This window comes from Flavobacterium pedocola (genome assembly GCF_053764385.1).
In genome coordinates this window covers 1-57,671 of sequence record NZ_JBSNCR010000001.1, presented here as the reverse complement: position 1 = coordinate 57,671, position 57,671 = coordinate 1, and the positions used below count along the sequence as shown (strand labels likewise).

Below are 57,671 nucleotides of genomic sequence, written 5' to 3'. Positions count from 1 at the left end.
CTCTTTTTAAAACAGTCCTGCCTGCTAAGTCTTTAAAAGCTGCGTAAGTATTGTTTTCACCATCAGTAGTTTCCCAATTTTCATTTTTAGAAACATACTTTATTAAAGTTTTAGGCTGACATACCCCTTCGCAAATAAGAACAGGGTTATTATTGCTATCATAACTGACGTTATATTTATATACAACATCAACAATATTATCGTGATTATAAATTGATCTATTAGACTTAATAGTATGCCCATTATTTAAAGACCAATCGTTTCCAACATGAGCTATTTCTCTAGATGAATATAATCTATCATTATCAAAAATTACTTCTGTAAAAGGATTATCCGTATTATCATACTTTGGAACATCGTAAAATAAAGATTGCTCGTTATTGAAATTTGTGACATATGCCCCATTATTTGAAGTTACAGCATATGGCAAGTATTTCTTTGACTGTCTATTTAAATTATCATATTCGTTTTTGAATATTAAATCTTCATTATTGCCCCCAGATTTCATAAATATGGTCTGAATTTTTCTTCCAGTTCCATCTAAATAAGTCACAGCTTCATTAAAATCATTGCTATTGGTACTTCCTGTAACTTCATTTACAGCCTCCTTATATGTTTTAACATAAACATAGTTTCTACTTGGAGAAACCTGCGAAAAAGCAAAATTGAAAATAAGGCTTAATAAAAATAAAAATTTTAGTTTCATGTTTTTATTCCTGAATAAAGTTATAAGTTCTTTCATTTATTAAATTACCATCTTTATCAACCTGCTTTATCAATCTTCCATAATCATCATAGATGTTTTTTACTGTAAATCCGTTGTTATCTATAAAATTGTTTGTCTCGTAATAATTATTAAAAGTCTTACCGGTTAATCTTGTAAATCTTGGTTTAACCCATAACTCATCTATATAATCAGCACCAGCCGGTTTTGTAATAATTACAGTTCCTCCACCATGACTATAGGAATTAAACAACCATTTATTATCTTTAAAATACCAATAAGATATTATATACTTTTTGGGATATGTACCTATATTCAATGTAGAACCGGTAAATACTTTTTTTCCAGTATAAGCATTAGTTACATCCAAATAACCAGTGCCGGACTGGTTTTCAAAACTAGTTCTATATGAGCTAAATCTACCTGTAGAACTGTGAGCCTCTATAGTTGTATTAATTGAATAAGGATTTGTATCATTACTTCTATAGTACTTTACAATTTTCTTTGAATCCAGATGCTCAATGAATTCTATTTTCCCATTTGAATCATAAAAATAATTTACCGTATTCAATAAAGGCCCAATTTGAAGTAACCCTCCTTGATAATACGGTGTAAAATTCGATTCGCTATAAAAAGTATTATTAGAATTTTTAATAACTGATGATGAGCTCTTGATTTTACCATCACTCAAGTATTGATAAAAAGTAGAATTCTTAAGAATCCAACCATTGCTTCCTTGATAAGTCCAATTTGACTCGTCAGATATCAAAGTTTTGCTTTCATTATTAAATAGCTGTAAATCTGTAAGTCCAGCAGTAGGAGAAAAATACTCAATTAAGTAATTTATCTTTTTCTTTGAAACAGGTAAATTATTAGTGGAACTAATTATCTCTTTAATTCTTAACCCATTAAATAAACCACTATTTTCACCATAATACACAAACTCCTTTTTGGTATTTAAAATTTGCCCTAGTTCATTGTCATACTCATAATTTTCAATAGACCTTAAAGGCTGTTCTTTTTTGTAAATACTCCTAAATGACACACCAGATGAATTCACGAGATAACTTCCACTACAATTTTGTAGTTGATAATTATCTGCTAATCGAGCTTGAATACTAGAAATATCGAATAAATCGTAATTACGCACTTCTTTCATTAATTGTCTTTCAACAGAACCATTTAGAGCATAATTATAATCTTTATAGACATCTTTTTGAGTTAGTAATGGTGTTCTTATATAACTCTTAAAATTTGAACGGAAAAGATACTCAGTCCTCAAGCTCACATCAGCTACTTCATTTGGACCAAAATAAGTACCAACATCTTGTCCTATATACTTTCTGGAAATAATTTTCTTGAAAAAATTACCAGTTTTTTGATACATATTTTGATTTTCAGACTCCCTATCAAAATCATATAGCTCTTTCAAATCGCTATTTACACTTGAATATCCCGGAGCACTACTATATCTAATCAAATCTAATTCAGGATTATCCTTTCTCGTTCCAAATCCTAAATATTCTTCATATTGGTATGTTGTAACAATATTTTGACCAGCTTCCGGTGTTTTTGTTATTTTCGATATTTTTAACCCTCCACCATAGTAATCACTATCCGCGTTCAACTGATAGTCAAACTCTGTAACACCTCCTAAATTATTGGTAACTTTTTTAAGCACACCATGCTTTATTGCATTCAAATTAGGTTTTCTATCACCGCCATTGTACAAAATACTGGAACCACATCTCTTATAACTAATAGGAAACAAAGCAGTATTATTTGCGGCATTAAAATAACCATGAGTATCAATATCCTTAATCATGAATAAAGGAGAGTAATTGTTTAAATTATATCCGCTGTCGAAATATTCAAACTCTTTAATTTTTATAGCAGAATCATCATTCAATACTTTAGAGTATTTATATATTCTTGAAAGTAGAGGTCTATTATTATATGCTAAATCGTATTCAAAACTATATCGTGTTATGTAATCACCATTATTGTTTTTAACAATTATCTCATTTAAAATTGGAAGGGTATAAGAAGCATATCCGCTTTGAGGAGGATAGGTGACATATGAATATAAAAATTCTATTCTCTCTTTTGGGGTTATAATTTCGCTTACTTCTAGGGAATTCTCATCAACAAATGCATAATCGGAATATGTCATAAACGCATAACTGTTTGAAGAAGATTTATAACCCGTTTCAAAATAATGATGATTACTGTATTCCCTGGCTACATAATTAATTATTACTTCGTCATTTGAATGATTAGATTTAATTTTTTTTACATAAAAATCTTTAGTGTACTTATCATTATACCCACCATTCCTTGTAATGGTCTGATTCATTGGTCCCCCAACAAAACTATATGTATTACCATTTTCTTCATTAATATCAAACACTACGTCATCGTAATTATTTGTACCATAATTGATATTATTAAAATAGTTATCAATTGTAAAATTTTGATTTGAGTCAAGGAAATAAGGTTCAAGGGTTAAAACATTTCCTGGAAACGTCTTACTATAAGTAAACAAAGCGGATAGACCGTTAGAAGTGCTGAGATTGAAAAAATCAGGTGTTTGATCAACATTATAATTTGAAACATCATTATTATAAAACCAGCCAGCATGTGAGGTGTCATTATCAGCCGGCATATATTCATCAGGAATTTGATTCAAAATCCGGGTGATTTTCCCAATGTCATTGAATTTCCATCCTAACCCAAGCGGTCCTGGTGCTTCCGTTGCTTTAAAACCGTTATGATTATAATAAATCTCAATAGGTAAATTAAGCCCGTCAAGCTTAATCTCATACAACGTAATTCGTTCACCAATATTATTTACCTCATTTTCATTATCAATAAGTGGGTCCATCGGTGCTTCTTGAGAAAAGGCCTTTATAACCACAAAAAAAAGTACTAAAAATAAATTTTTCTTCATTTTTAAATTATAGATTATTTGTAAGCGCAAACTTATAGATTAATATTAATTTTTTAAATTATAAGAACATCATTTTTTTGTAAATTGTAAAAAACTGTTTTGTTTTACACACATAAACAACTTTTGCAAATATTGTTTCAAACTACCCAATCGCACTACTCAACTGAAACATCGGCAGGTACATTGCAATAAGCAAAACAGCGACAATCAAACCTACAAGAACAATTATGAAAGGTTCCAAAACGGTGGACATAATTTTAGATTGTTGGGTAACTTCCTGATTGTATTGTTCACTCAGCTGTTTGAAGACATATTCCGTTTCGTTGGTTTCCTCGGCAACTTTTACCAAGGAGATAATTCTGTTATCAAAAATTGGGTTATCTCTTAAGCTGTCACTTAAACTGTTACCTTTCAGGATTTGCTCTTCGACTTTTTCCAAAGCATCCTGAAGCGGTACGAACCTGATCATTTTTCTTACCAACTGTATACTGTTCAGCACAGGTACTTTTGCTGATGTCAATAAGGTTACAGCCTGTGTAAACTGAGCTAAATAAACCTTGTTTGTAAAAGCGCCCAGAATAGGCACTTTAAGCAGTAAAAAGTGCAACTTTCGTTTTAACTGCTGATTGTTCTTAAAAGTATTTCCCAAAAAAAACAAACCCGCAATTACTACCAGAAAATAAACCCCGTAGGATTGGGTTACTGAAGACAGCTTCAAAATCACCTTTGTTAACCACGGTAATTCCATATTGTTTTGCTTAAAAATATCCTCAAACATCGGCACAACATAACTCAGCATAAATATCACTACCAATAATGCTGTACTTAAAACAATCGCCGGATAGGTCAAAGCAGCTACTACAATTCTTTGCTGTTCATTTTTTCGCTCATAAAATTTACCAAGTTCATTGCAAACCTGAGCGGTAGTACCTGTTTCTTCACCAATTTTTAAGGAATAATATTCGTACTCAGAAAAATCTTTGATTTTGTGGATTGCCTCAGAAAAAAGATTTCCATGAATAACATCGTCCAGAATAGTCTGAATCATCTTTTTATCTGTTTCCTTCTTCTGGGATTCACCAATTAGGGTTAGCCCTTCTTTTAAGGTAACTCCGGCATTGAGCAGAACGGAAAGCTCCTGAAAAAAAGACTGTTTCTTTTTTGCGTTAAATCCAGCCCCAAAAAGGGTTATCTCTTTTTTAAGAAATTTATCCAAAGAGTTCCTCTGATCTTTATTTTCAGCTGACACTTCCTTGTTTATGCTATCCAGTTTAAAACCCATTTCCGCTATTCATATAAAAGTTAACATCCTGATTTTTAAAAACAAAAATATCATAATCCGGTAATTCCTGCTCGGCTAACAATTTGATAGCATCAATATTACGCTCTTGAGCTTTTGTTCCTTCAAAAAAAACATCCAAAACTTTCAGCTTTACTTTAATTGTATCCTGCTGCCTCATTACCAAATCGTCATAAAAAACATACTGTATGGAGTCTATCTCTGATTTCATTTGTAGTTTACGATTACGAGCATCAAAAGTTATGTTACCGTATTCGTGAAAATCCTGCCATAATTTTTGTTCAAACAGGGCCAGTTCTACAGATTTGTCATAATTTTTCCGGATAAGATGTATTTGTTTCTGAACCAGGCGAAGTACACTGAAAGCCAAACCAACCACGATGGCGGTTATAACCATAACTACCAGAATTTCAGACAATGTAAATGACTTTACTTTAGTTTTCCCCATAAAAACTTTGTTTGACCACTTCCTTTTCCGTGATGTTATTGACTGCCTTAAAAACGAAAAAACCTTTTGATAGATTACCATCTTCTTTTATTTCAATATGCCAGTCTTTGTACTCTTCCGTAAACGGCACAACAAGTTTTCCGGACTGCAATTGATACTCCAACTCGTTCATCCGGGTTTCAACGCCATGGGTGTTTTTGGAAAATGTGCTAAATAAAAGATTGTTAAGAATTAAACTGGCAACAACAAAAATAACCACGATTAAAGCCGTGGCCAATAAGGCTTCAATTAAGGTTGCCGATTTTATTTTTCTTAATAACACCATTTCAATATTGTTTTGGGAGTATCCTTAAACAACAAACCTCCAAAATAATCGAGTTTCTCAAAACCTTGTATATTCCCGTTGAAAATGTGGTTCAGGTAAATCGAACCTCCGGCATTAACAATGAACTGTTGTGTATACACTGTACCTTCCACGCGTCCTTTCAACTCGAAATTACCCATACAATAAACTTGTCCTCTGACCGAAGCTTCTTCCATAAGTACAACTTGAGGTTTAAAATTCGATTCCTGAAGCTCCTTCATGCTGAAATAACAGACATATCCGTCAATGGAAGATCTCTCATCAATGCTAATATTTTTATGCATCTGGTTTTCACTTATTGAATTATCGGCTTCATCCAGAACCACTAAAGCTGAAGGATACTTCAACCTGCATTCTTTACCGACTTTTATCTGTTTTGAAGCAATGGCCTGAAAATTACCTTCAACCCCATCCTCAATTTCAATCTCCGGCGCAACGATGATTACATCTTTTAAAACACTCGATCTTTTTACCCTTATTTGCGTATCCGATTTTATGACAATATTGCCGGTAATCAAATTATCACTTAATGTTATTGGGGTTTTACTGTAAAAATGAATCGTTTTATTTTTAAAGGAATTGAAAGATTTTAACTGCGGGATTTCACTCACATCTTTCATTATTTCATTGCCATTAGTTTTGGAATAAAGCATCAATCTTTCAAAATAACTTTTCTTTAGTTCCGGTAATTTTGTTGTGCTTTTTTTTACTTGCCCGTAAACCAATTGACTCCCATAATAACTTTGCCCCGAAATATAACCGGGCTTAACCCCTTGTGAAGGAAGAAAAACAGTTCCTTTTATCATGGTGTTTCCCACAACCGAAAGAGGGTTTTGATTCTCCTGTAAAAACAATGATGGCGATTGATTCACCTGAACATTTCCTCCCAAAAAAGCTGTTTTCACAAATCGTTTTTTTCGGTGTTCGGCTATTACTGTCGCTTTTTCAAAAAGCCCCCATTGCGATAGGTTGTATTTCAAACTTTGATTACCGGATGAAAACTGATTTAACGTTAAAGTATCTGATAGTACATCCGAATCCTGAAGTAAAAAATTAAAAGCTGAATTTACGATAAGAATATTCGAAATCGCTCCCTTTGACTGCTCTTTGGTATAAAAGAAAGTATACGCATAAAGAATCAATCCGCTTAAAAGTAAAGCAATAAGTACTCCAATAAATACTGTAAACTGAAGAGCTCCGGATTTAATTTTCTTATTCCAATAGCTTATCACTCCTGTTGTAATATTATATTCAATTCCCCTTTGTATTTTACATAGACTGATTTCCTGTCTCCGTCTTTCAAAAAAACTTCTTCCTCGGTATTGCCTTTTTTCATAAGAAAAGTTTTCCCGTTGATTACGAGCATGAAAATTTTTGTCTTGTCTTTTGTATCTGAAACAATACCTTTATAGATAATTTGTGGCCATTGCAAAGTTTCCACTGGTTTTTCAACCTTTTTCTGTTGAGCAACCTTTTTCGTTTTATCAGACGGAACTGTTTCAGAGGAATGTACACGTCCTAAAAAAGGATCGCGAAAATCAGTATCCAAATGAGAAATTGTATCTGTTTTTTTGATTCGCAGGGGTTTGAATTTAACTTCCTGTTGTGGGTCGGTTACAATTTCATCAGAATCGGAAAAAGAGAAAAACTTATAAATAACACTTCCCCATATCAGTAAAACCACAGGGAGCAATATATATATGTTCTTTTTATTTTTCATAATTCATCAAGACTAATTAACCGTAAAACTAAAAACAGTACTCTGGTTACTTTGATTTCCGGCTTGATCGAATGCTTTTACAAACCAGTAATACGTTCCGGAATTCAATGTCACATTGTGAGGACTGGTAGCCTGATTTTTAAACTGCAGATTTGTTAAAGCATTGTTGGTAAAAACATAAATACTGTCTTTCTCAGTACTTCCTGCAATCGCGGCCCTATTCCATTGAAAATCAATATCAGAATCGGTCACGGTTGAATTGTTGGCCGGAATTGTTGGTACCGGCGTATTGGGATTTGTAGTATCCACCAAAGCATTGCGTGAGGAATACATCGTATACTGAGAACCGTTGGTAGCCCGTACGCGCCATTGCAGATTTCCTTCAGGCAATAGAATAGTAAGGCCTGTCCCGGCAATATTCTGATTCTCTATTATGTTATTGTTTGCATCCAAAACCTGAATCTGGTATCCTGTAGCGCCTATAATGGACTGCCATGAAAAGTTCTGGCTAACCTGATTCGTGATTAAATTATTGGCAGGGGTAAGCAAGGTTACAGTATTGCTTGCGAAATCGTCATTGCTGACAATAGTGATATCCCTTGTTGAGTAAACGGTTTCATAACCACTATTTACAGCTTTAACTCTCCACTGATAATTTCCAATATTCAATTGTTGATTGAATGATGTAGCCGAGATAAGTGTATCCAAAACAATTTGTGTGGGATTTACAAAATCGGGTTTGGCTACCTGTAAACGATATTTGGTAGCTCCTTCAACGGCGTCCCATGTAAAAACAACACCGGTATTGTTCAGCATTGCATTGTTGATGGGTGCCACCAGTTCTACTTGTTTGTCTGTAATATCATTTTCCATTAAGATTTCTTCACACGAATGCATTACAAAAATGGAAATAATGAGCGTTGTTATATATACTATCTTCTTCATTTTACTTCGAATTACATATCAAACAAACTTTTCTCTTTTTTCTTCTTGCTCACAAACTTTTGGGTATTCCCTTTACATCCTTCGCATTCTTCTACAATATCAGCGATGTACCACTTCCCTCTTTCATTTACGTTCCAGCAAAATTTCCCTACTTTATAAGCTACTGTAGTTCCTTGTGTAATATCAATCACATCTGACTTTTTCCCTTGTTTATAAAGTTGCAGCGTATATTTCTTATCCAGATTATTGATCAGGTAATAAGTATCTGCCTGTTTGATTTTTGTCAGATCTTCTTTTGTAATTACAACTGCAACATTAGAAACCATTTTCATTTTCCTGGTGTTCTGAACCAATTGTGAAGTCTCCTTATTGTTTTCCGAATTCAGTTCGGTTACAAATCCTGCAACATCCATAACGCTTATTAAAACAAGTTCCGGCTTTACCGGCAAACTGTCGTTATAGACTACTTTTCCCTGATTCTGATTGTATTTTGATTTGGCTTTGTATGCTTTATCCAAAGCCTTTGTAAAAGGAATTGATTCTACCGATACTCTGATTTTATTTTCCAGTTTAGGAAAAGTTCTCGTATTAAAATCGTTTTTCAGACCAAATAAGGATTTTGATTCACCAATGCTTCCTAATTCTAAGATTACTTCAGTCTTTTTATACTGTTCTTGTTTTATTTTAACTGTTTGGCATGAACCTAACAATATCGATATCCCTACAACAAGTAGTTTTTTCATGTACTTAAAAATTTGGGGTAAAAATAGTGATTTGTTTAATACCTGACGTATTAAAATTCTTTATAAACATCCGACAGTTTAACGACAAATCCCTTCAGATTAGAAACGCTATCTTTTTAAACTAAAGTGTCCTTTATACTGCTTACCGTTTTCCCTGGTTACAACAAACCAATAATCCGATGAAGGCAATAACTGCCCATTGAAAGTACCATCCCATCCGTTACTAGTACCGCTAAAATGTTTCAGGATTTTCCCGTAACGGTCAAATATTTGTATACTGAGATTAGGCTCATGATTTGCAAATTTGATTTGCCAAAAATCATTAAAACCATCTGCGTTTGGCGTGAAGAATTTTGGATACATCAGTAAATAAACCTCTTCTGTCTCAATGCCGCATCCTTTCTTATCCCTTACGAAAACGGTAAATTCCCCGCTTAGCAAATTATGAAACTGATTACTGTCCTGATAATTCACGCCATCCAAAGAGTATTCATAATCCCCATCACCGGTAACAAAAACACTGATTGAATTTTGTCCCGATGTCCAATCTGAAATTGCCACCTCGGTTATGGTTGCAATATTGGAATTGTACACTACAAAACTTTTAGTTGTGCTGCAAAGAACATCTCCATAATTATGAGAAACGGTAACAGAATAGTTCCCGGACTCTGAAATAACCGTTGTATTATCTGTATCTCCGTTAGACCATAAATAAGTACTAAAACCATAAGGTGCGGTTACTGTAATTGAGCTTCCTTCACAGATAGAATATGTATCAGTCATATTTAACTGTGGCTCCGGTCTTACAAATAGCTGAAAGGATGTTACGGCATAACACAAACGGCTTATTTTGTTTTCAACTCTTGCATAAATGGTCTCCGGATTCTGAACATTAACATAGTTTAATGGTAATGGGTTTATTCCGCTTTGTGCCTCGCTGATCAACCTGTGATAACTGACACTATATTCCGTAGCTGATTGTGTTCCTAAAACAATTGCGTTTTGAGTACTAAGATCGAATGTTTCATATCCATTGTTTGAACCGTCATCACAAACCGCCAGATTAGAAGGCTGGTTTGCAACAGGCATCTTATAAACCCCTATTTGAAAAGATGTTGTGGCAAAACACAATCGATTCTGATTATTTTCGATTCTGGCGTAAATAGTTTGCGGGTTGCTAAGATTCTGATAATTACCCATAATCGGATTTATGTCGTTATCGGCATCAGTACCTGATAGATGATAAGACACCGTATAGTCAGCTGCTTGCTGGGAGCCTATAATTGCGGTATTGTTGCTACTCAGGTTAAAAAACTCTTTTCCGTCATTACTAACATCATCACAAACAAACATTGCACTTGGCTGATTTGCTATAGGCAAGCGGTTTACAACCAAATTAAAACTCGAAATCACTCTGCAATTTGAATTGCTGATTGCGGAAATGGAATAATAAACCTGCTGTGGATTGATACTATTTGGTATAGGCGTAGTTATCGGATTAGAGTTATTATTCGCATCTGTCTGATTTAAGTAGTATTTAACTTCAAAAATTGCCGATGATTGCCCGTTAAGTACATCAGCTGTTTTTTGCGACAAATCAAATAAGGCAAAACCGTCGTTTGAGGTATCATCACAAATCTGAAAATCTGAAACTGACGAAAGAGTCGGTTGCTGAATTACTTTTAAGATAAATGATGTAGTTGCAAAACAGTTGGCAGCATTATTATTTTCAATTCTTACAAAAACAGTTTCCGTCGGTGCTGCATTTGTATAGGTGAAAGGTAACGGATTTAAATCATTATCAGCATCACTTTGTGAATGATGAAAAGAAACCGAGAAGTTTGTTTGGCTCTGACCGTTTAAAACCTGATTCACCTTTGTAGACAAATCAAACTGCTCTGTATTGTTGTAAGGAGCACTTTCACAGATTACATAATCTGAAGGCTGATTCGCTACAGGCTGCTCATTTAATGTAACTGCAAAACTTGTAATAGCATAACAGCTTCTATTCTGTGCATTAAATATTTTAGCATAAAATGTTCTTGTTCCTATAGACAAAGGGATATTTAACGGTAAAATATTAGTATGATTAACCGCGTCTGCCTGTGTATTGAAATAAGCTATATTAAAGTTTGCAGCGGATTGTCCTCCAAGTAACTGTGCTGTATGATTACTTAAATTATAAGTATCATTATTATTGCCACATATACTGACATTCGTAATGGTATTTGCAACAGGCGTAGTAACGATAACAACATTTTTGGTTTTCACAACTGTTTCGTTAGCAGTGGTTATAGTTGCCGTAACGTTATAGGATCCCGCCAAAGCATAGCTATATGATGGACTGACTGCATTAGAAGTATTACCATCACCAAAATCCCATGATACACTTAAAACCGGTTGTGTGGAACTTATGCTAAAAGATGTTGGATTCCCTAAACAAAATTGTTGAGTTATTATATTTGCTCCAGTATAATAATAATGTCCATAATTGGGAAAACCTTCTCCAGATCGATGAGTAGGACCGCCTAAAAAAACACTATCCGGTACAAAGTCACAGGCAACCCCTAACCCTTCGGGATTATTAATAACACCAAGATAATGGTTATTTTCAGTTGCATAATCAGATGGTTGTGCTACATATATTTTCCCATCCGGCCCCATTTGCAAACCATAAAGAGGGTTAGCCCCTGTATAAACCGTTATTTTACTTGCTTCTACATTTGGAGCTGTCATATCAAACTGACAAATTGTGTTTTCCCATGGATTGGTCATGTATAAATACCTTCCGGAAGAAGAAAATTCCACGCCATAATAACCATCGTGGGAATTTACAGGTGTGTAAAAAAGTGTAAAATTGGAAATAACTCCCGTAGCAGCATTAAAATCCAAAAGTTGAGAGGGTAGCTCCCTACTGACGCACATTAATTTTGTTCCATCCGGAGAAGCTTTTAAATAACCGCTCGAAGACCAATATGGTGACCCGTTATAATATACTCCCAAAGCACTGATTACCGGAGCTGAAATACCTGAGGCTGAAACCAGATAAGCATAAAATTTATTATTCCCCCACTCATGTGCAATAACCCAGGTATCAATTCCGTTGGCATGTTTAACAGCTGTTATTTTTTCGCATGTAACCGGAATAAGTTGCGTAATTGTGGAGGTATCTTCATCTCCCAACCCTCCTCTCAGGTTCATATCTATTTCTACAGACATGAGCCCATGATTTTCAGCAGGATTATAGGAAAATGTTCCTACGGAAAATGCATAATACCTGGAAGGGTTCCCAGGTTTTGGAAGAACAAATACTGATTGGGTTATACCATCGTTCCACCCCAGCGCGGCATTTGGCATAATCGTATGTGTCCTGTCCCATACTGTATTCCCATCAGTATAAAACAACAACTGTCCTGAAGAATCTGATACTACAGCACAGCCCTCAGGAGCATTCATAGCACTATCCAAAAGGAGTGTTGGTGAACCTCCTCCCGTAAAACTTAATCCTGCATGTCTGCCAAAATACCAGATGTTGGCTTCGTTTTGGGAGAAGGTTAATAGTGTAAAAAAAAGAAAATATGATAAAATAAATTGGTTTTTCATAGTAATGAAGTGTTTCACAAAATAATCTTTTACTATATCAAGATAAGTTCAAATAAAAAACTGCAACATTTATATTAGTTATAGTTTTTTATTTTTCTATAAAGGAACAGTCCAACTATCGTAATTGCTTCTATCTTAATACAACTCAAAGTCAAGAATTTTTAAAACACCAAGGGTTGCTAATCAAAATAACTTCAAATTTTAATAATTTTTTGGTTGATAGCCGAATCTACTTTAACTGTCCAATTATTTAATTCAACATATTTTTTGGAGACATAAATTATTTGTTCAATATCATAATTTTCAGAAGGTTTTTTCAACCTCTTCTCGATAATAGAATCTCTATTAAAAACTAAAATTACAATCGTATCATTCTCCAAAAATCTACTTTCCCAATCTCCCTTTCTTATCAATTTCAGACTACTTTTTGGCTTTATTTGATTTACTTTAAAATCAAAATTATCAATAGCTGATTTATCATTTGAATACATTTCAGGCTTAGGAAGCCATAACCTATCCCCTATAACTATAACATGATTTGTATTATTAATTATTCTCAACTTGTCGTCACCTGGATCACAATTAACAAAGACTATAAAAACAAGGAAAAACAATATATTTTTCATAATATTATTTAATTAAAGATTAGTTTAACAAATCATACCCTTTACTACTTTGTAGGAATATTTTGATAATCATTTATTATTAAATCAAAATATATCTGTATTCTTTCAAAAGCATCATATTTTGAAACCCTTCCAATTAAAGGATTATAAGGCTCAACCCCTTTAGCCCTCTCTCTATGATAAAAATCACCTCCGTATAACCAAAATGCTTTAATATTAGCATCCGTTTCCGTATAAAATTCTTCATGAGGGACGCTATAAGATATTTTCCCAAATTGATCTTCTTCAAAATTATTTTCGATTATATTATAAATACTTGGAACACCTACATCTTTTAGATATCCGAAAGTACCTAACTCTCTAATCTGTTCGACATGACCTCTTTCGTGTTGCAATAATTTTTTATCGTAACTCCCTGCAAAAATAACTCCTCCACCATTAAATGTTGGCAAAGTAATTCCTCCACCTCCTAAACTTGGAATTTTATATACTGTTACACCTAATTCTTTTCTATCATGATATCTAATTGCAGGAATACCTATTTCTCTCAAATTGGAACCGTCAACATAACCTCCAATATAACCAGCTTTGTATTGTATTCCATACTTTTTACTTGGATCTGTATTATCTTCAGAAGGATTTCTAACAATACTACCTCTAAGGCCACCAAGAAACCATGAACCAAAAGCTTCCAGCCAAGTATCATATCCCCCATCAGAATCAATCTTATTAATCGGATTGTTTCCCATTCCCATATATGGAGAATGGTACTGTCCATATGGATCTGGATTTAACCAACGACCAATACGTCCGTCCCATAATCGTAATTGAAAAGCCTCCATACCTGTTTCAATGTCTTTTTCCTGCCCCTGGAAAGCATAACGGTAATTCCCGTTTAAAGATGTTCGGCTTGGTAACTGCTCCCCAAAAGAGTAAAAATCAGCATAGGCCAACATTATAGTAAATGGATTTTCCCATAATTCAGGTTTTTTAATGACAGCCCTTACGTTTCCTAAATGATCCTTAAGTTCATAACTTTCTTTACCGGTTGCTTTGTTATAAATTCCTAATCTTGAAGCGCCATAAATTGGTAATTCATTTAACGCTACAACAGAAGAGGCAGGTTTTGTATAAACCGCCATGGTATTACCTGAGGCATCCAGAACATAATAATCCGTAGAAAGCAACTGATTATTTACGGACGGATTGAAACTCTCTTTTTTAATACGAAGTCCAATCTCATTATAATAAAATTTAACAATAGGATTGTTTGTCGTATTTACAGAAACTTTAGTTGTCAAACCTGCTGCATTATACTCATATTTTGCATTATCTTTCACATTCACAGAAAGCCTTCCCAAAACATCATACTGATAGTTATTTGCTCCTTGTCCAGATGATAAATCATGCTCTCCTGTTGAGGCAGCGATTATTGCATCAGTAACGCTTAACAATTGATTATTTCCACTATTATAATTATAGGTTAAATTATCCACTACTGCACCAGTAGCATCGGTTCTTTGTAAAGATGTAATATTTCCATTTTTATCATAAGCAATGCCTTGTTCGTTTAATTTATTTAAAGGAGAAATAGTAGTTGCTGTCGCATTACCATAAGAAGTACCCGTCAACCATTTATTGTTGTTATAGGAATACATAATCCCTTTTTGACTGGCACTGTTAGATAGTGTAACAGCTGCATTTGGATTAGGAACATCTAATGATTTATTTGACCAACGGATAGCTTTAATATTCCCGTCATAATTGTCTGCGCCTGTTGTAGAAGTGGTTATGTTATTAGTAGAACGCAAATAATCTCCATTATAATAATCTATAGTCAAACCAAAAACATCGTTGGAATCACCACCGGGATCTTTAGAAGGATCTAAACTTGGATGATTGATACTCTTTAGCATACCTCCCAAAGTATAGACATAATCTGTGCCTTGTAAACCATTAGCCAGATTAACCCGCTTTAACTTCCCGTCCAGATAATATTCATAATCTGCCTGTTTTTTAAAAGTGTGGTCATTTGTTGAAGTTTCCACAGCTACTAAGACTCCATTTAAATTATATGTATATTGGTGCACAAACATCTCGGAAGCCACATCTTTCTGATAAATCACTTTCTTTACATTCCCGTTAGCATCATATTTATAATGAACAGTCTTCACCCCTAATCCTGTTATGTTCTGTAACATCCACTCCACTCTTCCATAGATATCATAGCTGTACCATGTTGTAGAAGTTGTAGGGTTAAAAGTATGTGTTATTGCTACATTACCAGCGAGATTGTTTTGTTTGTAATTAGATATAGATAAACCAGTTCCTGAAAGCACTGTTGATAATGGCAGAGGGTACTGTGCATCAACTGAATAATTTTCTGGGTAGTCATATATAATTAGCACCCCTTCATAACGGCTCAAACTGTTAGGTAATTGCGCATCTGGAATATCTTTATAAGTGTACCAATCCCCGTCACATATTCCACTTTCAGTAGGTCTACCGTATTCATCATATTCCGTGTATGCCATTGTTGGTGTCCCTGGATTCGTACTTATGTATAAACCTTGCTCATGCATGTCATTATATGAAAAACGGATTTGTCCGTCTTTTCTGTAAGCATAAAGATTATAATCTTGATCAGCTGATGATATCTGAGTTACATTACCTAATGTATCATAATAATAGCCTGTAGAATAATTCATGTGCTGAGGAGCTGCAACAATTGTGGTGTTATGCTGGTAACCTTTTGGCTGAACAACTCTTGTAAGCCGACCTATGGCATTATAATAATTTAAAGAATAATCGTAATAATTAACATTGTAAACAACTCCTAACGCTCCTGAATCATATGTTACCCCTCCTGAAGAAGTCACATATGATTTAGGATTTATAATTGGTGTGGTGACTGCTTCAATGCGGTAAACATTACCTCCAACTAAGGCTCCCGTATACAAATTCCCCGTTTTTAAGTCCCAAACTTTATAATTACTACTGTTTCCAATTAATGTGGCACCTGTTGTATTTGCAGGTATATGAACATCCACATAACCTTGTGTCCCGATTAATGAAACAACCGGATACTGGGTTCCAGATCCTGAACGTGCTGTGGCTAAAGTTTTCCCTTCACCATCAGTAAAAACAACATTTTCAACACCATGAGCATCAATGGAAATAGTCTTATAAAATTTAGTAATCACCTCTTCACCTTGAGCAACTACAAGGCCATTATAATAGTTTTTACCAAAAGCATAGTACATTTCTTGAGCTGCTGGCATTGTGTAGACAAATCCTGTTTTCCATTGTCCGTTAATTTGATTTCCCCCTACCACATTAATAACATTCCCTGGATTTAAAGAATCATAATTATTTTGTGAATAAGGATGTGTAGCCGTTGCCTGAAAAGGCTCTTCCGTATTGTTATCACTATACCTTCTGACTAAAAAATCCGAATATAAAGAAGGTTCGGAAAGAAAATCTACCCTGTCAAAGCCAAAACAACTTGCAACCGGAAATGATTCTTTGTCAATTCTGCCAAAACTATCATAAGTGGTTTCACTTCCCCATACTTTATCTGTCAAAAAATCTTTTGAAAGTGATACTGAAGGTTTACCTAAATCATCAAAATAAGATCTGGATTCTCCTACTCTATTTCCGTTAACATCATAGGAAACCGAATGAGTCCAGTTCAAGTTTTGCTCTGAGAAGTTATAAAAAAGAAAGGGACTGGCAGGTAATAAAGTTACCGAAAAAGGCAAACTAAAAGGTGTAGCTGTAGCAATCTGAATATTCTTGTCCTGAAAATAATAATAATTTTGAGGATCAGCAAGGTATATAGCTTTCAAATAATCATTATTCATGTGTAAAATTGGATTCCCATCACCATCTAATACAGGATTACCATTATTGTCCAATACAGGAACCTCTCCAATTGGGGCGTTAAAAACACCACCATTATAATTACAAAAATAATCGTTAAAATATACCGAAATGGAACTCGTTCCCATGTAGTCCAAAATATCTTGATCTCCTACCGAATCTTGAGGGCCATTTTTATAACTGATTTCATGGATTAGCCTTCCATGATTACTATACAAGGAAACTTTATCCGTATAGTTAAACAATACCATTTTATCCTGCAAAATGATATCGGTTTCATGACCCGCAGCTTGTGGAAATAATTCAACAAATTTTTCTCTGGCACCAATAGCGCTTTCAAAACCGGTATTAGGGGCTTCTTCATAATACCAATTATCATGAGGAGCAGCATAAAATCTTGAAAAGACTATAAGTTTAAACCCTCCCGGCTGGATAACCAAATTAGTATTATCACCATAGAAATCTCTAATTGTATACTCAGTATGATTGTCTTTTATTAACCAACCATTTAAATCAATTTCCTGATCAGACGAATTGAAAAGCTCAATATACTCACCAAAATGGTGGTATTTGCTATCTATAGATTCATTATAATGGGAATCGAAGTAAATCTCAGATATGACTACTGATCCTTTGTTTTCACATTGGGCATTTAACCTTAAAGCAAAAGAAACCGCTATTAAAAAAAATACAAGTTTTTTCATTCTACAGGAATTATTCCATTAATTTTTAAATGATATTTTGTTTGTTTCCCAAATCGTTTTTAACGTAATTGACCATATCTAATTCTTATTCTTTAAGAAAGTATTAGCAGGATCGTTCACTTTACATAAAGCAACTATTCTATTCATTTCATTCTGATTCCCAATTACTGAATTGACTTTATATAATTGAAAATATAAAACCCTATTAGATTTAAAATCATTGATTTTTTTCCTCAATGCCAGAGTACTTACAGAATTTAAATCTGAAATTCCATTACTTATATCAACATCTTCACTTATGGCAGTTTTTAATATTCTGATAGCCTCATCATAGTTTCCTTGTGACATGTACAATCTTGCATAGGAGTTCAAAATTTTATTAATCCTTTCATGATTATTTGTCTCAATCTTTGCAAGGGCCTTTTCTGTAATTAATTTTGCGATATTAAATTTATTATCATAAACTAGGATCTTGTTGTATTTGTCAATCACATCAATAGCCAGACTCTCCATTAAGCCCCAGTTTTTAAGCAAATCTTCAGCTACGTTATGGGCCAACTTAACATCTCCACCTCCTTTTTCCAAAGCTACCTGAATAGCGTCTAATAATCCCAAATACGGATAAACTCTTTCTACTTTGTCAGCATGGTTTTTCTTATAATCAATAAATTCAGTATACAATCCATTTTTATAAAAAACAGTTTTCATCTTACGAATTGAACCATGATCTGCAATATCAGCTTCAACTAATTTTTTAACGTTTAAAATGGCCTCTTCATTTTTACCAACAACAGAATACTTATCAACTAGTAAACTAAGGATTCTTTTCTTTTGAGTCGTTATATTTTTCTCTCTTGTTTTAACTTCATTGAAAAAATAAAGTTGTGCCCTTTTCTTACTTTCAAATGAAAGCAGTTGACTCTCCAAAGTTGTTATAGGTAATGCCTTAAAATTTTGTCTAACCACTAATGCTCTTTGCTTCTTTAACGTTTTTTGATTTTGATCTTTTCTAAAATCAATATTCAATGCATTACTGGAAATTTTATATTCAATTTTCTTTTTACCTTCTGACAAATATTTCTTTGTAGGATCAAGTATAAGAGCCTCATCATAAAGCTTTAAGGCATCCTGCAAAAGTGAATTGGAGTTAATTTGGGTTCGATACTGGGAAGCGATCTTTTTGTAACCAAGCTCTATTCTCATTAATGATCTGGCAGCTCTATCGTAAAAGGCTACATTATCCATATTGACTTGTAAGCCGTTTTTGTAAAGTTCTACAGATTTTAAAAATTGACCTTGCGCGCCATAAACATTATCCAGGTTATCATAAAAGCGAATTGCTTTAGGAGCTAAACTGATACATTGCTTATATAAATCTTCAGCTTTGGCATACTCTTTTTTATAAAAATGAACTTTGGCTGTTTTTGCCAATTCAATAGCCTGAAGAAAATTATCCTGACTAGGCTTGTTTGGTGACTCTAAAACAAAAGAGAGTGCTTGAATTTCTCCAACCGGAAGCAATGTTGCCAATGCAGCCCAAGATGATAAACGAAGAAAATCTTTCCTTGAAAGTGAACTCATAAATATATGGTGATAGGAAAGAAAAGGAGAAGAGCTGATTGATTGTTTAAAACAAGCAAAAATTGCACACTCACGTGTAAATTCTTTTAATTAAGATACTTCTCCTTATGCTTTCAAAATTACAGTTTCTTTTTAAATTACCAAATTATATATATAACTTTTTTATAAATTTTTATAATGTATTTTATTTTCAGTCTTTTTCTTAAAACCTCCAACTAGTCCATTATCCGGATCATCTACTACTTCAATATATGTCTTAGTCAACCTACCAGCTGCATCATACTCGAACTTAGTAGCTAATCCGTTATTTCCTACTATATAGGTCAGTTCATCGAATTCATTATAAACATAACCTGTCATAGATGATGCAATAGGTCTCAACATTAAATCATCAAAATAAACCGGAGTGCTGTCTATCGAATTCACATAGAAAAATGCATTGGTATTAACCATGAAATGGCGATCAATATAATGAGTCAATAATACCCAATCACCTGCATAGTATTTCTCACCATTGAACTGGAATGTGTTACCCGCATCATTATTAAACCATCTTACCCTTGCCTTATCGACATTATCTTTATGCGCCCAAACTGAGAGCTTATATTTACTTGCCCTGTGACCATTACGCATGAAAATACCTAATTGAGAATCCGAAGTTGTCTTCACGGAATATTTTCCGGTATGCGATTTTTCATCTGTACGAATACCATTCTGCATTCTAACCTCCGGCTCTAACCAATAACCATGCATTATATTCTCAGCACCAGCATAATACATTTCATTGTAACGAGCATTCCCGCTCACCATAACTTTTGAATCATCAGGCCCCATTTTCGTAGACATGTAATTATTATTAATATCTTTTGCTTCCAGCATCTTTGAAAAATGATTATATCGTGTCACTTCAGAAATTTGTTTCCATTGTGAAGGCTGAGATCCCACACCAACAGTCCAATTAAAACTATCATCGGTTGCACTGTTATAATTTTGAAAAATTCCATTGTTGTCTACAACACCATTCCAGACATAAGTTTTATGCTTGCGCCAAATTTTCTCTTTTGAATTAATTGGTGTCGATGTATCACCTCCAATATCTTGATAATTCCATTGATTACTCCAGGTTGTTATACCTACACCTGTCTCTTTCCAAACACCATTGTCAAATATATAAGAATAATTTGCGGTCGTTTGAGACAACATATTAATATTATCAATATTGTCAACCTTACTACCCATATCTGGGTATTTAATGTAAGCAGGAACAATTCTGGATTTAAATATCCTCCCTTCACTAGAAGTATGAATTTGTTCTTTCGAAATTCCAGATATTAAATCATAATCGTTAAACTCAGTAACAAATGTATACCCATCCTTTTGTTCAGTCGACGATTTAAGTATATTAGGATACTTTATTCTTGTAGTCGAATTTACAACCCATTTATCCTTTGTATTAGTGTTATCAGTATAATCGATTGTTTTGTATGTTTGATATGACTCCTTTTGAACTCCAATATTGTTTGGTATCTGTGTCATACCATAATAATTATTAGAAAATGTAGACAATTTATGCCCTTTGGAATTAAATGTAGTAACCTCTAACAATTGACCAATTGCAGCTAAATTATCCTTTACAACAAAATCACCCACACTAACTGTTTTATCGGCAACGGTATTAGTAAAATTATTAACTGTTTTTGTTATCTCATAAAAATCACCGTATTTAACCGAATTAGGACTCTTATCTTTCATAATATTAAACTTATAAAGATTCCCCCCTATAGACTGGTTGTATTGGTCTTTTGATGTAACAGAAACATAATCATACATTACCCTAGGTGCAGGCAATTCCGCACTATACGGGACTTCTTTCGAAGTATTTTGAGTGTAAGGTATATAACTAACATAACCTATACCATCTCCACCCAAACCATACTTATACTCTGTAATATATTGCTTACCAAAATCACTGATTTTAATTTTTGAAACCCTAGGGCCTCCTGATGAAAACACATGTGTACTAGGTAAATTCATTGTTACTTTTATCTGATGATAATAAGCTGGTCCATAAATAGCAATATTACCATTCACATGATCCATATTACACGGATTAGTTCCAGAGGTGCTATGAGGACCGTGATGATCATGTGTCAGGTAAACATCTTGATCAAATAGTACTTTATACTTACCACCTCCTAAATTTTCAGTCACGTGCCCCGCCCCACTATACCTATAATAATAAAACAAATCATTAAAACACACATAGTCTCTCAATAATTCAATGGATACTACTTGACCTATTGGAATTGAAAATACGTTAGCACTACCAACATCAATAATTACTGTTTTATTCGACATATCATTCACATTGGCATAGGTTGGCATTGTTGATTTAAATTTGCTTAAATTCAAATTAGAAAACACTAATGAATGTGGCATTAAACTTTTACACTTATTCCCCTCATATTCGACATTTATGCTGCCCCCGTCCGGAGTAACTATCCTACTTAAAGAATATGCCTCAGGCTGTTCTACCATATAACCCCAACCATCATCCATTTTGTTTATATCTAAAGGCGAGCTATTATTGTTATACTCAAACTTATACGGTGGTAAAACCGAGCTACCTCCTTTACCTTTAAAATTAACAGCCTTGAGTGTTAACCTGTTATCACCATTAACAAGACTATAATCATAACCAAAATCAATAACCTTCAAAGCTTTAGGCAAGACTTCCTGCCAGTTATCCCCCATGTCAATCACTCCGTCCTTAATATTGTACTTTGCTACTTCGGATATCTTATCTGAATTAGGATAACCAACAGTTACAGATTGTTGCAAGTCTGGACCATAAGCTTTATTGAGTGTATCATCCTCATTTTTCAATAAAATTATCTTATCTAAAGCCAATGGATTTTGTTGTGGAACTGTAAATCTATGCACATAATCCCCGCTACTATAATTAGTATGATTAACTGAATTATATACCCAATTTTGAGTAGACGCATCAGTACGCGTTTTTTTTACAAAAACTGCAGTATGGGTTCTTGTTTTAACCTTATCCAAATAATAGACTTGCTTTCTACCTCTCACCCAAGTTTTAATATTTGGATTTGTTTCGTCCTTAAAAAAATCATCTTTAGATGGTCCCTTCCAAATACAAGCATCGGTCCATTTACCATATTCAAAACTTGTCCAATAACCTAAATCCCCAGTACCTGCCACACCATCACCATTATCAACATAATCAGGTCCAGTAACCGCTGTTAACAACCAGTGTGTTGCATAAGGTTCAAGTTGTCTTTTCTCAAAATATGATTGGCTTTCATTTGGCCTATCCTCAATAGTTCCAAATGTTCTTGTGATGATCTCATGATTATATACCGGTAACGAATAATGATAGGTTTTACCGTCAACTGAAGTTATTTTAAATGCTCCAATTCCTTCTTTTGGTAAACCCTCTCTATTAATACCCGCAATATTCTCTTTTAAATAACCTTTATCTTTTAATGATAAATAATTATTTTTTATCTCATCATTAGTATAGTATTCAATAAATGTTGAAGTCTTTGCCCTTGGTTTTGCATTTAATTCAACACCATTACTGTAGTGTTGCAATATATTACTATTCGCAGAATTTAAATTAAATTGTGCAGAACTAACATCAATGTAAGAAGTTATCTCATTAGCAAAATAAAAATTTGGTTTAGTTTCAAAATTAGCGTGATCAGGAACTGTTGACGATCCATCGATATTATACTTAAGCTTATAACCTTGATTATTTTCATTATTAGACAATCCGAACAAAGCCCCATTTTCAAAAATATTAGCGGACATACTTCCTGATAAACCTTGGGCCTGAACATTAAAAGAATCAAATCCAGGGAAAGTCATATTGTTTTCAATTAAATTTGAACTTCCCAAAAAGATATTATTAGAAGCAGAAACCTCGTAAATATCCATAAAGGAATATCCAACAAGCACTGGACTCCAATAACCTGGTACTGAAGGACCAGTGTTAGCCGGATCATCTCCTGGATCGTAAGGTGGTGTCCAAACTTCTCTGACAACATTATTTACACCTTTATAAAAATTCAAAGGTCCCGTTACGAAGTTATTCTTGTTTGTTGACAACCAATATTTAAATGTTTGCTTACCAAACGATAAACTAAAAATTCCAACAGGAGTTGGCACAACAATAGGAACCATCCAACTGCTTGAATTTGTCGAATAATCCCCCATACTTATCGTGTTATTAAACGAAGTTCCCATACCAACACCCCCAAGTGTAGCCTCAACATGAGAACCCGAACTTGATGAAGAAATAGAAAATCCTGTAGCAGTAGTTGCGTTTGCTGAAAATGAATACGTCCCAGATGTATTATAACCAACAGTAAATCCACTACCATTACTATTATAACCCGCAGTCACACCTACTTCACCATCAGAAGAAGCTGACACTCCAACACTTAAACCTCCAGCTGTTTGTAAGCCTACACCAATCGATGACCCTGAAGATCCCGCAGTTACACTAACTCCAACGGAAGCTGTTCCAACATCTAAACCTACCCCTACACTTACAAAACCTCCAAGTGATTGATTACTCCCCCAATTAAATCCTAAACCTACAGACGCTGCACCACATGACCACCCTGCCGAAATAAAGGATGCATATTCACTCCCTCCTGAATCATAAAAATACTCATTAAGATGTGAAGAGTTATAATCATCCGGATATCCATTTACGTTTCTGTTTATTGCTCCAGGATTTACATTCCATCCCAAACCTGTCCATGAAGCATCTTGATCTAAAGCAATACCCGCGTGATAAGACAATGCTAAAGGATATCCCCCCTCTGGGCTTGGAACGTTCAACAAAGGCAGCACATAACTATACTGACCTGTTACCAAATTAACCATATCTGTTGCATCGACTGGCTCAAAACTAGCTGCTTCAGGAGCAGCAGGTCCATTAGTCGACGCAAACAAATTCGTTGGGAAAATTGTTGGAAAAAATATCAACAAAAAGAATGTTGCAATCGTGCGTTGGTACTTTTTAAAAGTATTCATATCTTAAAATTGTAATCGTGGTTCGTATTTTAATGGTTTGGTTTGTATCTTAAATTTAACATCACCAGTATATAAGCCTAAATCCTGTATTACAAAATTCAGGTACTCTTCTTGTATGTACTTTTCATCTCTTGGATAAACAATCATTATATTAGTTGCATTACTCATCCCGTACCTTCTTGGATAAATAAAATCTGTCATTTCCAAAGTATCCTTTTTAGGGGTAAAAAAGTGTACTTTTTCATCCATCCTAAATGCCAAATCATTAACCATCTGACCAAATTGTTGCTTGTCTCTAGCAACATTGTTTAACAATTCCTGATTGTTTTTCGACATAGAGAGATTAAAATAAATGTATTTCCCGTACTTCTCTCTAAGCTGTTCTACCTGATTTGAAGTATAGTTTTCAGGCAGCTCTTGTTTTACCAACAAATCCGTTGGGCGGTATTGCAACGTATAATCAACTCCGTTAACAGACTTCTTGTAACAATACTCATTTTCTTCGTCCTCTAAATAAACAGACATTTCTTCCTGTGTATCGAATGATTTACTACAAGAAGAAATGACAATTAAAAGAAGTAGCAACAGATTATTTTTTATCATATTCAGCATTCAAGCCTTTTAAAACTTCATCTGTTAAATCTGTTGACTCATCTGCATACATAATGTTTCCTCCACCGCTTGCTCCAAAAATAATTTTGTAGCCTTTACGCTTACCAAATTCCTTAACATAATCGTTAATATCGTTGATTACCGTTTGGGTTACTTTTTTATCTTCCTCCTGAATTTGTTTTTGGATTGCTTCCTGATAGCCATTGATTTGCTGTTGCTTGTTAGACAATAACTCCTGTTTCAGTTTCAACTCATTTGCAGACAACGAAGTTCTCTCTTTCTCATAGCTTTTCAATTCTTTTTGCCAATTAGCCACTAAAGAATCAATATTTCCTTTCATTACATTGGCTTTCTTATCAAATTCTGCTTTTGCAACTTTAGTCCTCTTGTATCCTTCAATTAATTTATTAACATCTACATACACCAATTCGGAACCTGATTTAGCAAAATACAACGCTAACCCACTCAAAATAAAAGCTCCAGCTATCAAAAACAATTGAATTTTTTTCATTTTTTTCTTACTATAAATTTGGCGCAAGTTTAAGAAACAATTGTTAATTTACCCAAACATTATATTAAATATTTTTAAAAAAAATATATTTGCACTTTTAGAAAACAATAAATCGATATGCATCTCAAAATCAAAACAAAAACACCTTCTTTCAACCTACAGGAAATGCTGATTGTTCTAGCCATAATAGGAATACTTGTGTTAATTGCCTTACCTAACTTAATGCCTCTAATCACAAAGGCAAAAAGTGTAGAAGCACAAACACAATTAAAGGCTATTTACAATGCGGAAAAACAACATTACTTCATGTATTCCAAATACAGTAATGACTTTAAGGAAATTGATTTTGAGACTCCGAAAACCGTAAAGGAAAACGGAAATGCAAACTATAGCTATGAAATCATTGAAACTTCAAATAATTCATTTAAAGCAAGGGCTACTGCTGTAACAGATTTTAACGGAAACGGGACTTTCAATGTTTGGGAAATCGATCAGAACGGAGTTCCAAAACAAACCATCAATGATTAATGTTATTTGTTAAAGCCGTTTTACTTTTCTGCTTCTTAACGATATTCATCCAGGATTATAAAGAAAGAATGGTAACCATTTTTTTATATCCGTTGATGGGGTTACTCCTATTCCTGATACATGTTAATGAAATAAGTTTCAGCATTAGCGGTTTTTCATTTTTATCAAATCTGATCTTCATTACACTTCTCACCAGTGTTTGTTTTTTATATGCCAAGTACAGGCTGAAAAAGAAATTAGCCGAAGTGTTGGGATTAGGCGATATTCTTTTTTTCATATTTATTTCGTTTTCTTTTGCCTCTATATCCTTTATTATAACATTCATTTTCGCCCTGTTTTTTTCACTAACATTACATCTTGTTTTAAAAAACAAAAGCAATCATGAAACAGTTCCGTTAGCAGGCTATATGGCTTTCTTTTTCGGAGTGATTTATGCCGTAATTTTCATATCCGGTTCCAAATACCTTTATACTTATTAATTTATGGAGCGTTTTCAAATACCTGTTAATCTTCAACAAATCATAACTCCGGAACAGGCCTACGGTTACAGAGTAATACCTGTGGGTTTTACTGAAAACGTTCTGCGTTTTAAAACAGATTCTTCCGATCTTGAAAATCTTAAGAACGAGCTAAACATTATTTTAGGTGTATCGCTTGTTTTGGAAAATGAGAGTCCTGAAAATATCAATCGCTATTTATCGACCAACTTTCGAAAAAGGGATTCTAAAAAGGTAACGGAAATTCATTACACTAACGACTTTCTTGAAAAAATCCTTTTATCCGCAAAAGATATCGGCAGTAGTGATATTCATTTTGAACCTTATGAAAAAAAAGCACGAATCCGGTTTCGTATGGACGGTAAATTAAAGGAACAATTTCAGATTAACAACGAAGAATACCCGATCCTTATCAATAAAATAAAAATCAGGGCTCAATTAGACATCTCTGAAAAAAGGTTACCGCAAGATGGGAGAATAACAGTTCAAACCGATCTGGAAGATTTCGATATAAGGGTGTCAATATTACCTACGCTTCATGGTGAAAAAGTGGTTTTAAGGATTTTGAGCAAAGACTCCAACCATATCGACATAAACTCGTTGGGGCTAAATGAAAAAGAACTGAAAACTTATCTGGAAAACATAAAAAAGCCACACGGCATTGTCTTAATTTCCGGACCAACAGGATCGGGAAAAACAACTACGCTTTACGCAACTTTAAAACATCTTAACAAGCCTAACACAAATATTTTAACTGTAGAAGACCCTATCGAATATACACTGGAAGGTATTAATCAGGTACAGCTCAAAGAAAATATCGGATTGGATTTTGCAACTACTTTACGAACTTTTCTAAGACAGGATCCTGACATAATAATGGTAGGGGAAATACGTGATGCTGCCACTGCAAATATGGCCATCAGGGCTGCTTTAACCGGACACTTAGTACTATCAACCATTCACACTAACTCCGCATGGGCGACAGTATCGCGATTGATCGACATGGGAATACCTTCTTTTTTAGTGGCAAGTACACTAAATGTAAGTGTTGCACAACGTTTGGTCCGGTTACTTTGTGAAAATTGCAAAACCAAACATCCAGTCGAGACAAGCGATTTCCCTTCAGGTTTTACAATCCCGGAAGATTTGGAATTCCACTATAAATCCGGAGGCTGCGAACATTGCTATCAAACAGGATATTCAGGACGTAAAGCAATTTATGAGATTCTCCCTATCGATGAAAAATTATCATCCCTGATTAAAAATCATGAGCTGACAATCGATAGTTATATTGATGAAAAAGAAATCCATACCCTCAAAAAAAACGCTATAAATCTCTTAAAAAATGGAATAACCTCAGCAGAAGAAGTTTTTTCATTACTAATGCAATAACTTATATCTTTGCTCCCAATTTTACATTTTGACATGAAAAAAATATTCTTTTTTGTATTATTCCTAATTTATGGCTTCACTTATGCTCAAGATCACAGAATTGATCAGATTAAAAACAATCTGGATGCAATTACTGCTGATGCTCAAGGCCTAAATGAAAAAGTAAACATCAATATCAAAGAAACAAGCCTTTCAAGTTTTTTACTCGCAGTTTCTGAAGTACATAAAGTTAATATTAGTGTAGCTCCTTCCCTAAATCAAATTAACATTGTAAACAATTTTTCAGATGTTACTGTTAGTGATCTTTTGCTTTTTCTTTGCAAGGAATACAATCTAACCATCGATTTTACGGGGAATATTTTAGCAATCAAGCCATTTGAAAAACCAAAAGAAAAACCTGTTGTAAAGCCAATTATAGTTGAATATGATTCCTCAAATGACTTACTTTCATTAGACTTAAAAGATGACAAATTATACGATTCTTTTAAGCGCATTATGGATGTAAGCGGTAAAAATATTGTTTTTGCTCCGGGACTGGAAAACCAACCACTGACAGCCTACATCAAAAACATGCCTTTTGATGCCGCCATCAATAAACTTGCCTTTGCCAATAATCTAAGCGTTACGAAATCACGGGATAATTTTTATTTGTTTGATCAGTTGGATGGAAACTATTCCCCGGAAAGCAACACAGATAAAACAAACACAGCAAACCGCCAGAATAAGCCACAAAGATCTCGAAAATCAAACTTTTTCTTCAATATAATTGATACTGAAAAAAAACTTCTTGAAGTAGATTTTGAAAATACTCCCATATCAAGCATTGTATATGATATTGGGCATGAATTAGGAATTGACATGTTCATTTCAAGTCCTTTGGAAAATGCCGGAAACGCAACGGTTAAAGCCAAAAACATAAGTTTTGACGAATTACTTGTCAAACTCTTTGAAACCAAAACCGATGCTAAAACTTATAGCAGCTCAGGTACAGGGAACCAATCGCAATTTAACAACGATAGTTCTTCTTCAGGCGGCGAGGGTTACACTTTTATGAAAAGTGGATCCATTTACTATTTTGGCACTAAGAACCAACTTGTAGTACGAAATATTAAATCCATTCCTTTGATGCACCGATCGATTGCTTTACTTTCCGATCCTACAAAAGAAGGAAGAAGCGCCGGAAGACTTACTAACACAGGAGGGGTTTCCAACTACAGTAACTCACAGGGTAATCTAAACTCAGCCAATTTTCAAAATTCAGGCAACACAACAACCGGTTCAGGAAATGCAGCTAGTGAATCCATACTTTCAATAATACCCGATGAAATAAAGAAAGATTTGGACATAAAGATTGATAAAGAACTCAACAGTTTTGTAATCAATGGTCCGGCTGCCAATATAGAGCGTTTCGAATCATTCATAAAGTACATCGACAAAGCGGTCCCTGTAATATTGATTGAGGTTATGTTGCTGGAAGTAAACCGAAGTGCCATAGTAGAAACTGGAATTAGTGCCGGTATCGGTGATAAACCAGTGAAAACACAAGGAGCATTATACCCTACTCCTGATATAACTTTGGGTGCTCAAACCATTAACAATATCATCAATCGTTTTGACGGTTTTGGCTCACTTAACATTGGTAAAGTTTTACCGGATTTCTATCTAAATCTGAAGGCAATGGAATCAAACGGCAACCTTAAAGTTCGTTCTTCCCCTAAGCTTTCAACTTTAAACGGTCATAAGGCCTATTTATCCATTGGAGAAACCACTTATTATGTGGTAACAAATCAGAATTTTTACGGTTCACAAATTCCTCAGGCTTCAGAAATAAAAAACTACCAGCCTATTGATGCAGAACTTTCGGTTTCAATAATGCCTCTTGTATCCGGGGACGGTCAAATAACAATGGACATTAAAGTAATCCAGTCAAGTTTTAATGGACAAAAGGTAGACAAAAATGCTCCTCCGGGAATAAATTCAAGGGAATTCACATCAATTATCAGAGTAAAAGATCAGGATTTAATTGTTTTGGGAGGTCTTGAAGAAAAAGTAAAAAACGACAGTGGCACAGGAATCCCTCTACTGGCCAGAATACCTGTAATTAAATGGTTATTCAGTTCAAGAAAAAGAGAAGACTCGAAAAAGAAGCTGACTGTCTTAATTAAACCAACTGTAATTTATTAATGAAAATCCCTTCATTACAAAATATACTGTTAGGAAATACTTTCCTTGGAATTGAACATTTTTCTTTTGAAGAAAAGGAAATGTACTCAGCCGTCGTTGTTGAAAAAAAAGACGAAGAACTTACCATATCACATTCCGAACTTAACAGTTTCGGTGATGGGACATCCAGTAGGATAAATAAGAAAACACCTTGTTACCTAACCATCAACACGAACCAAATATTATATAAAACCGTTGAGAGCGTTTCGGAAGACAAAGACAAAATACTGATAGCTGCTTTTCCAAACTTAAAAAAAGACGAATTTTATTATGAAGTATGGAGCCATAAAGATTATTCTGTAGTTGCTCTTGCCCGTAAAATTTACATTGATAAACTTGCCGATGCATATCGTGAGCTTGGTTACCTGATTTGCGGAATCAGGCTTGGAATCTGTTGCTTATCTGAAATTACAGCTCATACGGATAATGAACAATTCCAAACCAATTCACAAACCGTAAATCTTGCGAATCAAGAGCAATTCATAAGCAACACTTTTGAAAACAAAGCCAATTACTACAATCTTAACGGATTAACAGTTAAAAGTAATCAACTCTTGGCTTTTTCCGGAATATTAAACTTCTTCACCCAAAGTACTAAAATAAAAGGCAATATTTTAATTCAAAACAGTACACTCCAAGACAAATACTTACAGGAATCTTTTTTCAAAAAAGGCATATTGGTTTCCCTTGGTATCTTATTGTTTTTATTACTGATTAACTTTTTTGCATTCGACTACTACTACTCAAAAACAGTTGAGGAAAATGAAATTAATACTTTAAACAATGACATTGTAACTAATCTCGATTCATTAAAAAAGAAGGTATCCGAAAAAGAAAAATTAGCACTGACCATTCTGAAATCATCCGAAGATCCTTCTTCAGTAAAAATCAACAGATTAGTAAAAACCGTACCGAATTCAATTCTTCTTAACGAACTTGTCCTGAATCCACTTAAGAAAAACATTAAGGAAAACGAAGAAATTATTGTTCAACAAAATGAAATCCTTATTTCAGGCATCACAAAAAACAATAACGAATTCACGGGTTGGATTGATCATTTGAAAAAAAATGAATTTGTCGATTCCATTACAATAAAGCAATTCGGCAAAAATGAAGATATGGAAACCAACTTCTCAATTTTGATAACAATCAAGTAAAAGATGAAATTGAACCGGAAAAATAAGATCTTAATTATAGGCTTTATAGCCGCGTTATACCTTTGTTATTCTTTGGCTTTCTCAAAAACTATCAATTATTATAACGCGTACAAATCGAGCAAGGAATTATCTGAAAAGAGCGCAGATTTTCATACTGAGATTTTAAATTTAAAAGCAAAAGAAACACAATTGGATTCTTTATTATCCGAAAACAATCTGATAAAGGACGAATTATTCCAAAATGAATTATTAAAAATCATCAATTCAAACACAGTTGCCAACAAACTCACTTTGATTGATTTTAAAGAACCACACCTATTCATAAAAGAACATAAAAAGATACAGAGCTATTTAATTACATTAAAAGGTCAATATCAAGGTTTTGCAAAACTGATTAATGAGATTGAAAAAAATAAATCACTTGGTTTATTAATTCACACTAAATATTACAAAATCAAAAACTTAAAGAATAATTCCGACGATTTGTTTGTAGATGTTATTATACAAAAATCGGAATAATTTATATTGTTAATTTAGTTGGATAAAACCATATCTTCATCCATAGCTCATTCTTTACAAATCCGATACTACTCCTATTCTTCAAAGGTTTTACTTGAATCATACAAACTAATTAGCAACTTTAAATCAGAATCAAAAAAGTTCGAAAAAACTCCTCTTGACTCCATAAAAAAGCCTTTAATTAACTTTTAAAGGCTTTGTTATTTTAAAAAATATGCTAATATTGTATTTCTATTAACCTATTAACAAACCCTAAAAATGAAAAAAATATTTTTAGCACTATTAACAGTTATTTCTTTCAGTGCGCTGGCACAACAAGCAAAATTTGACTTTCCTTTAAACGAAAACGGACAAATCATTTTTACCGAAGTTGTTCCTGCTGAAGGCAAAACCAAAGCGGACTTATTTACAAACTCTAAAATGTTTTTTGTAAACACCTATAAAGTAACTCAGGACAAACTGAAACAGAATGCTGAAACTTCATCCGTGACCGATACGCAATATTCCATCATGACGGTAAAAATCAACGGAAGCGATGTAAAAGTAAAACTGTTCTATACGATTTCCATTATGTCAAAAGACGGTAAATACAAGTACGAAATCAAGAACATTCTAACCAAAACCGAAGTTTCCGAAACACCGCTTGAAAAATTATTTGACAAAACAGCAGCCGAAAAAGCAGCTCAAAAGCCTAAAGCAATGGAAGTATTAACGGCATACTATGGTGCGATTAATGCTGAAATCGGTACCATCAAATCGAATATCAAAAAAGAAATGAGCAAAGCCAATGCTAATTCCAGCGAATGGTAAAATTATTTACTTTATGAAATAATAAAAGTCCCGATTTAGGGACTTTTTTATTGCCTTACACTCTCCTCTATCAATTAACAACAAAAAAAAGGCCTGCAAATCATATGATCTGCAGGCCTTTGTTATATAAGCTAACCCATTAAGGGAAAATACCTCTTTGTTTGTATGCCATTTCGATACGAACCAACGCCTGAATATAAGCAGCCGTTCTCCAATCGGTTTTGTACTGACCACCTGTAATTACTACACGGTTGAATGCATCTTCTACTTTCTTTCTCAGTTTGATGATTACATCGTCCATAGTCCAGATTTCTCCGTTACGGTTTTGCAACCACTCAAAGTAAGAACCGATTACACCTCCTGAGTTACACAAAATGTCCGGGATGATTTCGATTCCTTTTGCCAATAAAATAGCTTCTCCGTCTGTATCGATAGGACCGTTTGCTCCTTCAGCAATTACTTTCGCTTTTACAGTATCCGCATTAACTTCAGTGATCTGGTTACCTAAAGCAGCCGGGATTACGATATCACACTCCATTCCGAAGAAATCGGCGCCATTGTAATCCTGAGTGTTTTTGAAACCTGAGATAGTTCCGTTATCTGCCTGGAAACGCAATAAAGCTTCCGGATCGATTCCTTCAGGGTTGTAGATTGTTCCTGTAGCATCCTGAACTCCAACTAAGATTGCTCCGTTTTTGTTCATGAAGTGTGCAGCCCAGTACCCAACGTTTCCGAATCCCTGAACGATATATTTTTTACCTTCTAAAGAAGTGTTTCTTAATTTTGCCCAAGACTCTAAAGTAGCAACCACTCCGAATCCTGTTGCACGATCACGTCCTTCCAAACCACCTGATCCAACTGGTTTACCTGTAACAACGTGTTGGTTTCTTGAACGCTCAGCCGGTGCTTTTGTAGACATATAAGTATCTGCAATCCAAGCCATCATTTGTGCGTTGGTGTTAACGTCCGGTGCAGGGATATCATGCTCCGGTCCGATGTTATCTCCTAATGCATAAGCAAAACGACGCGTGATGCGCTCTAATTCTCCCTGAGAGTATTTTTTAGGATCTAACTGGATTCCTCCTTTACCACCTCCGTAAGGAAGTCCTGCCAATGATGTTTTCCAAGTCATCCAGGTAGCCAATGCTCTTGCAGCATCGATATCTACTGTTGGGTGGTAACGAAGCCCTCCTTTGTAAGGACCTAATACATTGTTATGTTGAACGCGGTACCCGGTGAATACTTCAACCGAACCGTTATCCATTTTTACAGGAAAGTGTACAATAATTTCATTATTGGTTGTGGAAAGGATTTTTTTCACTGTTTCATCCAATCCCATTACGTTAGCCGCCTTCTCGAACTGATTCTTTACGTTCTCATACATGCTAGGCTGTGGCTTTGCTGCTGTTGCCATAGTTTCAATAATTTACAACTTAATTTTGTTTGTTTGTTTATTTTGAGGCTTTAAAAAAAGCAAGCAAATATATGTCTTTTAAATAAATCCGAAACCTTTTTTTTGAATAAAATGCGACACTTTAACACAGTTTTAATTAACTTGTGATTAACTTATGATTGATTTATATTTAGGTAACAAAAGTTACCAATCCGTCATTTTGAAAAACCTACATTTGTAAAAAACAAAACCATGAATCAGTTATTAAAGGAATCCTACGGATATGTATTTGAAGATGCATTACTGGATGAAATGGTCAAGGTTGGAAAGTACCGAAAATTTCAGGCAGACGAAATCCTGATGGAAATCGGCGAAACCATAAAATTCATGCCGATACTTTTAAACGGTGCCATCAAAATAATGCGGGAAGACGAAAACGGCGACGAATTACTGCTATACTTTCTGGAACGCGGAGACACTTGCGCAATGACTTTAACCTGCTGCTTGGGAAACAACAAAAGTAAAATCCAGGCCGTTTCAGAAACATCTGGCGATTTAATCATGATCCCGATTGAGAAAATGGAAGAATGGATCGTTCAGTTCAAGTCGTGGCGCAATTTTGTATTCGAAAGCTACAACACCCGTCTTATGGAAATGCTGGAAGCAATCGACACCTTAGCCTTCATGAAAATGGACGAACGCCTGTATAAATTCCTAACCGACAAAGCTAAAGTTTTAGGAACAACCGAAATCACCAATACCCATCAGGAAATAGCTTCAGAAATGCATACTTCAAGAGTTGTGGTATCCCGATTACTCAAAACTCTGGAACAGGAGGGCAAAATAAAACTGAACCGTAACAAAATCGAAATCCTTAAATTCTAATGGAGTTATTTGGTTATTTCGGTGCATTGCTGATAGGTTTGATCCTTGGCTTAACAGGCGGCGGCGGTTCGATACTTACCGTTCCGTTGTTGGTTTACGTTATCGGGTTGAATCCGGTAACCGCTACGGCCTATTCACTTTTTATCGTCGGAACCACTTCGGCTTTCGGGGCCACACAAAATTACTTTAAAGGTTTTGTAGATGTAAAAAAAGGCTTTTTGTTTGCCATTCCGTCGTTTGCAACAGTTTATTTTACAAGACGTTATATCGTTCCAGCCCTTCCGGATACTATTTTAGAAACCTCTTTTTTCAGTGTCAGCAAGGAAATGTTCCTGATGGTGCTTTTTGCCATAATCATGCTATTGGCGGCTTTATCAATGCTGAAAAAGAAAACAAAAACCGAAACCGCTCCCCATTCCGATTCTAAAATAAGGTTTGTGCTTCAAACCGTTGTAATAGGATTGCTTATCGGCCTGGTAGGTGCCGGCGGAGGTTTTCTGATTATTCCCGCCTTAGTGTTTTTTGCAAAATTACCGATGCGCAAAGCAGTTGCCACTTCCCTGCTCATCATAGCCTTGAATTCCCTGATTGGATTTATGGGTGATCTTCAGAATTTAACAATTGACTGGTATTTTCTGCTTATTTTTACCTCGATATCCGTAACGGGGATCTTTATAGGAATCTATCTTAATAAGTTCCTAAATGATACCCAACTTAAAAAAGGATTTGGTTACTTTGTACTGTTAATGGCGCTGTTTATTTTATCAAAAGAACTATTAACATTGTAACTTGTGTTACACCAGGTTTTTACACATTGTATTACCTTTACAGAAAAATTACAACAACTATGAAAATAGAACAGATTTATACCGGATGTATCGCTCACGCCGCTTATTATATTGAAAATAACGGTGAGGCTGCCATATTTGATCCTCTTCGTGAAGTACAGCCTTATATTGATAAAGCCGCTAAAGACAATGCGAAAATCAAGTACATTTTCGAGACGCATTTTCATGCCGATTTCGTTTCCGGACACCTGGATTTATCTAAAAAAACAGGTGCTCAGATCATTTACGGGCCAACAGCGAAACCAAATTTCGAAACCATCATTGCAGAAGACAATCAGGAGTTCAAAATTGGTAATGTTACCATCAAAGCCCTGCACACACCGGGACACACACTGGAAAGTACAACCTACCTGATAATTGATGAAAACGGAAAAGAACACGGCATCATTACCGGAGACACTTTATTTATTGGCGATGTGGGACGACCGGATTTAGCGCAGAAAGTAGCTTCCGATTTAACACAGGAGAAATTGGCCGGAATGTTGTTTGATTCGCTTCGCAATAAAATCATGCCCTTGTCTGACGATTTGATCGTGTATCCCAACCACGGTGCCGGAAGTGCCTGCGGGAAAAACATGAGCAAGGAAACCACTGACACTTTAGGCAATCAGAAGAAAGTAAATTACGCGTTGCGTGCCGATATGACCAAAGAAGAGTTCATTACTGAATTATTGGACGGATTGGGTGCGCCACCAGCTTATTTTCCACAAAACGTAATGATGAACATTCAGGGTTACGAAAGCCTGGACACGATTATCACCAAAGGAAAAACCGCATTGGAACCCGCTGCTTTTGAAGCTGTGGCCAACGAGTCGGAAGCGTTGATCTTAGACGTCCGCCATCAGGATTTCTTTGTAAAGGAACATGTTCCGGGATCGATTTTTATTGGTTTGGACGGCAATTTCGCTCCTTGGGTAGGCGCTTTAATCATGGATGTAAAACAACCTATTTTGCTGATTACTCCAGAAGGCCGCGAAGAAGAAGCCATCACAAGACTTGCCCGGGTTGGATTTGACAATTGTATCGGCTATTTAAAAGGCGGAGTTGAAGCCTGGAAAACAGCAGGATTTGAAACCGACAGCATCGTTTCCATTTCACCGGAGAAATTTGCCGCAGAAAAAGACCAGACCAAATTAGTGGTTGTGGATTCCAGAAAACCGGGAGAATATTCCGCGGAACACGTAGAAAATGCTATCAACATTCCGTTGGATTTTGTAAACAGCCAACTATCGGAAGTTCCTAAAAATGAAGATTTCTATTTGCATTGTGCCGGCGGTTACCGATCTGTAATCATGTCCTCGATCTTAAAGTCAAGAGGCTATCACAATATGATCAATGTGGAAAAAGGTATGGCCGGAATACGGAATACCGGTGTCACGCTGACTAATTTTGTCTGTCCGTCGACCTTAAAATAACAACTTAAAAATCAGGAGAAATCCTGATTTTTTCTTTTACGACCCTAACAAAATTTTAATAAAACCTATACCAAATGCTTAGTATTTTTAAATACTTTTGCACCTCAAACAATTAAACATAAAAATGAAGCAAATTCTTGTATTGGCTGCCTTAACCGTTTTGGCTTCGTGCAGCAAAGTTGGCGACAACGAATTTTTAATTACCGGAACAGCAAAAGGCTTTGAAAACGGAACTCCCGTAATCCTTCAGTATCAGGGAGACATGGGACCGGTTGCCAAAGACACGGTTAAGATCGAAAACGGAAAATTCGAATTTAAAGGCAATGTGGACAGCGTGGACATCAGCTTTATTAAAATCGATAATCCAAGTGCCAACGTTCCTTTTTTCCTTGAAAACGGAGAGATTAACATTGCTATCCAGAAAGATTCAGCCCATCTGACCAAAATTTCGGGTACTGCAAACAATGATGAACTTCAAAAATATAATGAAGACGGCTTAAAACGCTATAAAGATTTTATCAATTTCAGAAAAGACAACGAGAAAAAGTACATGGAAGCAGAATCTAAAAAAGATACAGCTACAGCAAATTCTCTGATGAAAAAATTAATGTCTTTGCAAAAAGCCATGGTGGAACAGCCTAAAGAATACATGACCAAAAATTCGAACAAATTGTTGGCGGTAATCATTATGGAAAACTTTTCTTCAAGAGGAATGGTTCCGGTTGAGGAAATCAAAGCACAATTGGCGAAATTCGACAAAGAGCTTTTAAAAACAAGAGCAGCCATCCGAATTAAGAAACTTATCACTCCGGTTAAAGAAATCGCAGCAGGAATGGAAGCTCCGAACTTTTCGGCACGCACCCCTGAAGGTAAATTAGTTACTTTAAAACAATCTTTAGGAAAAGTGACTATTGTTGATTTCTGGGCTTCATGGTGCGGACCATGTCGTGCGGAAAACCCTAATGTAGTGGCGCTTTACAATGAATTTCACGAAAAAGGATTGAACATTATAGGGGTTTCTTTGGACAAAGATGCTGCTAAATGGAAAGAAGCTATTGCCAAAGACCAATTAACCTGGGCTCAGGTTTCCAACCTTAAAGCCTGGGAAGATCCAATTGCAAAACTATATAACGTAAAAGCGATCCCGGCTACCTTCATTTTAGATGCCAGCGGAAAAATCGTTGCAAAAGACCTTCGCGGTGCGGAATTAAAAGCAAAAATCGCAGAATTATTGGCGAAATAAGCCCAGTAAAACCTGTTTTATACAAAAATCTCCTTCGGGGGATTTTTTTATGTATTTCAATTCCAACCGATTAAAAAAAAGTTGTGAATTATCTTTATTTAACGCTTGCAAAACGAAAAAACAGTTCTATATTTGCAACCGCAATAAGCAATTATGCGTTGGGGAGATACTCAAGCGGCCAACGAGGGCAGACTGTAAATCTGCTGGTTACACCTTCGCAGGTTCGAATCCTGCTCTCCCCACAAACTAAATGAATAAGAAAAAAGCACCAAGTTTTACTTGAGTGCTTTTTTTGTTTCATTTAGTTTGAGTAAGGTTCCACCTTACTCAGGATCACGCAATGAAGTGGAGTAATCCATGTACATTCTATAAATGATAGCACCAAGTTTTACTTGAGTGCTTTTTTGTTTCATTTAGTTTGAGTAAGGGAACCTTACTCAGGATCACGTAACGAAGTGGAGTAATCCATGTACATTCTATAAATGATAGCACCAAGTTTTACTTGAGCGTTTTTTTGTTTTTATAAGCTTGAGTAAGGTTCACCTTACTCAGGATCTCGGAACGAAGTGGAGTAATCCTTATATCTTCAATTGAACAATAAAGCCAACGGAGTCTAATTGAGCCTTTTTATATTCAGCCTTCAAAGCCTCACCATTTAAGGCAAACCAACATACTCTTTGTACCCAACAGTGTTATTACTGTTTTTATAAAAGATATAATAATCGTCGCCGCCCTGATAACTCACATCTATTCTCAGGGTATCCTTCAAAATTCTTTTATAGGAAACCTCCGCGCTTACTGCTTTGACCTGAAAATCCCCGGAGGGTAATTTTTCCAGTAAATTCTCCTTCAGATGCGACGGTGCTTCGTCGTAAAATAGTTTATAAGCCTTTTCAAATGTTGTTTCTTTACATGCGCAGGTCTTGTTTAACGGATCATCATAGCGGGACAAGCCGTTATCATTTTCTTTGCAGATAAAAAGCGACGGTTTTACTTCTAAAGTATCTTGTTGGAGATTGACTGTTTCTTCAGCAAGAGTGTCTTTTTTCGCGTCGTGCATTGTCGCATCATTATTGTTCTTTTTACAACTTGACAAAGTGCATATGGCCATAATCAAAAATAGTGTCGGTCTGCTCATTTTCAACTTAATTTTTATAGTTACGAATCCCTTGTTCTTCCTTTGGAATCCATATTTCATTTGGTTACAATTTAATTCCAACAAATATAGAAGTAACATCGCATCCTTTTCCATCAAAAAGAAAATTAATATCAGATTCTTCTGGTTATATTTGAGCACAGGATAGCATCAGCAATACTATCCTTATGATTTGATATTGGATTTACTGATAATTTTGAAACAAAAATGACACTTTTAGAAAACAAGAAATTATTGTACGATGGTTTGGAAAATGACGAGTTATATACCGGAATTTTTAACGTGAACAATCACAATTTCACCTTATCCGAAATAACAATCCAGGAAATAGCGGGTTTAAAAAAGCATATTTCAGAAGAAGATTTTTCAAAAATCACACAAGAACTAAAACTTCAGACCATTGAAAATTCAGAATTCGCCAAACATTTTAAGGATTTACCCTTTTTTGAAGATTTTTACCGATCGAACGATGGGCTTTCGGTGTATTTTTTAATGAAGGAAAATCACTTATACATCTTTTCCTTTGGTGAGAAACAGCCGGCAAGATATATTTTAAATGTAGAAGCAATTTATGCAACAAGCTAAATTTCAAAAAAAAAGAGTTAGCATTTATGAAAACATTCGAAGACTTAAAAAAGGAAACACCACTAAAAAGATTTATTGAAAATGAATTCGGCACCCTGTATATTCAACAAGACTATCAAAATGGTAAAGATGCAATTATAAGGCATTTTGATAAAGAAGTACTTCCTGAATTCATCCCGACTTATATACTTCTGTATGATGAACTTGTGAAATGGATTGACAGCAAACCGGATATTAAAGAATATGTTTTTATCCCTAAACTACTTGAGGTTGGTGACGATTACACTATGCGTTCTTTTTATGTTTACTACAATCATATAAGAAGTTATACAGATGAATACGAGCCAATTGTTCCGCCTTCGGAATATTATGGGATGATAAATATGGTATCTTATGAATTATCTGAAGATTATGAAGCGGACAATTACCTTTCTAACGAGGAAAATATCATACATCGCATTATTCGAAAAAGCTTACTGGGAGGCACCGGTAAAACATTTTTTGATGATGAATTGCAAAAATTTATCATTGTTGAACCAAAAATCTCCATAACCGATTTACAAGAGTGGAAACAAAAAAAGGAAGCAAAAGCGTAAAGATACTTAAACACGGAAGCAATGATATGGAAGCAAATTTTCCATAATCCAAAAAAAAGCCCTCAACAATGTTAAGGGCTTTCTCTATATTCATTTTCAAATTAATCCAACTGAAAACTAACCTGAACGTTAGCCGTGATCTCAATTTCACCAACTGCTAATGTTTCTCTTGGCGCAGAGGCATCTTCAGCCATAGTCATCGCAGCGCCTTTAAACATCGGTTGCGGGTAATATACCTGAGTATTATCCGAAATCAATATTGCTTTCCCTATTTTCTGATTCAGCACGGAAACGTAATCCTCCGCTTTCTTCTTGGCATTTAGCATTGCTTTTTTTCGGGCATCACTTTCATATTCGGCCATTTTTGAGGATTTAAATTCCACACCGCTAATGGTGTTAATACCGGTATCCATTACATCCATCATAAAAGCATCGTACTTGGCAATGTTTTTCAGGGTAACCGTAATGGACTGATTAGCCTGAAAGGTGTACTTTTTGGTCTGATAATCATAATTCTTATACAAACTCATTTGTGAGGTCTGAAAATCGGTTGCCGGGATATTGTGCTTTTTGATGTACTTAATCACTTTTTCGATAATGATATCGTTTTGCTTTTTCACTTCGGCAGCTTCCTTTCCGTTATTCTGCACACCAAGCTGAATAACCGTAATGTCCGGAGTAACTTTTATCTTTCCTTCCCCACTCACTGAAATTTGTGGTACCTGTGGGCTTTTGTGTTCCTGTGCAAATGTTGTCATCGTAAAAACAATCATTAAGATTAGTGCTATTTTTCTCATATTTTTAAATTTAGTAAATATAATTCAAACTGTATGCCAAACTTAAATTTTACCGGTTTTTTCTAAAATAAACAACAAAACAATCGGGATTAGCAGCAAAACAACCGTAAAAGTATTATCATAAAACATTGAAGGTACTTGCGACAATGTAATGATATAGCCGCCGATAGCCCCGCCAAAGTGTGCCGTGTGCCCTATATTGTCATTTTTGGCTTTCATACCGTATATCGAATACAGCAGGTACCCGATACCGAAAAGATAAGCCGGAACAGGAATTACAAAATACAGTCCCAAAAGTCGATCCGGTTCAAACAATATCGCCGAATACAAAACCCCCGTTACCGCACCAGAAGCTCCGATAGCCCTGTAATAATAATCGTTTTTATGAAAATACAGCGACAATAAACTACCGAAAAGAAGACTCCCAAAATACACCAACACAAAATGTATCACCCCCATTTTTTCAATAACCGTAGGCGCAAAAAAATACAGCGTAAGCATATTGAAAATAAGGTGCATAAAATCCGCATGCAAAAAACCGGAAGTGATTAAGCGTAGGTGTTCACCTGCCCTTATACTCCCTATGTGAAACTCATATTTCCTGAAAAATGACGTATCGTTAAAGCCTCGGTAACTTGTTATCGCCGTAATGGCAATAATGAACAATAAAACTGGATGCATAGAATGGATTTTCGAATGGTAAATTTATCAATTGTTTCTTTAGGGAATGTTAATTAAATGCAAGAATAATTGGTTTAAAAAGTATATTTGTAAAAAATTATCCGAATGCAGTTACTGATTTATATTATCTTCTACCCAATCTTATGGGGTATTTCCGTATTGCCATTTCCTTTGTTTTATTTTCTTTCCGATTGCATTTACGTTTTAGTATATCGCCTGATAGGATACCGAAAAAAGACGGTTAGAGCGAATATCGCCATGGCCTTACCACATTTATCAGAAAAAGAAAGAAGGACTATAGAGAAAAAGTTCTACCACCATATGTGCGACATGTTTCTTGAGATGATCAAAACCATGACCATTTCAAGGAAAGAAATAGAAAAACGTTTCCGTTATACCAATCTTGAGGTTTACCACGATTTAGAAAAAAAAGGCAAAAGTATCGCTTTGATGTGCGCCCATTATGCGAGTTACGAGTGGGTAATCTCCATGAACTACCACAGTAATCACAAAGGCTACGGGATTTACAAACGAATAGCAAACCCGCATTTTGACAAATTGGTTCGAAATATCCGATCAAAGTTCAACGCCTACCTGATTACGACCAAAGAAACGAAATCCACCATTGAGAATAACAGTATAAATGGAATTTTAGGGCTTTACGGTTTTGCAAGTGATCAAACGCCAAGATGGTCCAAACACTTGTATTGGTATGAGTTTATGGGTATTGAAACCCCAATCCATATTGGAGCCGAAATGCTGGCTAAACGCTTCGACATGAATGTGATTTTCCTGAAGGTCCGAAAAGTAAAAAGAGGCTATTATGAAGCTTCCTTCGAAATTTTGAGCGAAGACGTAAACTCGGTTCCCAACTATCAGCTTTCGGAACAATTCATTAAAAAAGTAGAACAGCAAATTTATGAAGCACCGGAATTTTACCTCTGGACACACAAACGCTGGAAACATAAAAAAGAAAAGTCCCTTGATTAAAGGGACTTTTTATTTATAGCTTAAACCATTTGGCAACCATTTCTTTTTCTTTGTGAAGAGCATTCTTATGAAGAAACTCATTCGAATTTTTATTGTATGTGTAATCATTCGCCCATTCCTTATGTTTTTCCGCCAATGCCTTAATGCTGTCACAAACGTATTCAATTTCTGCAGAAGTTGTGGTCGGATGGATTGACATACGGATCCAACCCGGTTTCTCGATCAAATCCCCTGCCGTAATCTTATCCGTCAGGTAATGCGACTGCTCCTGATCCACGTGCAACAAATAATGCCCGTAAGTCCCTGCGCAGCTGCAACCTCCGCGTGTTTGGATTCCAAAACGATCGTTTAGTAATTTCACACCTAAATTAAAATGTAAATCATTAATATAGAATGAAATTACTCCCAACCTGTTTTCATGTTGACCTGCTAAAATATTAAGATTAGGAATCGCTTTCAGTTGTTCGAAAACATAATCCACAATTTCATGCTCGCGTTTTAAGATGTTGTCCACACCCATTTGCTCTTTCAGCTGAATCGCCAAAGCGGTTTTGATCACCTGAAGGAATCCCGGTGTCCCACCGTCTTCACGTTCTTCAATATTGTCTAAATATTTGTGCTCGCCCCAAGGATTTGTCCAGCTTACCGTTCCGCCTCCCGGATGATCCGGCACCATGTTTCGGTACAGTTTCTTATTGAAAATCAATACACCCGAAGTTCCAGGGCCGCCTAAAAACTTATGCGGTGAAAAGAAAATCGCATCCAGATAGCCTTGCGGTCTGTCCGCCGGATGCATGTCAATTTTGATGTAAGGTGCCGAACAGGCAAAATCCACGAAACAAACACCATTATACTGGTGAACCAATTCTGCAATTTCATGATAAGGCGTTCGGATTCCGGTAACATTGGAACATCCTGTAACGGAAGCAATTTTAAGTGCTCTGTCTTTATATTGCTCCAATAAAGCCTTAAAACTATCCAGACAAATCAAACCTTTTTCACAGGCAGGAATCACTTCTACTTTAGCAATGGTTTCCAGCCATGAGGTCTGATTGGAATGGTGTTCCATATGGGTAATGAAAACCACCGGCTTTTTCTCTTCCGGTACCTGTGTATATTTTTGAAGGTTTTCAGGTACTTTAAGCCCTAAGATTCGCTGAAATTTATTCACCACTCCCGTCATTCCGGAACCGTCAACAATCAAAATATCATCTTCGTTACTGTTGACATGGTGTTTGATGATGTGACGTGCTTCGTGGTACGCCATGGTCATAGCTGTTCCCGACACTGTAGTTTCCGTGTGGGTATTGGCTACGAAAGGCCCGAATTCATTGATGATTTTCTCCTCAATGGGACGGTACAAACGTCCGGAAGCGGTCCAATCAGTATAAATAATTTTCTGGGTACCAAAAGGCGATTCAAACTCCTGATTGATCCCTATAATATTGTTCCTGAACTGCTGAAAATACTGTTCCAGTTGTGTTGTTTTTTCAGTTGTAGTCATTGTTATTCCATTTGCGGTCAAAGATACATTTTTTTGATAATTAGAGGGACTGATTCCCAATGATTTTGGATGCATTTAACATATTCTTATGCGACTGTTATTCCTTTTTAAAACTATCTTAGTACAATAAACAATTCACTATGAAATTCGACATCACCACCGCAATAACCTTTTTGGAACGAACACCTGCACTTTTGGAGGTACAACTGAAAAACCTGCCCGAGCCATGGCTGCACTGCAATGAAGGCGAGGCAACCTGGAGTGCTTTCGACATTGTAGGTCATTTGGTTCACGGAGAAAAAACCGATTGGATTTCACGTCTGGAAATCATATTGTCGGACAATGAAGACAAATCCTTCTCCCCTTTTGACCGTTTTGCCATGTTTGAAGACAGTAAAGGAAAATCGATGGAACAGCTTTTAGTGGAATTCAAAACGCTACGGGAACGAAATTTAGGCATTCTAAAATCGAAAAAACTAACGGAAAATGATTTTAACCGAACCGGCATCCATCCCGTATTTGGCGAAGTTACCTTATCACAATTGCTGAGTTGCTGGATGGTGCACGATCTGGATCATTTAGCACAGATTGACCGGGTAATGGCCAAACAATACAAAGAAGAAGTGGGTCCCTGGACCGCTTTTTTAAGGATTCTTTCCTAAAGAAAAAAAGTCGGTTGTAGGATAAACATTCTGTAACAAACAGGTAAAATTCACTTAACATTCTTGTATCACAAAACGTTTATATTCGGCTCAGTATTAATTACAAATCATTAAAACATGGGGCTTTTCAAGAGAAAGGAGAAGAAATTCATTGCCGAAATAAGCAAAAAAAACAAATTGTATCATAACGATATCGAAAAGGAAATCCAGTATTTAATGGACGATCTGAAAGATAATTTCCGACAGAACAAATTAAATATTGAAGAATTCAAGTCATTTATTGCATCAGTCAAAACAAAGCTTTCAGAGGAAGAATTATTAAAACTGGACGTATACTCAGATCAGGCTGTCAAAATGAAAAGCTGTGCCAAAAAAGGAATTGAAGCTCTTAACCATCTTTACAGGGAACAGCAAAAACTATCAAAAGAAGTCTTACGCGATTATGAAGAATACCTAACTTAATGTAATTTTCTTTCATAATTTTCAATTAAGCGGTCATTATTACTTTTTATCGATTTTCAATTATTTAATGTTAAATCAATATAAAATTAACATTACATTTGACTGATTCATAACAAATTATAGTAACCGTTTAAAATTCTTCATCATGGGTATCTTTACACGTAACGACAGAAAATTCCTTAAAGATTTTTTACAAAAGAGTGAACACAATTCTCATGATATTGAGAAAGAGATTGACGAGTTTTTGGTGGATTTACAGTCCGAATATGAAGAAAACACTTCCGTAGTTAACGAATTCAATGAATTGGTAAATGAACTTCGCGACAAACTTCCGCCAACAGACGCTAAACGTTTGATGGATTTCTCGACCAAGTTGTTAAGTGTTAGACGTTGTGCCAGAAAAGGTGTTGAAGCCTTGCGCGAACTGTCGCGTGACCAACACAAACTTACCCGTGAAATACACCGCGATTACGAAGAATTCCTGCATTTACGCTAATTATCGCGTAAAAACCAGCGTATTTCCTTTTGATAACGACGCATCATACTTATAGCCCTCGTAGTTGAAACCTTTCAGATCTTCGAGGGTTTCTGCATTGGTATCAATAATGTAACGCACCATCATCCCGCGGGCTTTCTTGGCAAAAAAACTGATCATCTTCAGTTTTCCGTCTTTATAATCTTTGAACTCCGGAGTGATTACCGATACTTTTAAGGCTTTCACATCAACGGCCGAAAAATATTCATTGCTCGCCAGATTGATAAACAAATCGCCTTTCTTCAAATCTTTATTAAGCTCTTTGGTGATTTTCGTTTTCCAGAATTCATACAGGTTTTTGTTCTTCCCGATCGGCAGCTGCGTCCCCATTTCCAAACGATATGGCTGAATCAGATCCAACGGCTTCAAAAGACCATATAAACCGGAAAGGATTCTTAATTTATCCTGCAAAACATTCAGTTTGTCTTCCGGCAAGGTATACACATCCAACCCGATATAAACATCCCCGTTAAAAGCATAAACCGCCGGACGCGCGTTCTCGTGGGTAAACGGTGTCGCCCATTCCTGGTTGCGCTGCCAGTTCAGATCGGCCAGCTTGTCTGAAATATCCATGAGTTCCATTAATTGCTTCGGTTTTTTCTTTTTAAGGACTTTATGTACCGAATTAGCTTCTTTCAAAAAACAAAAATCTGAATATTGCTTCGTTGGTAATTGCTTTTCAAAATCAAGGGATTTGGCCGGAGAAATAACTATTTTCATGTTGGAATCGTTGAAACTGGAGTTTTTTCAAAAGTACAAAACAGATTCCTACTTTTTCGCTTTAAAAAACTAAAAAAATCATTACATTAGAGTTTCTAAAAACAGAAATGAAACGACTGATTGTCACAGCATTACTTTTTTATTACGCGTTGGGAACGTTTGTTTTACCCATGAGCGACTTTTCTATGGTAACAAAGCTTCCGCAAATGTATGCAAATTGCAAAGCTACTGAAGACTGCGATATGGATACGATTGATTTTGTAACGGATCATCTGCTTAACTTCGACGGGCTTTTTGACGAACATGGCCAAGATGATGATCAAAAACCACATCAGCCCTTCCAAAACCAGACTATCACTTTCCAATTGTTCGCTCCTGTGGCTTTTGAGTTTACCCTGCCTAAAAACAATATTCCTTACATTCCAAAGAATAAAATCCCAATTATCTCAAAAAATATAGTTACTGACAATTTCACATCACGAAAATTACGCCCTCCAATTGTTTAAAGGCATTTTATAAAATTCATTAACATTCATTAACATTACTTACTCTATGAAAACAAAATTAATATTAGCCGTTTTGGCTTTAATTATAAGTGCTTCATCAGCTTTCGCCCAAAAAATAGCGAATGACGAAGTACCTGCAGAAGTACTGAAAAGTTTTAAGTTAAAATTCCCTTCTTCGACAGCCAAAAGCTGGGAAATGGAAGGTGATGCTGAATATGAAACCGATTTCGATTTAAAAGGAAAGAAACATTCTGCTACGTTTGACAAATCCGGAAAATGGCTGGAAACCGAAACCGAAATCAAAATTTCAGAACTTCCAAAAGCGGTTAGCGCTGCTGTAACAAAAGACTTTGCCGGTTTTAAAATCGTGGAAGCTGAAAAAGCAGAAACGTCCGATCACGGAACCGTTTACGAAGTAAAGGTTAAAAAAGACAAAGATGTTTACGATGTTAGACTGTCCTCGGACGGAAAAATCCTGAAAAAGGAAACTGAAAATAACGAAGAGGAAAACGATTAACCTTTTCAGCAGTAAAAAAAGCCCCTTTTTGGGGCTCTTTTTTTTAATATCTTTAACCACATTGCTTATTTACAAAGTAACTTTATAAAAATCTGATAATGAAATTCCTGATCATTGAAACCGAAAACCTTATACTGCGAAAACTTACACCTGAAGTTTATGCTCATGTTTTCAATGCTTATTCCGAAGATGATATCAAAACCTTTTTCGGACTGGAAACGCAGGCTGATTTTATAAAAGAAAAGGAAAAGTTTCAAAAGGGCATGGCAACTTACAACCGTTCCTTTGCCAATTTCCAGTTAATCGATAAAACTTCTGATGAAATCATCGGCGGATGCGGGTTTCATACCTGGTATACGGAACATGCCCGTGCCGAAATCGGTTATGCTTTAAAAGACGACCGATTCAAAGGCAGAGGAATCATGACCGAAGCACTTCGGGAAGTAATCAACTATGGTTTCAATACAATGCAACTCCATCGTATTGAAGCTTTTATTAGCCCTGCGAATATGGCCTCCCTAAAACTGGTCACCAACCTTGGGTTCAGCAAAGAAGGACATCTCCGTGAACATTATTGCAAAAACGGTATCATAGAAGATTCTTTAGTTTATTCGCTTTTAAAATCTGAATTCCAACCATAAAAAAAGCCCCTAAAAAGGGGCTTTAAAATGCAATCTCATTACCAATTTTATTATTTAACGATTACTTTTTTATTAACTTCTCCAGACTCATCATAAACCCTTACATTGTAAACCCCTGAAGCTTTTTTACCGTTTCTTGAGAAAACATCATACTCAATTTTAAACGGTTTTCTGGATTTAGCATCGATGGTTGTCTTGTAAATCATTTCTCCCGTAGTCAAATCATTGATCTCAATAGTTGATGCTTTTGAAGGGGATTTAATATCCACCATCAACGGCTGACCATTTGACACAGGGTTACTGTAAAGGGTAACCGCCAATCTGCCATAAGCAAATTCTTCCGATGTAAAGGTTTGCCCTAAACATAGTGAATTCACTCTATGTACTACTTTATAAACACAATTTTCATCCAAACCACTAAAAACTACCGCAGTATTAAAGTTCGTTGTTCTTGACACTATTGCATGTTGTGTCCAAACACCTGTGTTTCCGCAATCTTTATATAAAATAAAATCCTCAGCATCATAGTATGGTGTATTAGCAGCATTGTTCTGTACTGTAATCGTAGCTGTAGAACCAAACGGATTATACGTAATGGTAAACTCCGTGTTTGGTGTACAACATTCCTCAACCGTAAAACAAGTTGTTGAAGTACAGCCCGTATTCCAGGTAACCGTTACACAGTACTGACCATCACCCATATTGTTAATTCTATAACCTCCTGAAAAAGGTGTTCCCCCATTATAAGTCCATTGGTAGGAAACCGCGTCTGCGAAAGCGGCAGGGAAACCAACATATAAAGGTGTTTTACCGCAATATTTCACATCTTTTATGGATACAGCAGGACCAGTTCCTTGAATTACACTGATCGTTTTGGAAGAAGTACAACCGTATTGATTAGTAACCACTAAGGTATAAGTACCATATTGCGTTGGTGTATAGCATTGATTATGAGAAACCAATACCGACGTTTGCGTCACAGGATCAACATAATACCAAGAATACGTAAAAGTATAGGTACTTGTATTGGACGGTCCGCAGATCGGCTGAAAATTACTGTTACAAACACTGATGCTATTCGGTAAAATGATTTTTGGCAGCAAGATGGCCGAAACAGTCACAGTGGCCGTAGCTTGACAAGGTGAACCTGCATTCCAGGCTGTAACGGTATAAGTCCCAGCAGTACTTACATTGATTGACGAGGTTGTAGCACCGGTAGACCATGAATAATTCGTATAACCAGAAGACGCTGTTAAAGTAGTCGATTGGCCGGCGCAAAAATAAGTGCTTCCTGTAATAGAAACCGTTGGTGTGTTTTTTATTAAACTTGTTTCATCAATGTATATTGAAAAATTATTGGCACTTGCATCTCCGTCATTTTTAATACGAAACAATATCCTGTTGTATAAACCGGCCTGAGCACTAGTTAATGTAAAATCTTTACAATACTGATGCCAGGCATTGTCATTTGGAATAGCCGGTGTCTCAAAAAGTAAAAGTCCATTACAGCTATTTCCGTTTACCAACAACACTTCAATGATTTGCTTTCCGTAATCTAAATAAGTCAACTGGTTTGGACCTACAGCACCCCAAAAACAAACCCTATAACAACCCGAATTTAATGTTTCCGTTAAAGTTCCTGTTATGCGTTCCCCTACTATCTGGTCGCCTAATGGCCCAGCATTTTCTGTTTGCCATAAGTGTGCATAACGATCATCCCCATTCGAGGTTGATGTTCTTTCTTCTATATTGCCCCAATTATTTACAGGGACATCAATAGCACTATTTGTTGTATTTCTGTCCAATAAATCCGCACCAGTAGCTGGAGCTGTCATTAAATAAGCATCTGTACAAGGCTGTGTCCAACCGGTTGCATAATGAATTTGTCCGGTTGCGGTTGGTACCGGACCAGTTTCAAAATCGGGATTCGATATAAGATTTTGTGAAAATCCTAATTGAGCGGCACACAAAAGTACCAGATAGAATAGTGTTTTTTTCATACTAATTTTTTTAGGTTGTGAGTTTAATGGTGACAAAACTATTTATACCTGCTTTTCTAAAACTAACGTTTACAAGAGATTGTGACGAACACGATTAAAATAGTGACGAAAATTCCTAAACTTTTTAATTATGAAATAAAATGAGTGACACTTCTAAACAAACTGCACACAATTTTCATTCCTAAGTTAATCCCTACAAATTAAAAACAATAAAAAAAGACAATTAACTGTATAAAAAAACGCCCCGAAGTTCGGGGCGTTTTAATTTATTTATAAAGCTAATTACACTTTCAAACCTGCTAAACTTTGCTCGATCGTAGCGATTTTTGCCAAAGCATCCGCTTCTTTTTTGCGTTCCATTTCGATTACTTTCTCAGGAGCACCGCCTACAAATTTCTCGTTGGACAATTTCGCCTGAACCGATTTAAGAAAACCTTTGTTGTATTCCAATTCTTCGGTTAACTTCTTGATTTCCGCATCGATATCAATATTTCCGGTAATCGGAATAAAGTATTCGTTCGATTTTACTCGGTAGGATAATGCACCGTCAACTTTTTCGGAAACGTAGTCCAAATTCGTAACGTTACCCAATTTCTTAATAATCGAATCAAAGAATACAGTAGCATTTTCGTTGTTCACCACTTTCAGTTCGATAGCATCTTTGAACGGAATGTTTTTGTCTTTACGGATGGTACGGATTCCTGAAATTACCTCAGTAGCAAAATCAAAAGCTCCGATTAACTTCTCGTCAAACGATTTTATTTCCGGCCATTGTGAAACAATCAAAGCTTCTTCCGGAGTTCTTTCGGCAATGTACTGCCAGATTTCTTCCGTTAAGAACGGCATGAACGGATGTAACAATTTCAGGTTCGCCTCTAACATTTCAATCGCTTTGTTGAATGTTGCGCGGTCGATCGGTTGCTGGTATCCCGGTTTAATCATCTCAAGGAACCACGAACAGAAATCGTCCCATACCAATTTATAGATGGCCATTAAAGCATCTGAAATTCTATATTTTTCGAAATTATCTTCAATTTCCGCTAAGGTTTTCTGCAATTTTGCTTCATACCATTCAATAGCAACTTTTGACGATTCCGGTTGTGCAATATCCGCTACTTCCCAGCCTTTGATCAAGCGGAACGCGTTCCAGATTTTATTGGCAAACGCTTTTCCTTGGTTGCATAATTCTTCGTCGAATAAAATATCATTTCCTGCCGAAGCACTCAACAACAAGCCACAACGAACGCCGTCCGCACCGAATTTCTCGATCAAATCCAAAGGATCCGGTGAGTTTCCAAGCGATTTCGACATTTTACGACCTTGTTTGTCACGTACCAAACCGGTTAAATATACATTACTGAACGGTTTTGCATCGGCATATTCGTAACCGGCGATAATCATACGGGCTACCCAGAAGAACAAAATGTCCGGTCCGGTTACCAAATCGTTGGTCGGATAGTAATATTTAAAATCTTCGTTGTCCGGATTCATGATACCTCCGAAAACTGCCATTGGCCATAACCATGAGGAAAACCAGGTATCTAAAGCATCCGCATCTTGACGTAAATCAGAAGCTTGCAGATTTGAATTTCCTGTTTTTTGTTTTGCCAATTCCAGAGCTTCTGCCGGAGTTTCCGCTACTACAAAATCTTCTTTTCCTTCTCCATAGAAATAAGCCGGAATTTGCTGTCCCCACCATAACTGACGGGAAATGTTCCAGTCGCGGATGTTTTCCATCCAGTGACGGTAGGTATTGTTGAATCTTGAAGGATATAACTTCACTTCATCGGATTCCAAAACAGCTTTGATGGCCGGTTTAACCAAATCTTCCATTTTCAGGAACCATTGATCTGACAAACGCGGTTCGATAACGGCTTTGGTTCTTTCAGAAGTTCCGACTTTGTTCAGGTGGTTTTCAACTTTTGTTAAAGCACCAATCGTTTCTAATTCTTTTGAAATTTCCTCACGAACCACGAAACGGTCTTTCCCCTGATAATGCAATCCGAAAGAATTTAACGTAGCATCTTCGTTGAAAATATCGATGATTTCCAGGTTGTGTTTTGCACCTAATTCCTTATCGTTTACATCGTGTGCCGGTGTAACTTTCAAACATCCGGTTCCGAATTCCATATCTACGTATTCGTCAAAAATGATTGGAATTACGCGGTTGCAGATGGGAACGATGGCTTTTTTACCTTTCAGATGCTGGTAACGCTCGTCTTCCGGGTGAATACAGATAGCCGTATCCCCTAAAATCGTTTCCGGACGCGTGGTGGCAATGGTTACAAATTCGTTAGAGCCTTCAATCTGGTACTTTAAATGATATAGTTTTCCTTGTCTTTCTTCGTAGATTACTTCTTCGTCGGACAAAGTGGTTTTTGCTTCCGGATCCCAGTTTACCATACGGTAACCACGGTAAATCATACCTTTATTGTACAAATCCACAAAAGAACGGATTACCGAAGCGGACATATCTTCATCCATGGTGAATTTGGTACGGTCCCAATCACAAGAACATCCTAATTGCTTAAGCTGTTCAAGGATAGTTCCTCCGTATTTATCGGTCCATTCCCAGGCGTGTTTTAAAAATTCCTCGCGGGTTAAATCGTTTTTGTTGATGCCTTCCGCTTTTAGTTTGGCAACTACTTTTGCCTCTGTCGCAATGGAAGCGTGATCTGTTCCCGGTACCCAACAGGCGTTGAAACCTTTTAATCGGGCACGACGGATTAATACATCCTGAATGGTGTTGTTCAACATATGGCCCATGTGCAACACACCGGTTACATTGGGTGGCGGAATTACAATGGTATATGGGGTTCTATGGTCCGGTTTGGATTGAAAATAATTGTTTTTCATCCAGTAATCGTACCATTTTTTTTCTACAAGTTTGGCTTCAAATTGAGCGGGTATCATGTTTATCTATGTGTTTAAGGATTAAAAGTTTAAGACAATTTAAACTTTAAAAAAATAAGTTTACAAAAATTCAAATAGTATCCTTTTTAGCCCCGATGGCAGTCTCGTTATTCATAACGAGATAGTGCGTACAGCGGGAACAGGGATTACAGAGACAAGCCGTTGACTCGCTCCCCAAAAAAATCGATATGAAATAATTTCTGGTACACTTTTTGTAATTTATATCGCAAAAATAACCATAACTGAGCAAATAAAAAAAGAGCGTTAAAATATTTGTTCATTTATTAAAACAATGTAATTTTACAGTAACTATTAAAACTTAAGACAATGAAAAAATTATTAGGATTAGTTGCCATTTTAGCTTTCAGTGTTGCCTCATATGCTCAAAAAGGCCCTAAAATTGAATTCAAAGCAAAAGATAACACTATCGATTATGGTACCGTTAGCAAAGATGCAGACAACGGCATAAGAACTTTCGAGTTTACCAATACCGGTGATGCTCCTTTGATCATTACCAACGTGCAGTCTACTTGCGGATGTACTGTTCCGTCTAAACCGACCGAACCGATCATGCCAGGTAAAACCGGTAAAATTGACGTAAAATACAACATGAACCCAGGAAAAATTTCCAAAACCATTACAGTGGAATCCAATGCTGTTAACGTGGAAGGCGGTAAAGTAGCTTTACGTATTAAAGGAGAAGTTATCGTAAAAGAAGAGAAAAACGTTTTACAAAAAGCAAAAGTCGGCCCGCAATCGTAACCCGCTTTTCTTATAAAAAATAAAAGTCCGCTCATAGCGGACTTTTTTATTTAGAGCAATTTCTTCAACTGAAAGGAGAATTTCTTTTTTACGCCTTTCCGTTCGATTTCTATTTCTATGGTTTTACCATCTTCAGACTGCAGCATTTCATCAATTCTCTTTTTGGAAAGGTTATAAGTATTTTTTCTGTCAATCCTAACTACTTTATCACCAATCTTTAACCCTGATTTTTCGGCTGGGGAATCTTTTCGGAGCGAAACCACTTCAAATACGGGTTTTAAAGAAAATTTATACAGAAGTGCATTATTATCAAAAAGTGATTTTTTCCCGTCACCATCTGCTTGTTGTCCTGCCCCGGATTGCATTTCCTGCACCCATTCCACACCAGCATGCGCAATTTCAAGACCGCTCATGTTGTAATTAAAGGGTTCGTCGTAAAAACTGTTTTTCTTAAGAAGCAGCTGACTGCCTTTGAAATCAAAAAAGACATGAAAACGTTTTAAAATACCACCACCAATGGATCCGTTACGGTTTTCAATCATACGAAGTTGTTTATACGAAGTGGTATCCGGATAAGAAACCAAGGGGGAATTAAATTTGAATTTTGAAAACTCGATTTCATTCAATCTGGATTTTTTCCCAATAACAGTACCGCCAATACCCTGTCCCAAAACATCAATAAAATAATTTTTATTACATTTCACGGTATCGCTTTCGAAAATCCACAATCCATCGCCCATTCCGGTATCGATCAATAATTTCAGATTGACGCTTTTAGTATCCATTTTAGCCTTTACATCTAAATAAGGCCGCTCGTTCACAATGTTTATGGGAAAACGCGTAAATGAATTCATTTTCCGTTTCTCCAGTATGTCACGGTTTTTATAAAGCGTGATTCTCTTTTTTTCATAATCGATATCCACAATATTGTTTTTAAAAAAAGAATACCCTAAAATACCGTTAACCGGGATTCCAATTCTTGAAGAAAAATTGAGGTTTTCATCCAAAATGATCAACAAATCGAATTTTTCGTTAACATAACCGCTAACATCCGCTTTATTATCTTCGGAAAAAACACCTTCCGCAATTTCCGCATTTCCTAAACCTGAGATTTCAATTTTTCGCGTATTATAAAGATTGATGCTGTCATTTTCGGGAAAACTGAACAACAAGGAAGGCTCGGATCCGGAATCCAGAAGCATGTTCAGTTTGGTATTGTTAATCTCAATCGGGATAATAATAAGATTGTCAACAAAGGTAAACGGAATCACAATCTTATCTTTGGAAGACTTCCACTGAAACCCTTCCTGACCCCTTGCTGTAATTGCAGTAATAAGTGTTATAACAATGTAAAAAAACAATCTCATTTCGAATATTTTCTGAAAATTACTACATCTTATCAATATTTCCTACAACTTTGAGAAATTAATAACAATTCATTTTTTTTAAATACTAAAAATAATCGCAAATTTGCACTACAAAAAAACAAACCATGCCAAAAGTTTCAAACAAAGGACAGCAAATGCCGGAATCACCTATCAGAAAGCTGGTTCCCTATTCTGAAATGGCCAAGAAAAAAGGCCACAAAGTATACCATTTAAACATCGGTCAACCGGACATCAAAACGCCTGAGGTTGCCTTGAATGCCGTAAAAAATGCAGATATTACCGTTTTGGAATACAGCCATTCCGCAGGTTTTGAAAGCTACAGAAATAAACTGGCTGCTTACTACCAAAAGCATCATTTGCCAATCAACACAGCGGATATCATCATCACCACTGGAGGATCGGAAGCCTTGCTTTTTGCTATGGGAAGCACTATGGATCAAGGTGATGAAATCATCATCCCGGAACCTTTTTACGCAAACTATAACGGTTTTTCAACCGCATCAGGAGTTAAAGTTGTACCGGTAATTTCAGGTATTGAAACTGGTTTTGCACTTCCTCCAATTGCCGATTTCGAAAAACTGATTACCCCTAAAACAAAAGCAATTTTGATTTGTAACCCCGGAAATCCAACCGGTTACTTATATTCAAAAGAAGAAATCCTTCAATTGGCTGAATTAGTAAAAAAGCACGACTTATTCCTAATCGCTGATGAAGTATACCGCGAATTTGCATACGACGGATACACCCACCACTCTGTAATGAATGTGGAAGGTCTTGAAGAGCATGCCATCATGATTGATTCGGTTTCAAAACGTTACAGTATGTGTGGCGCGCGTATCGGATGCATTGTTTCTAAAAACAAAGAAGTAATGGCTACTGCCATGAAATTTGCACAAGCACGTTTGAGCCCGCCAACCTATGCTCAGATTGCGAGTGAAGCCGCTTTGGATACACCGCAGGAATATTTCGACGATGTAATCACCGAATACAAAGACCGTCGCGACACTTTGGTTTCAGAACTAAACAAAATTGAAGGTGTAACCGTTGCCAATCCAAAAGGTGCTTTCTACTGTATCGCAAAATTACCGGTAAAAAATGCCGACGATTTCGCACAGTGGTTATTGGAATCTTACGATTTCAATGGAGAAACGGTAATGGTCGCTCCGGCTGCCGGTTTCTATTCCACTCCGGGTGTTGGCTTAGACGAAGTTCGAATCGCTTATGTTCTTAAAAAAGACGATTTAATAAAATCGGTTCAGATATTGAAAGAAGCTTTAAAAGCTTACAACAACTAAAAACAAGGCCTCCTCAAACAGGGGGCTTTTTTTATGCCTTTATTTTTTTGGGAGCAAGAACTAATACTTTTCAGAACACGTTCCGTTCCTGCTGTACGCTAACCCGAGCGAAGCGAACTGACGAAGTAATCTTTTTCCGATGGCTTCGAGAGCCTCAGCCAACGAAAAAAGGATGCCGCTCCCATCAGGGCTAGATTCAGCAGTTGTTTTTCAGATTCCTATTAAAGAAAAGAGACATGAAGCAAGAGAAAAAAAAAGCCACTCATTC

Annotated in this window: 47 protein-coding genes and 1 tRNA gene (1 of these 48 running past the window's edge); 23 read left to right on the top strand and 25 right to left on the bottom strand. The window is 35.8% G+C overall.

The window, feature by feature from the left end; all coding sequences use genetic code 11:
- The 16 genes from ACWPKD_RS00240 to ACWPKD_RS00165 form a co-directional block, all read right to left on the bottom strand.
- On the bottom strand, window positions 1-706 hold the start of the coding sequence (locus ACWPKD_RS00240) for a DUF6443 domain-containing protein (RefSeq protein ID WP_455410665.1). It extends 3,377 nt beyond the left edge of the window; the window shows 706 of its 4,083 coding nt (coding positions 1-706); its start codon is at window positions 704-706; its stop codon lies off the left edge, out of view.
- A gap of 4 nt (window positions 707-710) precedes the next feature.
- Entirely contained in the window at window positions 711-3,674 is a 2,964-nt protein-coding gene (locus ACWPKD_RS00235; RefSeq protein ID WP_455410664.1) for a hypothetical protein, read from the bottom strand.
- Window positions 3,675-3,816: 142 nt separating this feature from the next.
- On the bottom strand, window positions 3,817-4,890 hold the full coding sequence (locus tag ACWPKD_RS00230; protein ID WP_455410663.1) for a type II secretion system F family protein: 1,074 nt from the start codon (window positions 4,888-4,890) through the stop codon (window positions 3,817-3,819).
- A 55-nt stretch (window positions 4,891-4,945) separates the two neighbouring features.
- On the bottom strand, window positions 4,946-5,422 hold the full coding sequence (locus ACWPKD_RS00225) for a PulJ/GspJ family protein (protein ID WP_455410662.1): 477 nt from the start codon (window positions 5,420-5,422) through the stop codon (window positions 4,946-4,948).
- Window positions 5,409-5,747, bottom strand: a complete 339-nt coding sequence (locus ACWPKD_RS00220) for a hypothetical protein (RefSeq protein WP_455410661.1) — start codon at window positions 5,745-5,747, stop codon at window positions 5,409-5,411. Before ACWPKD_RS00220 ends, ACWPKD_RS00225 begins: the two co-directional genes overlap by 14 nt.
- A complete protein-coding gene (locus tag ACWPKD_RS00215; protein ID WP_455410660.1) occupies window positions 5,735-7,018 on the bottom strand; it encodes a hypothetical protein in 1,284 nt (427 codons plus the stop codon). The genes ACWPKD_RS00220 and ACWPKD_RS00215 overlap by 13 nt, the downstream gene beginning before the upstream one ends.
- Window positions 7,015-7,506 carry a hypothetical protein gene (locus ACWPKD_RS00210; protein WP_455410659.1) on the bottom strand — a complete coding sequence of 164 codons (492 nt, stop codon included), beginning with the start codon at window positions 7,504-7,506 and terminating at the stop codon, window positions 7,015-7,017. Before ACWPKD_RS00210 ends, ACWPKD_RS00215 begins: the two co-directional genes overlap by 4 nt.
- Before the next feature lie 12 nt (window positions 7,507-7,518).
- On the bottom strand, window positions 7,519-8,451 hold the full coding sequence (locus ACWPKD_RS00205; RefSeq protein ID WP_455410658.1) for a hypothetical protein: 933 nt from the start codon (window positions 8,449-8,451) through the stop codon (window positions 7,519-7,521).
- Between the two features lie 11 nt (window positions 8,452-8,462).
- Window positions 8,463-9,194 carry a hypothetical protein gene (locus ACWPKD_RS00200; protein WP_455410657.1) on the bottom strand — a complete coding sequence of 244 codons (732 nt, stop codon included), beginning with the start codon at window positions 9,192-9,194 and terminating at the stop codon, window positions 8,463-8,465.
- A gap of 108 nt (window positions 9,195-9,302) precedes the next feature.
- Window positions 9,303-12,797 carry a T9SS type B sorting domain-containing protein gene (locus ACWPKD_RS00195; RefSeq protein WP_455410656.1) on the bottom strand — a complete coding sequence of 1,165 codons (3,495 nt, stop codon included), beginning with the start codon at window positions 12,795-12,797 and terminating at the stop codon, window positions 9,303-9,305.
- 194 nt (window positions 12,798-12,991) lie between these two features.
- Complete coding sequence (locus ACWPKD_RS00190) at window positions 12,992-13,423, bottom strand: hypothetical protein (RefSeq protein WP_455410655.1); 432 nt, start codon at window positions 13,421-13,423, stop codon at window positions 12,992-12,994.
- 44 nt (window positions 13,424-13,467) lie between these two features.
- Entirely contained in the window at window positions 13,468-18,009 is a 4,542-nt protein-coding gene (locus tag ACWPKD_RS00185) for a lamin tail domain-containing protein (RefSeq protein ID WP_455410654.1), read from the bottom strand.
- Window positions 18,010-18,087: 78 nt separating this feature from the next.
- Entirely contained in the window at window positions 18,088-19,590 is a 1,503-nt protein-coding gene (locus tag ACWPKD_RS00180) for a tetratricopeptide repeat protein (protein WP_455410653.1), read from the bottom strand.
- Between the two features lie 162 nt (window positions 19,591-19,752).
- The gene (locus tag ACWPKD_RS00175) at window positions 19,753-24,660 is read right to left on the bottom strand and encodes a hypothetical protein (RefSeq protein WP_455410652.1); all 4,908 of its coding nucleotides are present in this window, start codon (window positions 24,658-24,660) and stop codon (window positions 19,753-19,755) included.
- A gap of 3 nt (window positions 24,661-24,663) precedes the next feature.
- On the bottom strand, window positions 24,664-25,272 hold the full coding sequence (locus ACWPKD_RS00170) for a hypothetical protein (RefSeq protein WP_455410651.1): 609 nt from the start codon (window positions 25,270-25,272) through the stop codon (window positions 24,664-24,666).
- Window positions 25,250-25,783 (bottom strand): OmpH family outer membrane protein, encoded by a 534-nt coding sequence (locus ACWPKD_RS00165; RefSeq protein WP_455410650.1) that lies wholly within the window; start codon window positions 25,781-25,783, stop codon window positions 25,250-25,252. Before ACWPKD_RS00165 ends, ACWPKD_RS00170 begins: the two co-directional genes overlap by 23 nt.
- Before the next feature lie 117 nt (window positions 25,784-25,900).
- Between ACWPKD_RS00165 and ACWPKD_RS00160 the strand changes: the two genes are divergently transcribed.
- From ACWPKD_RS00160 to ACWPKD_RS00130, 7 genes are all read left to right on the top strand, one after another.
- Window positions 25,901-26,311, top strand: a complete 411-nt coding sequence (locus ACWPKD_RS00160) for a type IV pilin protein (protein ID WP_455410649.1) — start codon at window positions 25,901-25,903, stop codon at window positions 26,309-26,311.
- Entirely contained in the window at window positions 26,311-26,790 is a 480-nt protein-coding gene (locus ACWPKD_RS00155; RefSeq protein WP_455410648.1) for a hypothetical protein, read from the top strand. Before ACWPKD_RS00160 ends, ACWPKD_RS00155 begins: the two co-directional genes overlap by 1 nt.
- Before the next feature lie 3 nt (window positions 26,791-26,793).
- The gene (locus ACWPKD_RS00150; RefSeq protein WP_455410647.1) at window positions 26,794-28,200 is read left to right on the top strand and encodes a GspE/PulE family protein; all 1,407 of its coding nucleotides are present in this window, start codon (window positions 26,794-26,796) and stop codon (window positions 28,198-28,200) included.
- A gap of 33 nt (window positions 28,201-28,233) precedes the next feature.
- Window positions 28,234-30,384, top strand: a complete 2,151-nt coding sequence (locus tag ACWPKD_RS00145; protein ID WP_455410646.1) for a type II secretion system protein GspD — start codon at window positions 28,234-28,236, stop codon at window positions 30,382-30,384.
- Window positions 30,384-31,580, top strand: a complete 1,197-nt coding sequence (locus ACWPKD_RS00140) for a hypothetical protein (RefSeq protein WP_455410645.1) — start codon at window positions 30,384-30,386, stop codon at window positions 31,578-31,580. Before ACWPKD_RS00145 ends, ACWPKD_RS00140 begins: the two co-directional genes overlap by 1 nt.
- A gap of 72 nt (window positions 31,581-31,652) precedes the next feature.
- Window positions 31,653-32,099 (top strand): hypothetical protein, encoded by a 447-nt coding sequence (locus ACWPKD_RS00135; RefSeq protein WP_455410644.1) that lies wholly within the window; start codon window positions 31,653-31,655, stop codon window positions 32,097-32,099.
- Between the two features lie 258 nt (window positions 32,100-32,357).
- The gene (locus ACWPKD_RS00130) at window positions 32,358-32,909 is read left to right on the top strand and encodes a DUF4468 domain-containing protein (RefSeq protein WP_455410643.1); all 552 of its coding nucleotides are present in this window, start codon (window positions 32,358-32,360) and stop codon (window positions 32,907-32,909) included.
- 139 nt (window positions 32,910-33,048) lie between these two features.
- Here the strand turns inward: ACWPKD_RS00130 and ACWPKD_RS00125 are convergent, their stop codons facing one another.
- Complete coding sequence (locus ACWPKD_RS00125; RefSeq protein ID WP_455410642.1) at window positions 33,049-34,323, bottom strand: Glu/Leu/Phe/Val family dehydrogenase; 1,275 nt, start codon at window positions 34,321-34,323, stop codon at window positions 33,049-33,051.
- Window positions 34,324-34,554: 231 nt separating this feature from the next.
- Here ACWPKD_RS00125 and ACWPKD_RS00120 point away from each other — a divergent pair, with 231 nt between their 5' ends.
- The 5 genes from ACWPKD_RS00120 to ACWPKD_RS00100 all read left to right on the top strand — a co-directional run bounded on the left by ACWPKD_RS00120 (window position 34,555) and on the right by ACWPKD_RS00100 (window position 38,935).
- Entirely contained in the window at window positions 34,555-35,187 is a 633-nt protein-coding gene (locus ACWPKD_RS00120) for a Crp/Fnr family transcriptional regulator (protein WP_455410641.1), read from the top strand.
- Window positions 35,187-35,975 carry a sulfite exporter TauE/SafE family protein gene (locus ACWPKD_RS00115; RefSeq protein ID WP_455410640.1) on the top strand — a complete coding sequence of 263 codons (789 nt, stop codon included), beginning with the start codon at window positions 35,187-35,189 and terminating at the stop codon, window positions 35,973-35,975. The genes ACWPKD_RS00120 and ACWPKD_RS00115 overlap by 1 nt, the downstream gene beginning before the upstream one ends.
- A 59-nt stretch (window positions 35,976-36,034) precedes the next feature.
- A complete protein-coding gene (locus tag ACWPKD_RS00110) occupies window positions 36,035-37,450 on the top strand; it encodes an MBL fold metallo-hydrolase (RefSeq protein WP_455410639.1) in 1,416 nt (471 codons plus the stop codon).
- A 124-nt stretch (window positions 37,451-37,574) separates the two neighbouring features.
- Window positions 37,575-38,693 carry a DUF4369 domain-containing protein gene (locus ACWPKD_RS00105; protein WP_455410638.1) on the top strand — a complete coding sequence of 373 codons (1,119 nt, stop codon included), beginning with the start codon at window positions 37,575-37,577 and terminating at the stop codon, window positions 38,691-38,693.
- 160 nt (window positions 38,694-38,853) lie between these two features.
- Window positions 38,854-38,935: transfer RNA gene (locus ACWPKD_RS00100), tRNA-Tyr, on the top strand.
- Between the two features lie 413 nt (window positions 38,936-39,348).
- Here the strand turns inward: ACWPKD_RS00100 and ACWPKD_RS00095 are convergent.
- The gene (locus ACWPKD_RS00095; protein WP_455410637.1) at window positions 39,349-39,831 is read right to left on the bottom strand and encodes a hypothetical protein; all 483 of its coding nucleotides are present in this window, start codon (window positions 39,829-39,831) and stop codon (window positions 39,349-39,351) included.
- A gap of 225 nt (window positions 39,832-40,056) precedes the next feature.
- Here ACWPKD_RS00095 and ACWPKD_RS00090 point away from each other — a divergent pair, with 225 nt between their 5' ends.
- Window positions 40,057-40,434, top strand: coding sequence for a hypothetical protein (locus ACWPKD_RS00090; protein ID WP_455410636.1), 378 nt, complete (start codon window positions 40,057-40,059; stop codon window positions 40,432-40,434).
- A gap of 26 nt (window positions 40,435-40,460) precedes the next feature.
- Window positions 40,461-41,030, top strand: a complete 570-nt coding sequence (locus ACWPKD_RS00085) for a hypothetical protein (protein WP_455410635.1) — start codon at window positions 40,461-40,463, stop codon at window positions 41,028-41,030.
- A 101-nt stretch (window positions 41,031-41,131) separates the two neighbouring features.
- On the opposite strand, the gene ACWPKD_RS00080 is transcribed toward ACWPKD_RS00085, so the two are convergent.
- Both ACWPKD_RS00080 and ACWPKD_RS00075 read right to left on the bottom strand, forming a co-directional pair.
- A complete protein-coding gene (locus ACWPKD_RS00080) occupies window positions 41,132-41,827 on the bottom strand; it encodes an SIMPL domain-containing protein (RefSeq protein WP_455410634.1) in 696 nt (231 codons plus the stop codon).
- Between the two features lie 42 nt (window positions 41,828-41,869).
- Entirely contained in the window at window positions 41,870-42,508 is a 639-nt protein-coding gene (locus tag ACWPKD_RS00075; RefSeq protein ID WP_455410633.1) for a rhomboid family intramembrane serine protease, read from the bottom strand.
- A gap of 105 nt (window positions 42,509-42,613) precedes the next feature.
- On the opposite strand from ACWPKD_RS00075, the gene ACWPKD_RS00070 reads away from it, so the two are divergent.
- Window positions 42,614-43,498 carry a lysophospholipid acyltransferase family protein gene (locus ACWPKD_RS00070; protein WP_455410632.1) on the top strand — a complete coding sequence of 295 codons (885 nt, stop codon included), beginning with the start codon at window positions 42,614-42,616 and terminating at the stop codon, window positions 43,496-43,498.
- A gap of 13 nt (window positions 43,499-43,511) precedes the next feature.
- Here ACWPKD_RS00070 and ACWPKD_RS00065 read toward each other — a convergent pair whose 3' ends face one another.
- On the bottom strand, window positions 43,512-45,002 hold the full coding sequence (locus ACWPKD_RS00065; RefSeq protein WP_455410631.1) for an aminotransferase class V-fold PLP-dependent enzyme: 1,491 nt from the start codon (window positions 45,000-45,002) through the stop codon (window positions 43,512-43,514).
- A gap of 140 nt (window positions 45,003-45,142) precedes the next feature.
- On the opposite strand from ACWPKD_RS00065, the gene ACWPKD_RS00060 reads away from it, so the two are divergent.
- The 3 genes from ACWPKD_RS00060 (at window position 45,143) to ACWPKD_RS00050 (ending at window position 46,622) form a co-directional block, all read left to right on the top strand.
- Window positions 45,143-45,664, top strand: coding sequence for a DinB family protein (locus tag ACWPKD_RS00060; RefSeq protein WP_455410630.1), 522 nt, complete (start codon window positions 45,143-45,145; stop codon window positions 45,662-45,664).
- A 117-nt stretch (window positions 45,665-45,781) separates the two neighbouring features.
- Window positions 45,782-46,126, top strand: a complete 345-nt coding sequence (locus ACWPKD_RS00055) for a hypothetical protein (RefSeq protein ID WP_455410629.1) — start codon at window positions 45,782-45,784, stop codon at window positions 46,124-46,126.
- Window positions 46,127-46,271: 145 nt separating this feature from the next.
- A complete protein-coding gene (locus ACWPKD_RS00050) occupies window positions 46,272-46,622 on the top strand; it encodes a hypothetical protein (RefSeq protein WP_455410628.1) in 351 nt (116 codons plus the stop codon).
- Here the strand turns inward: ACWPKD_RS00050 and yaaA are convergent, their stop codons facing one another.
- Complete coding sequence (gene yaaA / locus ACWPKD_RS00045; protein ID WP_455410627.1) at window positions 46,623-47,381, bottom strand: peroxide stress protein YaaA; 759 nt, start codon at window positions 47,379-47,381, stop codon at window positions 46,623-46,625.
- A 107-nt stretch (window positions 47,382-47,488) separates the two neighbouring features.
- Between yaaA and ACWPKD_RS00040 the strand changes: the two genes are divergently transcribed.
- The 3 genes from ACWPKD_RS00040 to ACWPKD_RS00030 all read left to right on the top strand — a co-directional run bounded on the left by ACWPKD_RS00040 (window position 47,489) and on the right by ACWPKD_RS00030 (window position 49,045).
- Window positions 47,489-47,887, top strand: coding sequence for a hypothetical protein (locus tag ACWPKD_RS00040; RefSeq protein ID WP_455410626.1), 399 nt, complete (start codon window positions 47,489-47,491; stop codon window positions 47,885-47,887).
- A 46-nt stretch (window positions 47,888-47,933) separates the two neighbouring features.
- Entirely contained in the window at window positions 47,934-48,404 is a 471-nt protein-coding gene (locus tag ACWPKD_RS00035) for a PepSY-like domain-containing protein (protein WP_455410625.1), read from the top strand.
- Window positions 48,405-48,502: 98 nt separating this feature from the next.
- Window positions 48,503-49,045 carry a GNAT family N-acetyltransferase gene (locus ACWPKD_RS00030; RefSeq protein ID WP_455410624.1) on the top strand — a complete coding sequence of 181 codons (543 nt, stop codon included), beginning with the start codon at window positions 48,503-48,505 and terminating at the stop codon, window positions 49,043-49,045.
- Between the two features lie 50 nt (window positions 49,046-49,095).
- On the opposite strand, the gene ACWPKD_RS00025 is transcribed toward ACWPKD_RS00030, so the two are convergent.
- Together ACWPKD_RS00025 and ACWPKD_RS00020 are read right to left on the bottom strand one after the other, a co-directional pair.
- A complete protein-coding gene (locus tag ACWPKD_RS00025) occupies window positions 49,096-51,045 on the bottom strand; it encodes a hypothetical protein (RefSeq protein WP_455410623.1) in 1,950 nt (649 codons plus the stop codon).
- A 282-nt stretch (window positions 51,046-51,327) separates the two neighbouring features.
- Complete coding sequence (locus ACWPKD_RS00020) at window positions 51,328-53,958, bottom strand: valine--tRNA ligase (RefSeq protein WP_455410622.1); 2,631 nt, start codon at window positions 53,956-53,958, stop codon at window positions 51,328-51,330.
- A gap of 327 nt (window positions 53,959-54,285) precedes the next feature.
- On the opposite strand from ACWPKD_RS00020, the gene ACWPKD_RS00015 reads away from it, so the two are divergent.
- Window positions 54,286-54,720 carry a DUF1573 domain-containing protein gene (locus ACWPKD_RS00015; protein WP_455410621.1) on the top strand — a complete coding sequence of 145 codons (435 nt, stop codon included), beginning with the start codon at window positions 54,286-54,288 and terminating at the stop codon, window positions 54,718-54,720.
- Window positions 54,721-54,770: 50 nt separating this feature from the next.
- Here the strand turns inward: ACWPKD_RS00015 and ACWPKD_RS00010 are convergent, their stop codons facing one another.
- Window positions 54,771-56,087, bottom strand: coding sequence for a PDZ domain-containing protein (locus tag ACWPKD_RS00010; protein ID WP_455410620.1), 1,317 nt, complete (start codon window positions 56,085-56,087; stop codon window positions 54,771-54,773).
- Window positions 56,088-56,212: 125 nt separating this feature from the next.
- On the opposite strand from ACWPKD_RS00010, the gene ACWPKD_RS00005 reads away from it, so the two are divergent.
- Window positions 56,213-57,403, top strand: a complete 1,191-nt coding sequence (locus ACWPKD_RS00005) for a pyridoxal phosphate-dependent aminotransferase (protein WP_455410619.1) — start codon at window positions 56,213-56,215, stop codon at window positions 57,401-57,403.
- The last annotated feature ends 268 nt before the right edge of the window (window positions 57,404-57,671 follow it).

Excerpts from the sequence above, each read along its gene's own strand:
- ACWPKD_RS00235 (WP_455410664.1), bottom strand. The coding sequence starts at position 3,674 with ATGAAGAAAAATTTATTTTTAGTACTTTTTTTTGTGGTTATAAAGGCC.
- ACWPKD_RS00225 (WP_455410662.1), bottom strand. The coding sequence starts at position 5,422 with ATGGGGAAAACTAAAGTAAAGTCATTTACATTGTCTGAAATTCTGGTA.
- ACWPKD_RS00220 (WP_455410661.1), bottom strand. The coding sequence starts at position 5,747 with ATGGTGTTATTAAGAAAAATAAAATCGGCAACCTTAATTGAAGCCTTA.
- ACWPKD_RS00210 (WP_455410659.1), bottom strand. The coding sequence starts at position 7,506 with ATGAAAAATAAAAAGAACATATATATATTGCTCCCTGTGGTTTTACTG.
- ACWPKD_RS00205 (WP_455410658.1), bottom strand. The coding sequence starts at position 8,451 with ATGAAGAAGATAGTATATATAACAACGCTCATTATTTCCATTTTTGTA.
- ACWPKD_RS00200 (WP_455410657.1), bottom strand. The coding sequence starts at position 9,194 with ATGAAAAAACTACTTGTTGTAGGGATATCGATATTGTTAGGTTCATGC.
- ACWPKD_RS00195 (WP_455410656.1), bottom strand. The coding sequence starts at position 12,797 with ATGAAAAACCAATTTATTTTATCATATTTTCTTTTTTTTACACTATTA.
- ACWPKD_RS00190 (WP_455410655.1), bottom strand. The coding sequence starts at position 13,423 with ATGAAAAATATATTGTTTTTCCTTGTTTTTATAGTCTTTGTTAATTGT.
- ACWPKD_RS00185 (WP_455410654.1), bottom strand. The coding sequence starts at position 18,009 with ATGAAAAAACTTGTATTTTTTTTAATAGCGGTTTCTTTTGCTTTAAGG.
- ACWPKD_RS00180 (WP_455410653.1), bottom strand. The coding sequence starts at position 19,590 with ATGAGTTCACTTTCAAGGAAAGATTTTCTTCGTTTATCATCTTGGGCT.
- ACWPKD_RS00175 (WP_455410652.1), bottom strand. The coding sequence starts at position 24,660 with ATGAATACTTTTAAAAAGTACCAACGCACGATTGCAACATTCTTTTTG.
- ACWPKD_RS00170 (WP_455410651.1), bottom strand. The coding sequence starts at position 25,272 with ATGCTGAATATGATAAAAAATAATCTGTTGCTACTTCTTTTAATTGTC.
- ACWPKD_RS00165 (WP_455410650.1), bottom strand. The coding sequence starts at position 25,783 with ATGAAAAAAATTCAATTGTTTTTGATAGCTGGAGCTTTTATTTTGAGT.
- ACWPKD_RS00160 (WP_455410649.1), top strand. The coding sequence starts at position 25,901 with ATGCATCTCAAAATCAAAACAAAAACACCTTCTTTCAACCTACAGGAA.
- ACWPKD_RS00155 (WP_455410648.1), top strand. The coding sequence starts at position 26,311 with ATGTTATTTGTTAAAGCCGTTTTACTTTTCTGCTTCTTAACGATATTC.
- ACWPKD_RS00150 (WP_455410647.1), top strand. The coding sequence starts at position 26,794 with ATGGAGCGTTTTCAAATACCTGTTAATCTTCAACAAATCATAACTCCG.
- ACWPKD_RS00145 (WP_455410646.1), top strand. The coding sequence starts at position 28,234 with ATGAAAAAAATATTCTTTTTTGTATTATTCCTAATTTATGGCTTCACT.
- ACWPKD_RS00140 (WP_455410645.1), top strand. The coding sequence starts at position 30,384 with ATGAAAATCCCTTCATTACAAAATATACTGTTAGGAAATACTTTCCTT.
- ACWPKD_RS00130 (WP_455410643.1), top strand. The coding sequence starts at position 32,358 with ATGAAAAAAATATTTTTAGCACTATTAACAGTTATTTCTTTCAGTGCG.
- ACWPKD_RS00125 (WP_455410642.1), bottom strand. The coding sequence starts at position 34,323 with ATGGCAACAGCAGCAAAGCCACAGCCTAGCATGTATGAGAACGTAAAG.
- ACWPKD_RS00120 (WP_455410641.1), top strand. The coding sequence starts at position 34,555 with ATGAATCAGTTATTAAAGGAATCCTACGGATATGTATTTGAAGATGCA.
- ACWPKD_RS00115 (WP_455410640.1), top strand. The coding sequence starts at position 35,187 with ATGGAGTTATTTGGTTATTTCGGTGCATTGCTGATAGGTTTGATCCTT.
- ACWPKD_RS00110 (WP_455410639.1), top strand. The coding sequence starts at position 36,035 with ATGAAAATAGAACAGATTTATACCGGATGTATCGCTCACGCCGCTTAT.
- ACWPKD_RS00105 (WP_455410638.1), top strand. The coding sequence starts at position 37,575 with ATGAAGCAAATTCTTGTATTGGCTGCCTTAACCGTTTTGGCTTCGTGC.
- ACWPKD_RS00095 (WP_455410637.1), bottom strand. The coding sequence starts at position 39,831 with ATGAGCAGACCGACACTATTTTTGATTATGGCCATATGCACTTTGTCA.
- ACWPKD_RS00090 (WP_455410636.1), top strand. The coding sequence starts at position 40,057 with ATGACACTTTTAGAAAACAAGAAATTATTGTACGATGGTTTGGAAAAT.
- ACWPKD_RS00085 (WP_455410635.1), top strand. The coding sequence starts at position 40,461 with ATGAAAACATTCGAAGACTTAAAAAAGGAAACACCACTAAAAAGATTT.
- ACWPKD_RS00080 (WP_455410634.1), bottom strand. The coding sequence starts at position 41,827 with ATGAGAAAAATAGCACTAATCTTAATGATTGTTTTTACGATGACAACA.
- ACWPKD_RS00075 (WP_455410633.1), bottom strand. The coding sequence starts at position 42,508 with ATGCATCCAGTTTTATTGTTCATTATTGCCATTACGGCGATAACAAGT.
- ACWPKD_RS00070 (WP_455410632.1), top strand. The coding sequence starts at position 42,614 with ATGCAGTTACTGATTTATATTATCTTCTACCCAATCTTATGGGGTATT.
- ACWPKD_RS00065 (WP_455410631.1), bottom strand. The coding sequence starts at position 45,002 with ATGACTACAACTGAAAAAACAACACAACTGGAACAGTATTTTCAGCAG.
- ACWPKD_RS00060 (WP_455410630.1), top strand. The coding sequence starts at position 45,143 with ATGAAATTCGACATCACCACCGCAATAACCTTTTTGGAACGAACACCT.
- ACWPKD_RS00055 (WP_455410629.1), top strand. The coding sequence starts at position 45,782 with ATGGGGCTTTTCAAGAGAAAGGAGAAGAAATTCATTGCCGAAATAAGC.
- ACWPKD_RS00050 (WP_455410628.1), top strand. The coding sequence starts at position 46,272 with ATGGGTATCTTTACACGTAACGACAGAAAATTCCTTAAAGATTTTTTA.
- yaaA (WP_455410627.1), bottom strand. The coding sequence starts at position 47,381 with ATGAAAATAGTTATTTCTCCGGCCAAATCCCTTGATTTTGAAAAGCAA.
- ACWPKD_RS00040 (WP_455410626.1), top strand. The coding sequence starts at position 47,489 with ATGAAACGACTGATTGTCACAGCATTACTTTTTTATTACGCGTTGGGA.
- ACWPKD_RS00035 (WP_455410625.1), top strand. The coding sequence starts at position 47,934 with ATGAAAACAAAATTAATATTAGCCGTTTTGGCTTTAATTATAAGTGCT.
- ACWPKD_RS00030 (WP_455410624.1), top strand. The coding sequence starts at position 48,503 with ATGAAATTCCTGATCATTGAAACCGAAAACCTTATACTGCGAAAACTT.
- ACWPKD_RS00025 (WP_455410623.1), bottom strand. The coding sequence starts at position 51,045 with ATGAAAAAAACACTATTCTATCTGGTACTTTTGTGTGCCGCTCAATTA.
- ACWPKD_RS00020 (WP_455410622.1), bottom strand. The coding sequence starts at position 53,958 with ATGATACCCGCTCAATTTGAAGCCAAACTTGTAGAAAAAAAATGGTAC.
- ACWPKD_RS00015 (WP_455410621.1), top strand. The coding sequence starts at position 54,286 with ATGAAAAAATTATTAGGATTAGTTGCCATTTTAGCTTTCAGTGTTGCC.
- ACWPKD_RS00010 (WP_455410620.1), bottom strand. The coding sequence starts at position 56,087 with ATGAGATTGTTTTTTTACATTGTTATAACACTTATTACTGCAATTACA.
- ACWPKD_RS00005 (WP_455410619.1), top strand. The coding sequence starts at position 56,213 with ATGCCAAAAGTTTCAAACAAAGGACAGCAAATGCCGGAATCACCTATC.